The organism is Clostridium collagenovorans DSM 3089 (assembly GCF_900130005.1).
Lineage (GTDB): Bacteria > Bacillota > Clostridia > Clostridiales > Clostridiaceae > Clostridium_D > Clostridium_D collagenovorans.
In genome coordinates, this window is the sequence record NZ_FQXP01000005.1 from 1 (window position 1) to 57,671 (window position 57,671).

Genomic DNA, 57,671 nt, shown 5'->3' on the forward strand with positions numbered 1-57,671 from the left:
CTTGCTTCCTCTACATCTTTTTTATCTTCTAAAGTTATTCTATCTGGTAAAGCATTAATCTTATTTATTACACCTTCTGCTGCCTTTTTATCAGCCTCATCAACTCCGCCTTGATTATTATCAATTTTGAAAGTATAATCTATATTTTTATTTCCCCAAGTGTAAATTGTTACATAGTATTTGCCTGGATTAACTGTAAACTCATCTTTGCCTTCTCCCTTTGGATAAGCAACACTATTACCATCTTCATCAGTAATATTCCAAGTATATTCTGTTCCCTCTGATTGAATAGTAAAGTTTAATGTAGTTTTTTTACTTACTTCAAAGTAGAATTTATCAGTATAATCTTCAGATAAAGTATCTAAGCTACCACTTATTAGTTCACCTAATTTAATCGGTCCATTAGCTTGTGATTCAGAGTTATTTGGTTCTACTTCTACGTTTGTTCCTGGGACTTGAGTATCCTTTACTTCTATTGTATGAGTTAAAGTATCAGTTAATCCCTTATCATCAGTTACAGTTAAACTTACATCGTAAATTCCTGCTGAACTAAAACTATGGCTTGGATTTACTTGTGTACTAGTTGATCCATCTCCAAAGTTCCAGCTATATCCTACTATTGTTCCATCTGCATCGCTTGATTGAGCTCCATTAAAAGATACTGATTCTCCTACATTAGCTGTGGTTGGAGCAACTATAACAGCTGTTGGTGCTTGGTTTTCTGGAGTAACAGTTCCATCTCCAACTTTTCCTGTTATATCAATTGTGTAAGATCCTGACTTATCCCAGTTATAGTTAACTAAATAGTATTTTCCTGGTTTAGCATTAAATGTTCCAACGGCTGAATTGCCTGTACTATCTTGTTTCCATGCATATAAGTTATTCAAATCATTTTCTGCGTAAACAATCCAGTTCATATCATCTGGAGTCATTCCTGATGTTGTAACTTTAATTTCTACTGGCCCTTCTTCTTTTACTTCAAAGTAGTAGTAATCATTGTCATTTGATTTAGCAAATTCACCACTTACTTGAGTTCCTGCAAATATAGGTCCATTAGCATCAGCATAGTTATTGTTTGGTTCTACTTCTGAAGTAATTCCATTAGTAGCATCCTGTGTTACTGTAACTACTTGAGTTATAGTATTTTCAAGACCTTCAGTATCCTTTACTGTTAAAGTTACTGTGAATTTACCAGGCTTAGCAAAGCTATGTGTTGGGTTTACTTCTGTACTTGTAGTTCCATCTCCAAAATTCCATGCATATGAAGTTATGCCCTTATCATCAGTTGAGCTATCTCCTTTAAATTCTATATTAGTATTTACCTTTGCACTACTTGGAGCTACTATTTTAGCAACTGGTGCTATAGGTTGTTCTACTACTATATTCTTAGGAAGTTTTCCTGTATAAACAACATCGAAAACAAAGTTTCCATTGTTATCCACTCTATGATTTACATAATATGCAGTTAAAGTCTTAAACCCATTCCAAGAATGAGTATCTAATGTTTTAAGATTATTATTTACTACCTTATCCATAGCTGCTTGGTCAGTAAGTTTACCTTGAGATTTTTCACCTACATAAGTTCCTCTAAAAGTAAATGCATTATCAAAATGAGATTTTTGAGTAGTTGTAACTCCATTGCTTAAATTTGCTACAGAGTTTAACTCTTGAACTATACCATTTAAATCTCTTTCTTGTATTGTAGCTAAATAAGCATCTGATACCATTGGAACATCATAGCTATTGTAGTTATCTACTAACTTTTGCATATGCTTTTGATATTCAGCATTTAAAGCTGAATCATTAGACCATTTACTACGTAAAGCATCATAACCAGCTACATCATTATTCATGATTTTACTTATTAATTCATCATAAAGATCTTTTCTATTTTCGTATAAATAGTTTTGGAATGCCCAAGCATAGTTGTACATGTCCCATCCGCTGTCATATGTTGCATTTAAAGTTTTTGATAAACTCCATCTTGCTGATGGGTCTACCCTTAATGTTCCGATCATAGTTTTTCTAACTTTTACACCATCATAACGTGTTGAACCAGCAAATAACTCTGCCCCACCTTCTTCATACCAGTTTAATCTTCCATTTTCATACAACGCTCCTGAACCCCACATACCTGGAACCATGTATCTACCTTGAAGATAGTGAGTAAGCTCATGACGGAATAATTCTTCTAAACTTAAGTAACTTTCTTCTATAGTTCTTTCATAAGTATAGAAAGTACCATCTCCTTCTATATACATACCACCATTATCTACTGATAAATTATTGAATATTTTATTAAATTTATATTCCTTCGGACTATTGTATATAACTACTGTTAATACATCATCAGCATTTCCTTGCTCTAATGGATTATCTCTTCCAATTACTCTGAATAATTGACTTTTAACTTCTTTAAGTGCCCAGTAAAGTCTTTGAACCTTTTCTTCAGTAACCTTATCTCCTGTTTGGAATTGTACTGAGCCATTATCAAAACTGTACTTCTTTGGAAGGTATTTTTGCTTACCTGCTTCTATTATCTTATCTTTGTCTAATAAATTTCCATTAACATCTTTGCTATCATAGTTATAAGATAAAACATTTATTACTTCAAAATATTGTTCACCTAAGTATTCATATAAACTTAAACAGTCTGTTAATACTTGATGACATCTCTTAGGATCACTATGAACTTTACCTAATGTACCCATCATGTATATTCCGTTATTTATTATCCATGCTGTATTAGAGTTAAGTTTTGATGGTCCTAAGTTTGCAACTCTAATAACTTGTTCTATATAGTTATCTATTTTTCCATACCATTGACTCTTTGTATAATCAGTACTTCCTTCATATTTGTAAGAAGAAATATCATATTCTATACTACCAATTATATTGTAGAAAGCTGTACCTTTAGCATTATCAAGTGAATGAATGTCAAAATTATCAACAAAGTCCCTAACAATTGGTATACAATTATTAATTACCTCTACATCTGTAGCACTGTTCCATATTAAAGAACCAACCGCTGCTACCATTTCATCATTTTTAGATGTTCCAAATCTAAAGTTTGAGTTAGCTTGTAAAGCTTTAATAGCTGGTATTACTTTAGACTTTTCTTCTCTAGTTTTTAAATAACTTAAACCAGGGTTATAGAAACCTAAGTAGTAACCTGATCTTAATACTTCGATTAGAGTTGGGATACCCTTATTATCAGTTGAAGTATAAGTTGGAGCCTTAGATTTTATATTATCTATAAGTGCTTGTACACGTTGTTTATCCCCATAGAAAGCTTGGTTACCATCATTGTATACAAATAAATCTGTTATTTGTCTAAAGCTATCTAAATTGCAAACTATATCAATCATTTGATCGTATGGCATTTGTGCCAATTCTGCCATGGTATATTTTGCCGAAATTCTTTCTACTGAATAGCTTTCTACATCTGTTGCTTTTAAAAATGATGGAGTTGTTAAGATAGGCTCCCCGTCCCCTGCTTTATCAACTGTTTCTGACTCTTCTTTAATTGCCAAATCCGCCAAAGATCCTAAAGGTTCTTTCTTATTTCCAAAACTTTGATTTTCCACAACTCTCTTAGGATTTTTAATTTGATTAGCTAATACTATGCTGTTTCCACAAGTAGAAACTAACATAGCTGTACATACTGAACAAAGAACTGCTTTTGAAATTGGCTTTCTTCTAACATTTTTTTCAGATGATTTTTTTACATTTTTCATTAATAATCCCCCCTTGGAATTTACCATGAACCTACCATAAAATAATCTAACAAAAACAAAAAATCATGTTCAAGTCTAAAAGTGTTAAAACCTCACACCTCCATTGTAATTATTTTTATATGCAAACTTTAATTATAAAGTTCATATCATTTTATAGAATCAAATAAATTTTATGAACGCATACATTTTGCCTCTTTCTATTAGATGTTTTTAGCAATATTAACAAAATTACTTATTTTTTAAATTATATTTTAATTAATATAAATTTTATTTATATAAAACACACTTAACTCAAGCATAATATACGTGTTTTATTTGACTTAATTTTCTTAATATTCTAAATATTCATACTCGTATTATACGTTATATCGGTTAACTTTTCAATAATATACCATAAAAACATAATTATTATTATTTTTCATAAATATAATAATAATTAAAATAGCATAAAGGACTATCTCATTATGATAGTTCCTTAAGTTTAACTATATTATAAATATTATTGTATTTATAATATAGTTATCTACTTAATTTACTATTTGTGAGATAGTCCTAATATAATAGAAAGTAACTTTATTTAATTTATTTTATATTATTTAAATAAATTTTTAAACCAGCTAGTTATTTTTCCTTCTGATTTAGCAGTTTGTTGAACAGGCTCATTTTCAACAGCAGCACTTAAACCTACATATCCTGTAGCAGCTTTAGCTCCACTCTTTAAGTTACCTGTTACATTAACAGTATAGCTACCTGCTCCTCCAGCATATTTGTAAACATATAAGTAGTACTTACCTGGTTTTAAGTTAACCTTTGTAGTATCTCCACTTTCATAAGCTATATAATTACTTGTATTGTTAGCTGAATATAACATCCAACTTCCACCTATAGCACTAGACTTATTAACACTAATATTAACATCACCTTGAGTTGTAACATCAAATGAGTATATATCAGTTGTATCATCATAGTCAAAGTATCCTGTAACTGGTACACCACTTGAAATTGGTCCATTAGCTTCTGCAAAGCTATTATTTGGTTCGCTTTCTGCAGTGATTCCTGGTTGTGTAGTTCCACCACCTTGGTTACCATCTACTTTAAATGTATAATCTACATTGCTATATCCCCAAGTGTATACTGTAATATAGTATCTTCCTGGATTAACTGTGAATTCATCTGTAGCTCCTCCCTTTGGATAAGCAACATTGTTTCCCGCAGCATCTTCAATAGTCCAAGTATATTGTGTACTTGCTGATTGAACACCTATGCTGAATGTACCTCTTTGATTTACATCAAAGTAGAATTTATCAGTGTAATCTCCAGATGAAGCATTTAATTTACCTCTTATTGATGCACCTAATTTAATTGGTCCATTAGCTTGTGAAGTTGAATCATTTGGTTCAGTTTCTACAGTTATACCTGTTCCTGGAACCTCTGTGCTCTTTATTTCAATTTCTTGAGTTAAAGTACCAGTTGCACCCTTGTCATCTGTTACAGTTAAAGTTACACTGTAAGTTCCTGCTTTACTAAAGCTATGACTTGGATTTACTTGTGTACTAGTTGATCCATCTCCAAAGTTCCAGCTATATCCTGCTATTGTTCCATCAGCATCACTTGATTGTGATCCTCTGAATGATACAGATTCTCCTACATTTGCTGTTGTTGGAGCAACTATAACAGCTGTTGGTGCTTGATTTGTTACTGCTTTTATTACAACAGACTGTGTTTTAGTAGCAGTTGCACCCTTATCATCTGTTACAGTTAAACTTACAGTATAAGTTCCCGCTTTACTAAAGCTATGACTTGGACTTGCTTGTGTACTAGTTGATCCATCTCCAAAGTTCCAGCTATATGATGCAATTCTTCCATCTGCATCACTTGATTGTGATCCATCAAATAATAATGTTTGTCCAACTGTTCCAGTACTTGGTCCACTTATAACAGCTGTTGGTGCTTGGTTTGCTACTTCTTTTACAGTGATTTTTTGAGTCATTGTAGAAGTTGCACCCTTGTCATCTGTTACAGTTAAGCTTACATTGTAAGTCCCTGCTGCACTAAAGCTATGGCTTGGATTTACTTGTGTGCTAGTTGATCCATCTCCAAAGTTCCAGCTATATCCTACTATTGTTCCATCAGCATCACTTGATTGTGATCCTCTGAATGATACAGATTCTCCTACATTTGCTGTTGTTGGAGCAACTATAACAGCTGTTGGTGCTTGGTTTTCTGGAGTAACTGTTCCACCGCCAACTTTTCCTGTTATATCAATTGTGTAAGATCCAGTCTTATCCCAGTTATAGTTAACTAAATAGTATTTTCCTGGTTTAGCATTAAATGTTCCAACTGCTGAACTACCTGATACATCTTGTTTCCATGCAAATAAATTATTTAAATCATTTTCTGCATATACAAGCCAGTTCATGTCATTTGCAGTCATTCCTGATGTAGTAACTTTTATTTCTACTGGTCCTTCTTCTTTTACTTCAAAGTAATAGTAATCAGTTTCGTTTGCTGTAAAGTTAGCTCTTACTTGAGTACCTGCAAATATAGGACCATTTGCTTGTGTAAAATCATTGTTTGGTTCTGTTTCTGAAGTAATTGCTGTATTAGAAGAACCCCCTCCTGTTACTGTAATTACTTGAGTTGTTGTATTTGTAAGGCCTTCAGTATCTCTTACAGTCAAAGTAACTGTATAAGTACCAGCTTTACTGAAACTATGATTTGGATTTACTTCTGTGCTTGTACTTCCATCACCAAAGTTCCATGAGTAAGAAGCTATGCCCTTATCATCAGTTGAACTATCTCCTCTAAATTGTACAGAAGCATTTACCTTTGCACTAGTTGGAGCTACTATTTTAGCAACTGGTGCTGTAGGTTGTACAACATCTACATTCTTAGGAAGTTTTCCTGTATAAACAACATCAAAAACAAAGTTTCCATTGCTATCTACTCTATGATTTACATAGTATGCAGTTAAAGTTTTAAATCCATTCCAAGAATGAGTATCTAAAGTTTTCAAGTTATTATTTACCATCTTATCCATAGATGCTTGGTCAGCAAGTTTACCTTGTGATTTTCCACCTGTGTAAGTTCCTCTGAAAGTAAATGCATTATCAAAATGAGATTTTTCAGTAGTTGTAACACCATTACTTAAGCTAGCTACAGAATTTAACTCTTGAACTATGCTATTTAAATCTTTTTCTTGTATTGTAGCTAAATAAGCATCTGATACCATTGGAACATCATAGCTATTGTAGTTATCTACTAACTTTTGCATATGTCTTTGGTATTCAGTATTTAATGCTGAATCACTAGCCCATTTGCTACGTAAAGCATCATAACCAGCTACATCATTCTTCATTATTGTACTTATTAATTGTTCGTAAAGATCTTTTCTATTTTCATATAAATAGTTTTGGAATGCCCATGCATAGTTGTACATGTCCCATCCACTGTCATATGTTGCATTTAAAGCTTTAGATAAGCTCCATCTTGCTGATGGATCTACCATCAATGTTCCGATCATAGTTTTTCTAACTTTTACACCATCATAGCGTGTTGAGCCAGCAAATAACTCTGCTCCACCTTCTTCATACCAGTTTAATCTTCCATTTTCATATATTTGACCATATCCCCACATACCTGGTACCATGTATCTACCTTGAAGATAGTGAGTAAGCTCATGACGGAATAATTCTTCTAGGCTTAGGTAACTTTCTTCTGTTGTTCTTTCATAAGTATAGAAAGTACCATCTCCTTCTATATACATACCACCATTATCTACTGATAAATTGTTAAATACTTTATTTAATTGATATTCCTTTGGACTATTGTATATAACTACTGTTAATACATCATCAACATTTCCTTGCTCTAGTGGATTATCTCTTCCTATTACTCTAAATAATTGACTCTTAACTTCTTTTAAAGCCCAGTAAAGTCTTTGAACCTTTTCTTCAGTAACTCTATCCCCTGTTTGGAATTGTACTGTTCCATTGTCAAAGCTATATCTCTTTGGAAGGTACTTTTGTTTACCTGCTTCTATTATCTTATCTTTGTCTAATAAATTTCCATTAACATCTTTGCTATCATAGTTATAAGATAATACATTGATTACCTCAAAATATTGTTCGCCTAAATATTCATATAAGCTTAAACAATCTGTTAATACTTGATGACATCTCTTAGGGTTGCTATGAACTTTACCTAATGTACCCATCATATATATTCCGTTATTTATTATCCATGCTGTATCTGCATTAAGTTTTGATGGTCCTAATTTTGCAACTCTAATAACTTGTTCTATATAGTTATCTATTTTTCCGTACCATTGACTCTTTGTGTAATCAGTACTTCCTTCATATTTATAAGAAGAAATATCATATTCTATTCCAGCAATTATATTATAGAAAGCTGTACCTTTAGCATTATTAAGTGAGTAAGTATCTAAATTATCTACAAACTCTCTAACTATTGGCAAACAATTATTGATTACCTCTACATCTGTTGCACTGTTCCATATTAAAGAACCAACAGATGATACCATTTCATCATTTGTAGCTGTTCCAAATCTAAAGTTTGAGTTAGCTTGTAAAGCTTTAATTGCTGGTAATACCTTTGATTTTTCTGCTCTAGTTGATAAATAGCTTAAACCAGTATTATAAAATGCTAAGTAATAACCTGCTCTTAACACTTCAATTAAATTTGGTATTCCTTTATTATCACTTGAAGTATAAGTTGAAGCTTTAGATCTTATTCCATCTATAAGTGCTTGCACACGATTTTTATCACCATAGAAAGCTTGGTTACCATCGTTGTACACGAATAAATCTGTTATTTGTCTAAAATCATCTAAACTAGCAACTGTTTCAATCATTTGATTATATGACATTTGTGATAATTGAGCCATAGTATAATTAGTAGCTATTCTTTCAGCTGCAAAACTTGCTATATTTGACTCTGTTAAAAATGTTGGTGTTGTTAATTCTGGTTCCCCATCACCAGCTTTATCAACTGTTTCTGATTCAGCTTTAATTACTGAATCAGCTAATGACCCTAAAGGTGCTTTCTTGTTAGCGACATCTTGATTACTTACTACTCCATTAGGATTGCTAATTTGAGAAGCTAATACTATACTATTTCCACAAGTTGAAACTAACATAGCTGTACATACTGAACAAAGAACTGCTTTTGAAATTGGTTTTCTTCTAACAATCTTGTCAGATGATTTTTTTACATTTTTCATTAATAATTCCCCCTTAATAATTGAAACTTTACAACAATAATTAAATTTTCACCCTAAAATTAACCTAACAAAAACAGTAAAAAATTCATTTAAGATTTAACGTTTTACTAAACTCACCTCCTAAATAATAATTTTAAGAATTTTTAGTTAATATTTAAACTTTAAATATAAAGTTTATAGCATTTAGTATAAATTTTTGCTAAATAAAACAATTTTCTAAGCAATGTTCATAGTATGTTTTTTTATTTAACTATTTTTCCACAATATATCACAATTTAAAATAGCTTTCAAATTATTTCATTCTACATTTTTTTCGCTGAATATTTCAAAAAATAAAGATGAAGTATATATTTTTTTATTTTTTGATTAATATACACTTCATCTTTATGGATTATACTGAATTTTCTGAATATTTTCAAGATAAATTATGTTTTTTACCTTATAATGATAATTTTTCCTTAAAACTTAAATTTTTCTACACAACAAAATCAACCCAACATTATCCCTTATTGGGTTTTTAGCACTTACTATATTATATTTCGTAACTTATACTCACATACTTAATTATTGATAACATTATACTATACTTTTATTTATTTTTCAATATATATACACAATAAAGCATATATATTCTTCTTGTATTTAATATTTATACTTTCTTGATTTTACATTAACAAAAGACAAGTTACCCTTCCCTTATATATTTTATATGTGTTTTAGTTATAACTCAACAATATATGAAAATATTACTTAATACATTGCTTTTTAATTTTTAATACCCCATTTTCACTATCAATTTATGATTATATAAACATTTGTATTTTATTTATACAAATATACATTATCTCAATTTATAATTCACAATATACTATATCATACTTTATAGTGACTTATACTTATCTATATATAAATATTTTAGTAAACTAAAAGACTACCTTATATAGTTATTATATTAAGTAAGAATATCATAAACTCACTGATTTTTATGATTTATAACCTAATATTTTCATTTATACAAGATAGTCCTTATTTAATTAATAGAAAGTAAATTTATAAAATCTTTTTTATTATCTAAATAAATTTTTAAACCAGCTAATCATATTTCCTTCTGATCTGCTAACTGATTTATCCTTTTCATTTTCTATTGCATTTAATCCTACATATCCCATAGAACCTTGTGCACCACTGTTGCTTTTATTAATTCTAAAGTTATAGTCAATATTGTTATAACCCCAAGTGTATATTGTTACATAATACTTACCTGCTTCTAATGTAAACTCATCTGTAGCTCCACCCTGTGGGTATGCAACATTCCTATCATTCTCATCTTTAATATTCCAAGTATATTCTGAGCTTGTTCCTTGAGTACTAAAGTTGAATGTAGTCCTTTCATTTACATTAAAGTAGAATTTATCAGTATAATCTCCAGAGTTAACATTTAATGCTCCTCTTATATCTACACCTAGCTTAACTGGTCCATTAGCTTCTGACTCTGAATTATTTGGTTCTGATTCTGCAATTATACCTGGATTGCTTGGAGTAACAGTTCCGCTTCCAGCTCCTCCAACATTACCTTTTATATCAATTTTGTAAGTTCCAGTTTTGTCCCAGTTGTAATTAACTAAATAATATTTTCCTGGTGTAGCCTCGAATTCTCCAACTGCTGCATTTCCTTGTACATCTTGTTTCCATGCATACATATTCTTCAAATCATCTGCTGAATAAACAGACCAATTCATAGCATCTGGAGTCATTCCTGTTGTTGTAACTTTTATTTCTACTGGACCTTCTTCTTTTACTTCAAAGTAATAATAATCCATTTCACCTGTCTCATCAAAAGCACCACTTACTTGAGTTCCAGCAAATATAGGGCCTGTAGCATCAGCATAACTATTATTTGGTTCTACTTCATAAGTAATTCCATTAACAGCATCTTGTGTTACTGTCACTACTTGAGTTACTGAATTTTCAAGACCTTCATTATCTTTTACTGTTAAGCTCACTGTATATTTACCAGGTTTGCTATAAGTATGGATTGGGTTCATTTCTTTACTTGTAGTATTATCTCCAAAATTCCATTCATAAGAAACTACACCCTTATCGTCAGTTGAAGTATCTCCTTTAAATTGTATAGCGGTATTTACTTCACTTGATTCTGGAACTACTATTTTAGCAACTGGTGGTTCAGGTTGTTCTACCACTATATTCTTAGGAAGTTCACCTGTATAAACAACATCAAAAACAAAATTCCCATTGTTATCTACTCTATGATTTACATAGTATGCAGTTACAGTTTTAAATCCATTCCAAGAATGAGTGTCTAATGTTTTAAGATTATCATTTACAATCTTATCCATTGATTCCTTATCTGCAAGTTTGCCTTGAGATTTTCCACCTGTATAAGTCCCTCTGAAAGTAAACGCATTATCAAAGTGAGATTTTTGAGTAGTTGTAACTCCATCTTTTAATTTAGCAACAGAGTTTAGCTCTTCAACTATACCATTTAAATCTCTTTCTCCAATTTTAGCTAGGTAATCATCTGATACTAATGGAACATTATAACTCTTATAATTATCTACTAATTTTTGAATATGTCTTTGATATTCATTATTTAATGCTGAATCATTGCTCCATTTTTCACGTAAAGCATCATAAGCAGCTACATCATTCTTCATTATTGCATTTATTAATTCATCATAAAGATCTTTTCTATTTTCATACAAATAATTGTGGAATGCCCAAGCGTAGTTATACATATCCCATCCACTGTCATATGTTGCATTTAAGGTTTTAGATAAACTCCATCTTGATGCTGGATCTACCATTAATGTTCCAATCATAGTTTGTCTAACTTTTACACCCTCATAACGTGTTGAACCAGCGAATAACTCTGCTCCACCTTCTTCATACCAGTTTAGTCTTCCCTTGTCATATAAATCTCCAGAACCCCACATACCTGGTACCATATATCTACCTTGAATATAGTGAGTAAGTTCATGACGGAATAACTCTTCCAAAGTTAGGTAGCTATCTTCAGTTGTTCTTTCATAAGTATAGAAAGTACCGTCTCCTTCAATGTATAATCCACCATTATCTACTGATAATTTATTAAACACGTTGTTTAACTTATATTCCTTTGGACTGTTATATATAACAACTCTTAATATATCATCAGGATTTCCTTTTTCTAATGGAGTATCACTTCCGATTACTCTAAATAATTGACTTTTAACTTCTTTTAATGCCCAATAAAGTCTTTGAACCTTTTCTTCTGAAACCTTATCTCCTGTTTGGAATAATACTGTTCCATTATCAAAACTATAAGACTTTGAAAGATACTTTTTCTTACCATCTTCTATTATCTTATTTTTATCTAATACATTTCCATTAACATCTTTGCTATCATAGTTATAAGATAATGTATTTACTACTTCAAAATATTGTGCTCCTAAATATTCATATAAGCTTAAACACTCTGTTAATACTTCATGGCATCTCTTAGGATTACTATGAACTTTTCCTAGAGTACCCATCATATATATTCCATTATTTATCATCCAAGCTGTCTCTGAGTTAAGCTTTGATGGTCCTAGTTTTGCAACTCTTATAGTTTGTTCTATATAGTTATCTATTCTTCCGTACCATTGACTCTTACTGTAATCAGAATCCTTTTCGTATTTTAAAGAAGATATATCATACTCTATACCTGATAATATATTATATAGAGCTGTACCCTTATCATTATTAAGAGAATAGCTATCGAAATTATCAACAAAATCCCTAACAATTGATGTACAGTTATTAATTACCTCTACATCTGTAGCACTATTCCATATTAAAGAACCAACAGCTGATACCATCTCATCATTTTTAGCTGTTCCAAGTCTGAAGTTTGGATTAGCTTGTAAAGCTTTAATTGCAGGTATTGCCTTTGATTTTTCTTCTCTAGTTGATAAGTAACTTAAACTAGGGTTATGGAATCCTAAATAATAACCCGCTCTTAATACTTCAATTAAATTTGGTATTCCCTTATTATCAGTTGAAGTATAAGTATAAGCCTTAGATCTTATAGCATCTATAAGTGCTTGTACACGATATTTATCAGCATAGAAAGTTTGGTTACCATCATTGTACTTAAATAAATCTGTTATAAGTCTAAAATCACTTAAGTTACAAACAGTATCAACCATTTGTCCATAAGACATTTGTGATAATTGTGCCATAGTGTAAGTTGTAGACACATTTTCTTCCGCATAATTTTCTACATTAGCTACTCTTAAAAATTCTGGAGTTGTTAACTCAGGTACACTTTCTCCAGCTTCAGTTACTGTTTCCACCCCTTCTTTATCTGCTAAATCTGATAAAGAACCTAAAGGTGCTTTCTTCTTTTCACTACTTTCTCTTAGCACAACCCCGTTAGGAACTTTAACTTGAGAAGCTAGTACTACACTGCTTCCACAAGTAGAAACTAACATAGCTGTACATATTGAACAAAGAACTGCTTTTGAAATTGGTTTTCTTCTAATATTTTTTTCAGATGATTTCTTTACATTTTTCATTAATAATTCCCCCTTAGAAGTCACTACAATTTCCCCCAAAACTAACCTAATAAAAACAGTAAAAAACTCACTTAAAAATATAAAGTATTACTAAGCTGCCCCCCTCTTTCATCATTTTCATAATTTTCAGTTTTTTATTTAAACTTTAAATTATAAAGTTTATAGCATTTATATGAATTTTTTATTTAATAACATAAATTTTTGTATATTTTTTTATTAATTTTTTTATTTAATTTATTTTTTCACAATATATCACAGAATTTTATAGCTTTCAAATTTTTCATTCTACATTTTTTTCATTTTTATGCTTCAAAAAACTTTATATGTAATATATTCACTTGTTTTTTTAATAATATTCCTGTTCCTTTACTTGCTAGTTTAATTTTTCAGACTATTTTTCTTGCTTATTACAATTTTCATTTGTTAAGGATAGCTTTACCTTTAAGACCTAACTATCGATTTAAATTTAACTATTAAAATAGATGTTTTTAAACTTGCTTATTATTCTATTAATTAAATCAAAGCTATTCTATTAAATTAACGCACTTAATTAATTTAGTACTAAAAATCAAAATAACCAAATCTTTATTTCTCTTAGTTTTTAAAAATTTTATACTTTTACTTATAAATAAATTTTATAAAATGTAGTTTTTGTTTTTACTTTATCTAGTTACTACTTCATATATTCAATTTTGACTTTCAATTTATCTATTTTATTTATTTTATACCTCTATTTATTTTTAATTTAATTCAATTTATTTTTTTATTTATAGATAAAAAATTTTATTTATTTAATTTCTTTTACTCCTTTATTACTTATAGTTATTTAAATATTACCGACATTAAATTTTTTATACACTCTATTCATCTAAGCTTAACCCAACTAATTTTTATGTGTTTCCCACATATTTATTCCTAATTTTTATGCATTTTATAAATATTTATCTATATAAAATCATATATTACTTTTATGATTAATATTTATATTTTCTTTGCTAACTTACAAAATGCTTAACACACTTAGAAGTTAATCCTCTTTTACTTCGATGTAATTCTTGTTTCACTATATGGAGATTAGATTTTTAATGAATTTACATTTTAACTTTGATTTAGATATTTAGATTTGATTTAGATTTAAAATGAAAAACTTTTTACTCTATACGTATAATACACATATATATTTTTTCTACTAAACAACATTCATTATATTTATTATGTACCATTCATTTTAGAATAAACATAACCATTATTAGGAATTTAAAATATTAATTATATCTTTAATATTCTAAAATCATAATAAAATATGAACATATAAAATTAAAAGTCCATAGGATTTTCTTTTTCTTACTCCTATGGACCTTTACTTTCATTAATTTATATTTAGTTCAAATATAATTATATTCTTTAAGATTTTTATTATTTTCTAAGTAAGTCTAATCTTAAAGCCACGTTTTCTTTTTCTATAGCTCTCAATCTTTGCTCATATTGTGCTTTACTCATTCTTAAAACACTATCATATGTTGATACGATTTTAATCAAATAATTTATAGTTTCTTCTAGCTTACTTAAATCCATTACATTTTTACTCTTAAATTTCCACCTGAATGTTCTCTTATTTTTTTGGGTTCTCTCTCTTATATATCCTAAATCTGTACTGAAGTTATTTATAAATTTTACTTTATCAAAATTACTTAAAAGAGCATCTACGTATAATGGCTTTATACTCTCTATAAATTCTTCATCTATATAACTTTTTTCTTCCAAATTATTTTTAGCTACTTCTACAACATTTTGAAGTTTTTTATTATTTTCTTCTTTTAATCCTGGAAGTTTATTAAATAATTCACTTAACTGTGCAGCTTGAGGAACTTGTTTTTCCACAAGAATCTCTAATCCATGTAGACATTGCTCAAATTCCCTTTTTTCTCTCTCAATATCAGCTTCACTTTGTATTGCTTTTACTAAAGAGCTTCTACTTTCATTATCACATAAAATCTCACCATAATAAAATATTCTTGCCAACTTATCAATTATTTGCTTATTATCTACAAGTTCATCATTTTCATTTATATATAAAACCCCATTATTTCCTTGAGATAACTTTTGTAAATTTTTAGATTTAAACTTTACTTCTCTATATGTATTTCCATTAAGTTTAGCATTCTTAGACACATATATTGCCTCTCCAAACTTCTTATGCTTTTCTAATTTTTTCTGTAGTTCCACAGATGCAGTTTCATAAAAACTCATAACATGCCTCCATATTTTATATTTATGAAATTTTCTAAATATTTTCGTAATATTATTTTATCATAGCTACTAGGTACTGTATACTGTTAATTGAATACTTAAGTTTCACTTATATAATTCATATTAATATCTATACTATATAATTAATCACATTATCTCTAGCACAACAAACTTCCTAAAGCTATTGAATATATTTTTGATTTTTCTGAATCAGCTCTAGATACTAATACTATTGGACATTTAGCTCCCATAATTACTCCAGCATTTTCAGCCTTTGCAAAATAACTTAAAGCTTTTCCTAATGCATTTCCCACCTCTATGTTAGGAACTAATAAAATATCAGCATCTCCTGCAACTTCACTTGTAATCCCCTTATGTTTAGCTGCTTCTATGCTAATAGCATTGTCTAAAGCTAAAGGACCATCTATAATACAATTCTTTATTTGATTTCTTTTACACATAACTGTTAAACTTGCAGCATCTAAAGTGTTTTCCATAGCCACATTTACATTTTCTACAGCTGCTAATACAGCAACCTTAGGTTTTTCTATGCCTAACTTATTAGCTAAAAACACAGCATTATTTATTATGCTTATTTTCTCTTCTAATGTAGGATTTAATATCATTCCTCCATCTGTTAAAAATAAAAGCTTATGATAAGTACTGACACTATAAAGCATAGTATGTGAAAGAACCTTTTCTTTTCTAAGTCCATATTCTTTATTTAGAACTTGTCTTAATATATCAGAAGTATTTAACATACCCTTCATAATAAAATCTGCTTTTCCTGAGCTTACTAATTTAACTGCCATTTTAGCACATTCTACATTATCTTTTTCATTAATTATTTCTATATTATTTAACTCTAAATTTTCTTTTTTGCATATTTCTAATATTTTCTCTTCATTTCCAACTAAAATAGCATTTATCACATTTAACTTTACAGATTCAACTATAGCTTTAATAACAACTTCATCATGTGCTGCTGCTACAACTAATGTTTTCTTATCCCCTTGTTGTGCCTTTACCATAATATCTTCAAAACTTCTCATAAACCTTTTTCATCTCCCCATTAACTATTAAGACATTCTATTTTTAAATATATACTTTAAAATATTAAAACTTCCCTTTAATCCTCACTTAAACTTTATCATTCTAATATGGATTATAAAGATAGTTAAATTTATTTAGTTCACTTTATATATGAGATTAAAAATATTAGTTACTTTCTAAAAACTATATATTTAAAATGGGGCTAACTTTGATTTAATTCTATAGTAATTAAATCAAAGTTAGCCTACTTATAGTTTAAATTATATAATTTTTAGTTATCTCTATCATATCTAGACTAACTATCAATTATTATATCTATATTTTTCACAAAATGACTTTCAATATATTTATCTCTTATTATTAAATAAATATAACTATCTAGATAATTAATGTAAAAAATATATACAATTAATTAGTACTTACATATTATTTGTTTTTATATATTATTCTTTCATCTATATCCTTAATTGATTTACATCCTGTTAATACCATAGCAGATTTTAAATCGCTCTTTATTGTGTCTATATATGTTTTTACACCTTCACTACCATTTCCAAAGGATGCAGTTACAAAAGGTCTACCTATTAATACACCATCAGCTCCTAAAGCTAACATTTTTAATACATCTACCCCTGTTCTTACTCCACCATCAGCTAAAACAGTTATTTTACCCTTAACAGCTTTAGCTATCTCTGGTAATACCTCTGCTACACCTGGTGTATGATCTAATACTCTTCCACCATGATTTGATACAACAATTGCACTTACACCTGCTTTAACAGCTAATTTAGCTTCATCTGGTGTCATAATTCCCTTTAGTATGAAAGGTAATTTTGTGCTTTCTACTATTTGCTTTATATCTTCTAAAGTCTTTGGCATAACTGGTTTTCCATGTAATGCTAATGTAAGTAATCCACAAGCATCAATATCCATTCCTACTGCAAAAGCTCCAGCAGCCTCAGCCATTTTAATTTTCTTTATAACATTAGAATTTTCCCAAGGTTTTATAAATACGATACCTCTTCCATCATGCTTCTTTAATTGTTCTAAGTTTGTTGTTAAAAATGAATCTACTGCCGTATCTCCAACCATAGGATATACTCCACTTTGAAGACATCCATCAATTACCCAAGATATATATTCTTCTTCAGTAAATTTTCCACCCATATTTAAAGTTGTTCCTGAAACAGGAGCTGCAAATACAGGAATACTCATATTCTTTCCGAATAATTTCACTTCCATATCTGGGTCCTTAGCATCATGAATTGTTCTCATATTTAATTTTACTTCATCTAAGGAATCATAGTTAATTGTAAAGGCTTTTCCTGTTCCCTTACCGCCCATACCTGGAACTTCTCCTGCACATGTAATACCATTGCAAGCCTTACACACTCTACAACTTCCATTAAGATTTTCCTTTGCACTCTTTAATACTTCATTATAATTCATAGGTTTCCCCTCCCAATTACTATATATATTAACACATACAAGTTGTATCTCACTTAATATGTACGTATATTATGCTTTCATATATTATCCATTATAAATCAAAATCTAAAATATTTCTTTAAATTTATCCCTTATTTACAGAAAAATAATTAAATATAAACTATTTAACCATATTATTTAAATGCTCTATAAAATTTAACTCATTAAAAATTTTTATTCCATTTCTATGTAATAACTCTGCTGTTACTCCATTTCCTCTTACCTTGTTTCCTTTAAAACTTCCATCGTATATTTCTCCATATCCACAGGAAGGACTTTTACTTTTTAATATTGCATACTTAACATTATAAAGCTTTGCTATCTTTAAAGCCTCTTCTGCTCCCTTTATAAAATTCTGAGAAACATCCTCCATTTCATTATCAATAACTCTACACTTTTTACTTAAAACATCTTCACCACTTCCACCACATATTTCACTGCATTTTCTCGGAGTTGCCATCCCCCCTAATTGTTCAGGACAAACTATTATAGCTTTATTTTCTTTAACTAACTTTTCTATATCCACACAATAGTTATCATCTCCATTATATTTACACTTAACCCCACATAAACAAGCACTTACTAATATCATTTTTCCCTCCAACTATAGAATTAACTTTTTTTATTCCTTCATAAAAATATCCTTATAACCCTTAATAGCAAATTAAAGTAATTAAGTCGAATTATTTAACTACTTAATTTTACTCGCATTTTATCTAAGTTATACATTGCACTACCAAATTGAACTACTTTACGTGTATAACTTAAATGCTTGAATGTACTTAGATTTCATAGGTTTTATCTAAGTACACAAATCAACTAACTCTTTGGTTGTTTTATGGTTATGAATTTTCCTTAGTAGAATATTAATAAATCCTAAGTCTTATTACTTCTTTTTAAACTCTAGAAAAGGGGAAATGTCCTATGATTCCATGTGACATTCCCCCTAAAATTGTTAATTCATATTTACCTACTCCAATAAGTAGCATAGATTTATTTCTACCTTTAATTTAAAGTATTAAATAAGCATAGCTATAAATTATTTTAATTCTGCAACTGTAACACCTGTTCCACCCTCTGCATAACTTCCTATTCTAGAAGTCTTAACATGAGGATGTCTTCTTAGCATTTCAGTTATAGATTTTCTTAATACTCCAGTACCTTTTCCATGTATAATTGTAACTTCACCTAAACCTGCCATGTAAGCATCATCTAAGTATTTGTCTGTAACATAGACAGCTTCCTCGGAATCCATGCCTCTAAGGTCTATAGAAGTATCTACATTGGCCATTTTTAATTTTAATTCCTTTTTAGCCTGCCTTCTTTCATCCTTAGTTGGTTTAGCACCTTCTATCTTTCTTAGGTTTTCAAGTTTAACATTAATTTTCATTATACCAGCTTGAACTTGAACTTCACCCTTTTTATCAACCTCTGAAAGCACTGTAACCTTTTGGTTTAATGTCATAAGTAAAACTTCCATTCCTGGAGTTACTTTTTCTAATTTTATACCCTTATCCTGCTCTTGAATCAATTGTTTTTCTTCAATGCTATTTAGCTTACCCTTAAGTTTTTGTTTTTGTTCTTCTAGCTTTTGACGTGAAGTAGAATATCCTTCACTTTCAAGCTTCTTAACTTCTTTAATTATCTCATCAACTTCTACCTTAGCATTTTTTAAGATTTTTTTAGCTTCGATTTGAGCCTCTTGCATTATTTTCTCTCTTGTATTCTTAAGTTTATCAAACTTCTCATCATATTCTAACTTAGACTTTTGAAGTTGATTCTTTAAGTTTTGAGATTCTCTAGCATTTTTCTCAGCTATTATATTCTTTTCTTGAAGAGTTTTAATTAAGTTTTCAAACTCTAAGGTATCCTGTGATATATTTCCTTTAGCATCTTCAATTATATAAGATGGCAATCCTAATCTTCTAGATATCTCAAAGGCATTTGATTTTCCTGGAACTCCTATTAATAATCTATAAGTTGGTCTTAAAGTCTCCACATCAAACTCAACTGAAGCATTTTCTACTCCAACAGTTTTTAAAGCATATCCTTTAAGTTCACTATAGTGAGTTGTAGCTACTATTCTACATCCTCTTTTTCTAAGATTCTCAAGTATAGAAATTGCAAGAGCTGCCCCTTCAGTTGGATCTGTTCCTGCTCCAAGTTCGTCAAAAATAACTAAAGAACTTTCATCTGCATTATCAATTATATTTACTATATTAGTCATATGAGAAGAGAAGGTTGATAAGTTTTGTTCAATACTTTGCTCATCCCCAATGTCTGCAAATACTTCTTTGAAAAATGCAACTACTGAATTCTCTCTAGCTGGTATTAATAATCCACTTAATGCCATTAACTGAATTAAGCCTATAGTTTTTATAGTAACAGTCTTACCACCAGTATTAGGTCCTGTTATAACTAAAGAATTAAAATCATTTCCTAAGTAAAAATCATTAGCAACCACCATATCTCTGTTAATAAGAGGGTGTCTTGCTGCAATAACATCTATTATTCCCTCATCATTTACAACAGGTTTTACTGCGTCTAATTCTGATGCATATTTAGCCTTACCAAAGATAAAATCAAGTTCCCATATTATATTAGCGTTAGTTTCAACTTGCTTTATATTATGGTATATTTCTCTTGATAACTCTGATAAAATTCTTTCTATTTCAGCTTTCTCTTTTAGCTTCAATTCCTTTATTTCATTATTTAAATTAACTAAACTCATAGGTTCAATAAATAATGTAGCACCAGAGGAACTTTGATCATGTACAAGCCCTGGAACTGAACCCTTATGTTCAGCCTTTACAGGTATAACATACCTATCCCCTCTTATTGTATAAAGGTTCTCTTGAAGATAAGATGAATTAGCTCTAACTAAAGAATTAATTTTATCCTTAATTGAGCTATTTTTATCTTTTAATGCTTTTCTTAGAGAGTATAATTTTTCACTTGCTCTATCTGAAATTTCATCATCACCAATTATAGCATTGAATATTTTATCCTCTATTCTTTTTAACGGAGTTATTCCCTCACATATATCCTCTAAAACTCTATATCCTTCTTCCTCTTCTTTATGAGAAATATATTCTGTGAAACTTCTAGAAGATCTTAATATCTGAGCTATTTTAAGTAATTGCTCAGGTATTAGTGTAGAACCCTTTCCAGCTCTACTTATAGCTTCTCTTACATCATATATTCCCTCAAAAGGCGCTGCACCTTTTTTAATAATTAATCTAAAAGCTTCCTCTGTCTCTTCTAGATGTTCCTTAACCTCATATAAATTATCATAAGGTTTAAGTTCTGTGATCAAGTCTTTTGCAGCACTTGTATGCACATATTTCTTTAAATTCTCTTTTACCTTATTAAACTCAAGTACTCTTAAGGATTTTTCATTCATTTAAAATCCACCTATCTTTCCAATATATTTTCTTTTCTACTCTATACCTCTCTTATAATGACCTCTTGTGTATTTCTTATCTTCATTATCTAAGGTTCCATTTATAAATCCGCTTAAAACTTCCCTAGCTTCATTGTAATCCTCAGCAATAAAATCTATTCTAAATGCATCTATATTATTTTTCTTAAGTTCATTAATATATGGATAAAGATTAACTGGTACACTATTATATATATAACTTCTACAAGATTTATCTACATCAAGAATGAATTCTTCACCCTTACGATCTCTAAGTAGATAAGTATCTTTAGCACAAGCACCCTTGCAATTTTCTTTTTTAGACTTTCCACCATATATGGAACCTATAGGACAATACTCTGAAACCATAAGTTCATATCTTCCATATATGACTACTCCACAAGAATTCTCAGGTGACTTTTTACCTATATTTAAAAGTTCACTTCTATTTAGCTCGGCACTTAAATACATACCATTTATTTTTTCACTAAAGAATCTATGAGCAAAGGTATTTAAAACATTATTTTTATAATCACCATATATTATTGTTTTACCTAAAAATCTATTGATTATGCCCATATTTCCTGTGATGATTCCTTTAATTCTGTGAAGATTTTTTTCTATTTCTAAGGCAATCTTATGAATTTCCTTATCTCTTATTATATTAGGAACTTTTAAATATAAATTTTTGATCTTCACATTATCTAAGTCCACATTGCCTCTCATATTGAATATATTAACAGCTACATTTTCAATATTCAATTCCTCTGCTGCCTTTAATTGTTCTGCTCTTTGAAGGGTCACCATTAAACTTGGCATATTTTGTTCTGCATATGTAGCTTCAATATTTTCAGAAGAAAGATCTTTTAAAACTCTTTTGTTTTTTTCTTTTATTCTATTTTCAATTTGTTCTATAATATTTCTTCTTATTTCATTTACAGCTGAAACGGGAACAAAACCATCCTCAAAGTGTAAGAACTCTATTTCGTCTATCTTTAAAGCAGTATCTCCTGCTTTGCAAATATTTTTCACTATCTTTTCTTTCTCTAAAGGTTTCTTTAATGCCTGTTGAACTATTTCTCCTTCAGCATAAAATGTTTCTTCGTTAAACTGAGTTCCTATTACCATTGGACTACCTACTTTAAAAGTAAAGTTAGCTTTTAGAGGTATTTTTTTCTCATAAGGATGCTTATAGTATTGTGACAATTCCATTAACAACTCATTATCTGAAGCTCTATAAAGAATATCATTAGCTTTATAATTACTTGGTTTTAACTTAACTATATCACCAACATTAGCCTTCTCTACTTCTTTTCCATTCAGTAGAATTTTACTTACTGTAAATCCACCTTCTTCTATACGTATACCGTCCTTTAACCCAATAGGCTCTTTAAGCAAAATGCTTCCATCTTTATTGGCTTTACCAAGATATACACCTGTGTTTCTTGGAGTTTTATAAGCCATCATATCCTTACCTACATTCCCTAAAAGATAAGCCTTAGAAAATCCTTCTCTATTGAATAACTGAGTAAGTTTTCTTTTTTCCTCTTCTAAATTGAATTCAGTATTATTATAATAGCTATCAATTGCTTTTCTATAAATTGATACTACTCCAGCAACATATTCTGGTCTTTTCATTCTTCCTTCAATCTTAAGTGAAGATGTACCACTTTCTATTAACTCTTTAATATTTTCTATAGTGCATATATCCTTAGGGCTCATGATATATCCATCTCTTTCAACCTTGGTATTCTTACCATATAAAGTGTATGGTAGTCTACAAGTTTGAGCACATCTACCACGGTTACCACTTCTACCACCAAGTATACTACTCATTAAACATTGCCCTGAGTAACAAACACATAAAGCTCCATGTACAAAAACTTCAGTTTCTATTCCTAAATCCTTAGAAATATAATCTATATCTTCGATACTAAGCTCTCTTGATAGAACAATTCTTTGGAATCCTAGATTCTTTAAAAGTAAAGCTCCTTCTCCATTATGTATGCTCATTTGCGTAGATGCATGTATTTCAAATTCTGGGATACATTTTTTAATAAGATATACAAGTCCTGTGTCTTGTATAATTAAAGCATCTACCCCTATTCTATATAAAAACTTAGCATATTCTAAAGCTTCTTTTATTTCTTTATCCTTTAAAAGAGTATTTATAGTTATATATACCTTAACACCATAATCATGACAATATTCAACGGCCTTTATCATTTGCTCATCATCAAAGTTATTAGCATATGCCCTAGCTGAAAACTTACTACCTCCTAGGTAGATAGCATCTGCTCCGCTTTGAACAGCAGCTATAAGACTTTCAAAGCTTCCTGCTGGAGCTAATAATTCTATTTTATTCATTGGACACACTCCTAAAAATCATTTTAATATCATTATACAATATATTTTGCCATATATTAAGATTATTAGCCAAAATAAAAAACTCTAGCACACTATATGTAACTAGAGTTTCATTTTAACTTTCTTTTATTCATAAATATATATATCAATTTTTATAAATACCTATTTCAAATTAATATTTCTACACTGTTTCACAAACCTCTTTATATATACTATATATATTTTCTCCAAATTTATCCCAACTATATTCTTCTAATATTCTAGTACTTAACTCATCAGGCTTCTTTAATTTTTTACTAAACTCCATAGCTCTTTCTAAACTTCCCAAATCATATGGATTAAAATATATAGCATCCTCGCCTAAGTACTCCTTTACACATCCTTCACTACTTGCTATTATTCTGCATCCAGTAGCAGCAGCTTCTAAGGTTGAAATACCCGGCAACTCTCTAAAACCAGGGGCAACGTATACGGTAGCAAACTTATATGCATTATATAAATTGTAACTATCAACAAATCCAAAGTATTTAACATTTTCATATTCCATACATTTTTTAAAATACTTTTTATCTGTGATACTTCCTATCATAACAAAATCAATATTTAACTTATTACATAGCTCTGAAAGTGCCAATTGGTTTTTAATTTCACAAATCTTTCCTACACATAACACGTAATTATTCAAATCATATCTATCCTTAAAATTGTATAAAGGCACATCTGTACTTTCTACAGCAACACCACTATACACTACCTCTAAGTTTCTCTTTATATTAAAATCTCTTTTAATTACCTTTTTTTCAATTTCACTACTTACAAGGATTTTCTTTGCTCTTTTTAAAATCTCATTTCTATAAGGTCTACAACCCTTCCACACACTTAGTTCATCCTTCTTAGAGCTAAATTCATAATACTTAGTCATTGACCAATAATTAGGAGTTATAACTATTGGCTTTTTATAAGAATATGCTATTTTATAATATTTATAAGCCTCTCCCGCATTATTCAAATCGAATAAATGAATAATATCATACTCTGAAAAATCACATATATCCCCAGTGTTTATGTCAGCTTCAACCCCTATAGACTTGAAATATTTATATAATTTTATAGCCTGCAAAGAATCTGCTGCAAAGTTTCTATAATAATCCCCTCTTACACATAATAATACCTTCACTACTCTCCTCCTCCTAATAAAATCCCTTTATTTAATTTAAAATCTATGCAAATAATTACATCTTTATAACTTTTAAATTTACAATTCTAATTTTATATATTTTAAAATAAAGAATATAAATTACAATTATCAATAATTATAGCTATACTTATATAAAATACTAACTGTAAAAGTTAACTTTAATCCACTACACAGACCTGAGTATTCTTAATAAAGATAAATATTAATAGTTACCTTTATTATTAAATAAGGCACCCTGTTGATAACTGTAAAAACATTTTTTTGATTTAAGTAAATTTTATATATAGTATATTGTTCTTAAACTATATTGACACTATGAAAAATAAAAAAAGTACAAAGATAAGATTTTCTCTTACCCTTGTACCTTTATACTTTAATTTAATTATTTTTTACTCACTGCTAGTCTTAATTTTTTCTCCTTAGCTAATGCTATAGACTGCTCATTAATTTTATTTTCTAACTCTAAAACCTTGAACTTATAGTTTTGAAGTTGTAGCTTAGAAGTCTCACCCTGTTCCTTATTATAATTATATAGAGTTTTATATTTTTTAGCTTCACCCTCTACATATTGTAATTTTGTGCTTAATTCTTCTAACTGCTTATTAAAGCTACTGTTTAGTTGCTCTTTTTCTATGTCATAAGATCTTTTTATGTCTTCTATTTCTTTTAAAGCAATATTTTTAGCTTGCTGTTCTTTGCTTACATACTCACTTTTAACAGATTCTATATCCTTTGCTTTTATCTCTTCTAAGGATGATTTTTCTTTATTAAATTTACTTTTTAACACTTCAATGTCACGTATATGACTTTCTTCTAAAGACTTCAATTCACTACTATGAATTGAATTTAACTTTTCTATTTTATCCTTTAATTCTTTTAATTCCTTTAAATAAGCTTCTTGAGTTTTGTGCTGACTTTCATTAAATCTATGCTTAATTTCTGATATCTTACTTTCATGATCTTCATTTATAGAATTAAATTTTTCTCTATGTTCTTGTTTTAATTTATTTATCTGTTCTCTATGAATATCATCTATTAATTTAAGCTCTTTTTCTTTTTCTTCTAGCACTTTAGAAAGATTTTGTGTTTCTTCCTCTTTTAACATTTCAATAACTTCTTCATTTTCATTTTTAATAGAAACTATTTTATTTTCATACTGATTCTTTAAATCCTCTATTTTATTTTCATATATACCAGTAAGTTTATTTTTTTCTTTTTCCTTTTCTTGTATTAGATTTTTTTCAACTGTAGCTTTTTCTTCAACTAATCTTTTTTCTAATAATTCTTTTTCTCTCTCTAATTCAAGATTTTTCTCTTGTAAAGCTTTAATTTCCTTCTCACTTTTCTCTTTTAAGGCCTGTAGTTCTATCTTTACTACTTCTAATTCCCTATTAACCTCATCAACCTTACACCTATCCTCAGTATTCATAAGATCTTCAATTTCTAATTTTAACTGTTGATTTTTATATTCTGCCTCTTCTCCGTAAGCTTTTAAGTTACTATTTTCATTTTTTAAGTTATTTTGTTGTTCCTCTAAATCTCTATATCTATTTAAAAGTTCCGAGTATATCTCTTGACTTTTAAACATATCATCAGCTATATTTATTGCAGTTAAAACAGCCGCCGAACTAATACTAAGCTTCTCATTTTTAGACTTTATATTTCTTATTTTCTTGTCCACAAAAAATGCGACTCTATTTAAATATTCCTCATCTTCATTACCTTTTAAATTATATTCAACGTCATCTATAATAACAGTTATTATATTCATCATAAACACCCCATATACGCATATTTCCTAAAACAATTTTGCAATTATTGTATTATGTTTACTTAAAATTATATCTTATTAACCATAAAAAAACAAATTTTATTTGAGGAAAATTAAGGAATTTTAAAAAGTCTATGTAATATTTTATTTTTACTTTCATATTACATAGACTTTCAGTTAAATGAATTTTAAATTTTAATTATCTTAATACTGCACCTAATTTATGCTCTAAGGATCTTAATATTTTATCATGTACCTTATTTACTTCTTTATCCTTTAAAGTCTTTTCTTCCGCTCTATAAACTAATGCATAAGCTATACTCTTCTTATCTTCTGGTATTTGCTTTCCTTTATAAACATCAAATAATTTTATGCTTTCTAAAATATTTCCACCAGCTTTTTTAATAGCTTCTTCTATTTCTTGTACAAGTATAGCATCATCAACTAAGATAGCTATATCTCTTGTAACTGCTGGGAACTTAGGAAGAGCTTTATACTTCTTATCTAAGTTAGAAGCTGCATATAATAAGTCTAAATCTAGTTCTGCAATATAGCATCTTTCTTCCATTTCAAAGTTTTCTGCTACATCAGGATGTACTTCCCCTAATACTCCAGCAAATTTATTTCTAACATATAAAGCTGCTGTTTTTCCTGGATGGAAGCTTGGATTTTCACTTTCTCTTCTGAAGCTTGGGTTTTTAACTCCTAAAGTATCTAATAAGTTTTCAATAATACCCTTTAAGTGGAAGTAATCAACATTTCCGTAAATACCTATAGTAACTATGTTTCTTTCCTCTGGTATTTTATTAATATCTTCATCTGGAATATAAACTTTTCCTATTTCAAATAAAGCTGCTGACTCATTACTTCTGTTATTATTTCTAGCTAAAGATTCCATCATAGATGCTATTGAAGTTGTTCTCATAACACTATAATCTTCACCTAGTGGATTCTTAATCTTAACCACATTTCTTAAAGATGAATCACTTGGAATTAATAATTTATCAAATATTTTAGGACTAACAAATGAATAACTAATAGATTGATTTAATCCACTATTCATCATAGCTTCCATAACCTTATCATCTAAGATTTGTTTTTCATTTTTTCCACCCTTTAAAGTCTCACAGTTTGGAATTGTAGCTGGAATATTATTATATCCATATATTCTAGCAATCTCCTCTGCTATATCTTCTTTAATAAATACATCACATCTAAAAGTAGGTACTTTAATAACTAATGTATCTCCATCTATATCTGTTTTTAAATCTAAAGCATCTAGACATTCTTTCATTTTTCCAACATAAATCTCTGTGCCTAAGAATTTATTTACCCAGCTTGCACTCACTTTAACTTCATGAGATTCTTTTTCGCTATTGTATATATCTATTGTTCCATTAACAACTTCACCTGCACCTAATTCTTCAATTAAAGCACATGCTCTATTCATAGCAAGTTCAACACCATTTGGATCTATTTCTTTTTCAAATCTTGATGAAGACTCAGTTCTTAAAGCTAACTGTTTTGAAGAATTTCTTATATTAACAGGTTCAAAGCTAGCACATTCAAAAATGATTGTATTAGTGTCTTCCTTAACTTCTGAATTTAATCCACCCATAATACCTGCTAAAGCAATAGTTCTCTCAGCATCCTTGATGCAAAGCATCTCTGAAGTTAAAGTTCTTTCTTCTTCATCTAGAGTTATGAACTTTTCACCATCTTTAGCATTTTCAATTATAATAGTGTTTCCTTTAATATCTCTAATATCAAAGGCATGCATTGGTTGAGCAAACTCAAGCATAACAAAGTTAGTTATATCAACTATGTTATTTATTGGTCTAACTCCAGCTTCTAATAATCTATCTTGCATCCATTTTGGAGAAGGGCCAACTTTTATGTTTTTAACTTCTCTTGCCATGTATCTTACACATTTTTCATCTTTTACTTCTACATTTAGATCTTCGTGTACATTACCCTCTGCCTTACAAGTGAATTCTAAATTAGGCATCTTATAAGTAGTTCCTAAAGTAGCTGCTGTTTCTCTAGCTAATCCTATGATACCTAAGCAATCAGGTCTATTTGAAGTTATCTCTAAGTCTATAATTGCACTTTCTAATCCTAACACCTTTTTAATATCTTCACCTAAGACTGTATCTGTAGGAAGTATCATTAATCCATCAACTTCTTTTTCATCAGCTAAGCCAAGCTCAACTTCTGAACAGAACATTCCTTGAGATACTACCCCTCTTAATTTTCCCTTTTTAATTTTTAATCCACCATGTAATGTAGAACCATGTAATGCTACTGGAACAACATCTTGCTCTTTCATATTAGTTGCAGCAGTAACTATTTGAATATGTTCACTACCTATGTTAACATCACATACAACTAATTTATCAGCCTCTGGATGTCTTTCTATCTTTTCTATTTTTCCTGTTACAACATTAGTAATTTCTTGCCCTGTAATTTCTACTCCTTCAACCTTAGAACCACTTAAAGTTAAAGCATCTCCTAATTCCTTTGGAGATATATCTATATTAACATAATCATTTAACCATTGAATTGGTGCTTTCATTTCAAAACCTCCACAGTAAAATTTTACAAATCCTAAAGTTTTTATAAAGCATATTCCTATACACAAAATTAACTTCAAGATTTATATATAAGTTCTAATTAATACTCTACATTCATATTAATCCTTGAATTTATTCTATAATCACCCTTATACCTAAAAAGAATTAAGATTCTTTATTAGAATATATATATAATATTTTTTATAGTATAACTTATTTAGATTAGAATTGATTTAAAAATCTCATATCACTTTCATATAATTGTCTTATATCATCAAGTCCATAGTTTAACATAACCATTCTATCTAAACCAAATCCAAATGCAAATCCACTATATTCCTCTGGATCAATACCACAATTTCTTAAAACCTGAGGGTGTACCATACCAGCTCCTAAGATTTCAATCCATCCTTCACCCTTACATACTTTACATCCTTCACCTTTGCATACGAAGCATGTAGCATCCATCTCTACTGATGGCTCTGTAAATGGGAAGTGGTGTGGTCTGAACTTAGTTTGCATTGCTTCACCAAACATTTGCTTAACAAATAATTCTAAAGTTCCTTTTAAATCAGCAAAAGTAATGTCTTTTCCAATTACTAATCCTTCTACTTGATAGAAAATTGGAGAGTGAGTTGCATCAACAGCGTCTGATCTATAAACCTTACCTGGAGAAATCATTTTAATAGGTAATTCTTTTTTCTCCATTGTTCTAACCTGTACTGGAGAAGTTTGAGTTCTTAACACTATATTATCATTAATATAGAATGTATCTTGTTCTCCTCTAGCTGGGTGATCCTTAGGTATATTTAAAGCCTCAAAGTTATAATAATCATATTCAACTTCTGGACCTTCTTCTACTGAGAATCCCATAGATATAAATATATTTTTTATTTTATCTAATGTAAGTTCTAATGGATGCTTCTTACCTATTGTCTGCTTTACACCTGGCATAGAAATATCTATTATCTCATTCTTTAATCTTTCAAGCTTTTCTTTATTCTTTATCTGCTCTAATGTAGATGCAATAAAGTTTTCTATTTCTTCTCTTACTTCATTAGCAATCTTACCAACTATAGGTCTTTCCTCTGCACTTAAACCACCCATTCCTCTTAAGATAGCTGTAAGTTCACCTTTTTTACCTAAGTACTTTACTCTTAAGCTTTCAATTGCTTCTTTATTTTCAGCACTATTTAATTCTTCTAAAGCTTTAACTTTTATAAGCTCTAATTTTTCTTTCATCTCTATTCCTCCTCATTTTTATAATCAGGCAAAAAATAAAAGTCCGTCCCCTAAAAAGGGACGAACTTAATCCGCGTTACCACCCTAGTTAGTCATAGAATAATCCTATAACTCACTTGAAAATTTATCGATTTCCCGCTAACTACTACTATTATTTCACAGTTAGAACTCCAGAGTGAACTTCATACAAAAACCCACTTAAGCAAACTTCCAGTCTACGATTTGCTCTCCCTTAAAGCTATTTTTGACTACTCTCTCCTTCATAGTTTAAAATATATTATTTTACTTAAATATGCTTATGATTATACCATATGAATTTATTTAAAACAACTTTTAAATAAAATTTCATAAAGCATTTTCAGCTCAATTTTATATCATGTTTTGTCTTACAACTTCATATACCATAATACTAGCTGCTACTGCTGCATTTAAAGATTCAGCATTGCCAGGCATAGGAATTTTAACAGCTATATCACTTAAACCTTTTAGCTCATCACTAATGCCATTTCCCTCATTACCAACAGAAATTATAACATTATCTTTTAAATTAACATCAAAGAAATTATTATCTGTTTCTAAGGTACTTGTAACTAACTTAAAACCATTATCTCTTAAGGATTTTGTTAACTCTAAGTTATTATCCTCAATAATTGGAACCTTAAATATTGAACCCATAGTAGATCTTAAAGTTTTCTCATTATAGATATCTACTGTTCCCTTAGTTAAAATAACTCCTAAGGCTCCAGCTGCATGAGCTGTTCTTATTATAGTACCCATATTTCCAGGATCCTGAATTCTATCAGCTAAAACATAAAAACCATTTTCTTCACTTATCTCTAAAGCTTTATTCTTAACGATAGCTAAAATTCCTTGAGGACTTTCTGTATCACATACCGTAGTAAATATTTCATCACTTACATTTACAACTCTAGTATTTTCCAAGTCTATAGAATCTATTCCTAAATCATAAAATTTATCAAGAATCTTATCACTTATTATCAAAGCTTCCACATTAAAATCTGATTCTATAGCTTCCTTAACAAATCTTAAGCCCTCTACTAAAAAAGAGCTACTTTTAGTTCTATGCTTCTTATCCTTAAGTTTTTTTACTTCCTTTAAAAAATTATTACTCTTACTTTCTATTCTCTCCATATTATCATCCTATCTTTCAGCATATAAAAATATTAATACATATTTCTATTCATTTTAATTATACCATAGTTAAATATCACAGATTAAATACACTTTATAAATCTAATCTTTTCTTTATGTAATTTAAAATGCTATATAACTTTTTCTTAAACTACTCTTATATCTTACATCATAGATTGCTTACAGTTTTATCAATAACTCCATTGTATTATTATTTACTCCGAAGTGCTTAACTTCTTATTTTTATATTATAAAAGACCATTATAAATAAAATTTAATTTATCTACAATAGTCTTTTATAAAAGTTATTTACTTAACTAAGTTTAACTTTTAAATAATCAACTTAATATATCTTAAGAATACTATCTTATAACCTCTTCTAATCTAGCTAAATCACCAACATTTCCAATAGCAACTATTATATCACCTGGTTCGATTATGTCTAATGCCGATGGAGAAACATCTATTTCATTGTTTCTTTTTATAGCCATTACGTTTATTCCATATCTACTTCTAATATTTAAATCTATAAGATTTCTTCCATGCCATTCTTTAGGACTTAAGAATTCAGCTATACTATAATCTGGTGATAATTCTATATACTCTAAAATATTAGATTGAACTAAATTATGAGCAACTCTTACTCCCATATCTTTTTCTGGGAATACCACCTTATCAGCCCCTATCTTCATAAGAACCTTAGCATGCATATGATTATTAGCTTTTGCAATTATATATTTTACTCCTAGCTCCCTTAATAATAAAGTAGCCATTATACTAGCTTGTATATCTGATCCAATAGCTATAACTGCAACATCAAAGTTTCTTATTCCTACTGCTCTTAAACTGTTTTCATCCATAGCATCAGCTTGAACTGCATGTGTTACATAATTAGATACACTTTGAATCACTTCTTCATCTAAATCTACTACAAGAACATCATTTCCTAAAGAGTATAAGGTCTCTGCAACAGATATTCCAAAGCGACCTAATCCAATAACTACAAATTGTTTTTTACTCATTCAAAACACCCCTAACCAACCATAATTTTATCTTCTGGATATTTAATAGCAACACTTCTTGAACCTCGTTTACCTAATGCTAATGCTAAGGTCATAGGACCTACCCTTCCTGCATACATAGTTAAACTTATTATTATTTTACCTACTACACCTAATTGTTGAGTTAAACCTAAAGTCAATCCAACAGTTCCATAAGCTGAAGTTGCTTCAAATAATAAATATTCTAAAGAAGCCTGTGACTCTACTATAGATAATACCATAGTCACACTTATAACTAAAATAAGACTTATTGCAAAAATTGCAAAGGCTTTGTATACGAGTTCCTTAGGTAATCTTTTTTTGAAAATCTCAGCATCTTCTCTTCCTTTAATTACAGAAATAACTGCTATAATTAATATACCTGTAGTGGTAACTTTCAAACCACCTGCTGTTGACCCTGAAGATCCACCTATAAACATAAGTACAATAGTCAGGAACTTTCCTGCTAAAGTCATATCCGCTAAAGGTATCGAGTTAAACCCAGCAGTTCTTGGACTTATGGCGGCAAAAGTAGCCGATAAAAATTGCTCACTTGCAGGTCTACCATATAAAGTAGCAGGATTCTTCATTTCAAATAAATACATAAGTATAGTACCACCAACTATTAATATAGCTGTCATAAGTAAAACTATTTTAGAGTTTAATGATAGCTTTCTATTCATTCTATAATTATATACTTCTATCCAAACACAAAATCCTAAACCACCAATTACTATTAAAGCAGATAATGTTAATATTACTACGGCATTACCTGAGTATGCTGTAACACTATTAAAATTACCCATTAAATCAAATCCTGCATTACAGAATCCTGAAATAGAATGGAATACACCATAAAACAGTCCTTTTTTAAAACCAAAATCAGGAATAAACTGCGTAGACAGTAATAATGCCCCAACTGCTTGAACTGAGAAAGTAAAGCCTAAAATATATCTAGCCATTTTAACTATACCTTGCAGTGAAAAAGAGTTCATAGCCTCTTGCATTACTAAACGTTCCTTTAACGTAATTTTTTTGCCTAATAGCAAGAAAATCAAGGTTGCAAAAGACATAAATCCTAATCCACCAATTTCAATCAAAAGCATTATAATAACTTGACCAAATAAACTCCAATAAGTTCCTGTATCTAAAGTTACTAATCCAGTAACACATACGGCTGAAGTAGATGTAAATAAAGAATCTAAAAAATTAGTAGATACTCCTGCTGCAGATGATATAGGTAAACTTAAAAGGCATGCACCGATAAAAATAACGAAAGCAAAGCCTAAAGCCAAAATCTGAACTGGCTTCAATCTAATATGACTTTTAAACTTTTCATACTTCACCCTTATCACCTCTTTTCATTTTCATATATTACCTATTATAGTATAAATTCTTATGGCTTTTAACCTCTAAAGAAAAAATCTTTTTTAAGTTTGCTTAATATTGCATTCATTATTTATTAACATTTAGTTTATAATAACAAATCGCTCTCTATTATTCCATCTTTAGTATATGTTTAATTTATAGATATATGTATATATAAAAAAATGCAACCAAAGGGTTGCATTTTTTTATATTATTAAGCTTCTAATTGCTTTTTAGCAACTTCAACTAATTCAGCAAATGCTTTTGCATCATTAATTGCTAACTCAGATAACATTTTTCTGTTCATATCGATACCAGCTAATTTGATTCCGTTCATGAATCTTGAATAAGACATTCCGCTCATTCTAGCAGCTGCGTTAATTCTAACGATCCAAAGTCTTCTGAAATCTCTTTTCTTTAACTTTCTTCCGATGAAAGCGTTTCTTAAACCTCTAATTACTGTTTCGTTAGCTGTTCTATATAACTTACTTCTTGAACCATAGTAGCCCTTTGCAAGTTTTAATACTTTTTTATGTTTTTTACGAGCGTTAATCGCTTTTTTTACTCTTGCCATTTCATTACCTCCCTAAATAAACTATTCCATTAGATATATGGTAATAATTTCTTCATTGCTTTTAATTGAGTCTCTGATACTAAAGATGATTTTCTTAAATTTCTCTTAGTTTTAGGTGACTTAGATGTTAATAAGTGTCCTTTGTAAGCTTTAGCTCTTTTAAGCTTACCGCTTCCTGTTTTCTTAAATCTTTTTGCTGCACCTCTATGAGTTTTCATTTTTGGCATAATAATTCCTCCTTACTATTGAGCTTTCTTAGGGGCTAAAATCATTATCATATTTCTGCCTTCTTGTTTAGCTGGCTTTTCTACTGATGAAACATCCTCCACCTTTGAATAGAAACTATCTAATATTCTCTTTCCAACATGTGAATAGTCTGCTTCTCTTCCCCTAAACCTAACTGTTACTTTTACTTTATCTTCAGCTAATAAAAACTTTCTAGCATTACTAGCTTTGATATTAATGTCATGTTCCTCTATTGTTGGACTAAGTCTAACCTCTTTTATGCTAACAACCTTTTGGTTTTTCTTAGCTTCTTTAGTTTTTTTAGACTGCTCATAAATATGCTTTCCGTAGTCCATAATTCTACACACTGGTGGATTTGCACCAGGTGATATCATAACTAAATCAAGATCCTTTTGTTCTGCAATTGTTAAAGCTTCTCTTGATGACATTAAGCCTAATTGTTCTCCGTCATCGCCTATAACCCTGATTTCATTTTCTCTAATTTCTTCATTAAGAAGTAATTCTTTCTTAGTACTAATACTAGACACCTCCTGTGGTAAGTCTATAACTATATTAAAATATGTAAAAAAGGACGACATCTTGTCGTCCTATATTACCATAATACATTTTTCAAAAATAAATATATTATAAGCACTTTACCTAACTAGCTTTGCTGAAAGGTGAGAAACGACTTTCTACTTGTTTGCTTAATTATTAAATTTTATTAATTCAACATGTTTATTCTACTATTATAATAATACTTTGTCAATATGTTTTTTGGTTTTTTATTTTTCTATATTTTTACCGTATGTAAACTTAAGGCTGAAACTCTAAATAACTTAACTCAATATATAGTATAAATTATTTAATAAAACCCATCACAACTATATATCTATATTAACAGCTTCGTAGATCAGCCTTTTTAAATGTCTTTTAATATATTTTTCTTATGATTATTAAACTTTTCATATTTTAAACTTCTACTTAAATAAAATGAAAGCTATATTATTGCTATTAATTTATACTGTCATGTATCTGTATATCTAATTCTCTTAATAAATATAATATAAAATAATATTTAATTAGCTTTTTAATTCAAAAAATGATTTTGTTTATCAACACTAGTATTGTATTTTAAAACTTCTTTTGAGTCTTTAATATATTCCTTACAAAAGCTACATCCATCACAAAAATGCGCTCTCTCCAAAAATACATCTTTTATTGTATCTATAAACTCTTTGTTATAGCAATTTTCAGCACAATGAATAACTATTCTTTTAGGAACATGTGTTATAAGCCCACTAATTATAATATCTTCCATATTTACAACTCCACTATAATTAGAACCTTCTATATCCTTTAAAAGATCTCCTATTACATCATCACCATTTTTATTTTTTAATTTATAATTGTTCTTATTATCAATTATAAGGTTTAATTCATCATAGCAAATTTCCTGTGTCTCCACAAAAAATCTAAGAAGTTTTATAAACTCCATATACTCCTTATCTCTTATATATTTTTCTATGATTTTATCTGCTATCTCGCCTAATTCATTTTGGAATTCCTTTGTTCTAAATCTTAAGAAACCATTTATATTTATTTCCTCATTTTCCTCAATACACTTTAAAATTTTCTTTATTATACTATTCTTTTTATTAATGCAAAATGCAATTTCAGAACTCATTTCTAAATTATCATAAATTAAAAACTCTTCTAAGAAAAATTTAATTAACACAACATCCTTTTCCTTTAAAAAGAAGTATCTATCATTTAAAAACTCATCTACTTTACCTTCACAAAATTCTTTTATAGCTAAATTGTATATTACTTTAGCAAAATACAAATTAAAACTTGCTTTTATATCATCAATTTTATCATTCAAGGATTGATCATTGCAAAATATTTTTACAAAGTGATTTTTATTTTCTATATTCTCTGATATCCCTAATTTGATATTTTTAATTTCAAATATACTCTTTATTTCACCAATGTCTTCACACAGATCCTTTACATTCTCATCATATATCACAGTTAATAGTAACATCTTTCACACTCCTTTGTTTTAGTATGTCTTTTACTTAAAGCTATATACGCATTAAAATTAGCAATTATCGACAACATAATTGAAATTCTTTAACCCAAGGGTTTATAATAAACCTATATACTTTAAGAAAAGGAGATTTTTGTTTTGAAAACTTTAATTGTAGATTACAGAATATCTGAATTAGAAAAATTCACTCTCAATTCCTTAGGATATAATCTTCTTTCTTGTCCTAAGAATAGTAATTTATACAAAGCCATAGATGGACATCCAGATATCTTGCTTCATCCAATTAGTGAAAATAAAGAAATTATAGTTCATAAAGATATATCCTGTGATTTTATAAGAACTCTACAAAATCTTAACTATAAAGTTCTTAAAACCAATAATTCACTTAGTGATGCATACCCTAAAGATATAATTTTAAATGCACTAAATTTAAAAAATATTTTTCTACACAAGTTGGATTGTACAGATCCTTCTCTTTTAGAAAAAGTTTATAATAAAAAACTACTTAATACTAAACAAGGATATACAAAATGCTCTACTGCAATAGTTAAAAGTACAGCTATTATGACTAGCGATGTATCCATAGCAAAATTACTATATGCAGAAAATATTGATGTACTTCTACTTCCTCCTAAACATATAAAACTTCCTCATTTAGATTACGGCTTTATAGGCGGAACCTGTGGTCTAATAGATGAGAATTTATTAGCCTTCTTTGGAGATTTAGAGTGTTATCCTTTTAAATATGAAGTTAAAAGCTTTTTGAAAAAACACAAAGTGGACTATCTTTCTTTAGGAGAAGGTCCATTAACTGATAGGGGTAGCATATTTCACATATAATATTCTTATTGGTTTCTATATATTTTAAGCATTTAAGCGTAACTACTAATTTATACTTATAAACTAATTACCCTATTTAAACCGAAATATACCCTTTATGCATAAATAAAATTTGCTTAATTCATTGCAAAATAAAAGGCTAGTATTAGCATATGCTACTACTAGTCTTTTTCCACAGGTAACTTATAAATTTTTATATATAAATTATCTCCTTTAAACTACACTTTATATCCTTTTTAAATTCCATATTCAAGGAAACTTTTTCATTAACTTACACATTTTATATTTATTATTTAATTCATAAATCTTAAGCAACTGTAATTTAATATATGAGATTCTATTCCTTCTTATTGCACATGAGAAACTTTAATATTATATTTTGCTGTAAATATAACACTGTATATCTTGTCTTAAATAAACTTCATTCATATTTTCCTAGGATAAAAAAATTTAATATGCAATAAATTACGATGATATAGATTTAATATTGCAGAGTATGTATAAAATAAAAAAACCTCGTATATTAATACGAGGTTTTTTATGGAGGCGCCACCCAGATTTGAACTGGGGCATAAAAGTTTTGCAGACTTCTGCCTTACCACTTGGCTATGGCGCCATATGGAGCGGGAAACGGGGCTCAAACCCGCGACCTCCACCTTGGCAAGGTGGCGCTCTATCAACTGAGCTATTCCCGCATATATTGGTGGCTAGACCAGGAATCGAACCAGGGACACGAGGATTTTCAGTCCTCTGCTCTACCGACTGAGCTATCCAGCCAACTTATTGGTGGAAACAACAGGGATCGAACCTGTGACCCTCTGCTTGTAAGGCAGATGCTCTCCCAGCTGAGCTATGCTTCCATAAAGTTTATATCTAACTTCTTTTTATATAATACTATAAATTCAACTTATATTCAACTTGACTTAAGATTATATTATTAAATTATTTTTATTTTTCTTTATATTGCTTTAATTTTCTATACTTTATTTTATATTAGAAATTATATATTAAATAAAACACAATTTCTAACACTCCATAAATATTACTCTTCATATTCTATAGAAAATGTTGCACTAACACTAAATACTATAGCATATCATTACTTACAGCTAACTTATAAGTACAATATGCCATATATAAAGTTATTAGTGCAACAGCCCTTATACTTTACTTGATTATTTACAATTTTAAAAGTTACTTATTCATAAAATCTACAGATTGTTAATTATCTCTAGTAAATCTTCTGGAGTAAAATCATATTTTCTTCCGCAGAATTGACATTGTATACTTTCAGTTTTGCCATCTTTATGTATTGATTCAAGTTCCTGTTTTCCTAAGCTTATTAAAGCCTTCTCAACTTTTTCTCTTTTACAATCACAAAGATACTGAGGAACTACAGTATCGTATAATTTTAAATCCATATCATCAAAGTATAAATTTAAAATATCCTCTACAGTCTTTCCTTCACTGATAAGTTTAGTTATAGGTGGATTTTCTTCTAATCTAAAAGTAATAATATCAGCTAAGCCCTCTGGCGCACCTGGCATCATTTGAATAATAAGACCACCTGAAGCTTTTATACTGTGATCCACATCAACTAAAACTCCTACTCCAACCGCAGTAGGAATTTGTTCTGATACAGTATAATAGTATGCTAAATCATCACCAATCTCTCCTGTGTATATTGGTGAGTGACCAACATATGGCTCTTTTAATCCCATATCTCTAATTACAATTAGTGAACCATCTTTTCCAATAGCTCCACCAACATCTAACTTACCTTTTTCATTAGTAGGTAACTCAACTCTAGGGTTACCTATAAAACCTTTTACTGAAGCATCAGAGCTAGCAGTTACAACTACCCCCTTTGCTTCTCCGCCACCATCGATTTTCAATGTTAACTTATCCTTTTCTGATTTCATCATAGATCCCATAATGCTACCAGCTGTTAACATTCTTCCTAAAGCTGCAGCTGCAGTTGGTGTACATCCATGAATTTTAGTAGCTTCATTTACCATTTCAGTAGTAATAGCAACTGTTATTCTGACATCCCCACTATGAGCCGTAGCTCTTATTAATTTATCACTCATTAAAATCCCTCCAACATTAGAAATATCTATTTATTTTTTCTTCACTACATATGTAATTCTTTCACACTTTTCATGAATTTCTTTTTCACAATAATTATCTAATTTTTCAAGTACCCTAAGTCCTGCTGACTCTAAAAGAACTTCTATTTCTTCCTCTTTATAAGCTCTTTCTGTATGTACCTCATCAAATCTACTATACTCTTGTCCATTTTTTATGAAGAATGTTAACTCCATGTCAATTATGTCATTCTCTAAAAAATTTTGCCATAGATAAAAGATATCTCCTTCATCGTAATTGTAAACTTGATTTCCTAATATATGTATAAGTTTATAGTAAGAATTTATATCAAATAAAAACATTCCATCATCTTTCAGTAAAGACTTCACTGATTTAAAAAATTCTAAAACATCCTCATCTTCTAATAAATAATTAGTAGAATCAAGACAACATGTTATTAAATCAAATTTTCTATTGAGACACAACTCCCTCATATCTTGACATATAAATCTAGCTTTTAATCCTTCTTTTCTAAATTTTTCTTCTGCCACTGTTAGCATCTCTTGCGATAAATCTACTGCCCAAGTATTTTTAAATTTCTTACATAAATGTTGAGTAAAGTTACCAGTACCACAAGCTACATCTAGATAGTTTTCAAAGTCCACACCATATTTATCACATTTGTCTTTAATTACAGATGCCCATAACTTATAATCTATATCACTATTAATTAGATTATCATAAATGTCTGCTAAATCTCTATAACATTCCACTATAAATCTCATCCTCTCTTCTTAATATAAATATATTTTATAAGAAAATGTGAACTTTGTCCAACCATCTAATTAATCTTAACACTTAAAATTATTACTGAATATCCTTATTCTTAGGTAGATTCATGGCTTTCTTTTTCTTTGTCATGATACCACCTATTCTACCTGTCTCCTCAGCTGTTAAAGCACCCCATCCATATTGGTCAACCTTATGGTCAAGACCTAACTCAGTTGCTATTTCGTATTTAATTTTTTCTCTCATTAACTCCATTTCACTGAGACTTTTATTAGCTTTTATTTTAGCTTTTATAACTTTCTTTAAAGGTGTTTTTCCCATAAAGTATACCTCCCTATAATAATTTCTATTAAGATTATTTCCCAAATGAAGAATTTTTATTCTATATTATATCTTTATTTGAGATAGGGATAAAAACTCTAAATTTTAAGGCATAAAAAAGGAAGCCTAAATTTAGACTTCCTCTTTATTAGTTGAATTTTATTAGGTTTTATATTCTTAAAACTTTGCTACCTATTATCTACCTTTAATATAGACTCCTTTGTAGTCCATACAGTAATCAGCCAATCCTGGTGCCTTGAAATCCTTAACATACTTTCTAGTATAGAATTTAGTTAAGCCATGTTCAAATGGAGTTACTAAAACATCATCATAAGTTAAGATTTTTTCAGCTTTACTGTATAGCTCAACTCTCTTCTTAGGATCCTTTTCATTAGCAGCATCTGTTATAGCTTTATCAAAGTCTGCATTTTTCCATCCTAAATATGAGTAATATCCTCCATCAGAGTTATATATATCTATAAAGTTTGATGGATCATCAAAGTCTGCTGACCAACCACCTACTGCTATATCGAATTCACCATTTTTCATTTTTTCATACATTATTTGATATTGAGAAGTTACAACGTTTACATTTACTCCAAGTTTTTCCTTCCATTTGTTTTGGAACCATTCACCTTGCTTTTTACAGAACTCATTATCTCCTCTCATATGAATAGATATCTCTAATTTAGATGGATCATCACCTAATCCTGCTTCCTTCATACCTTCTATTAATAAAGCCTTAGGATCTTTCACTTCTTCAACTAATTTCTTAGTATATTGAGGTTTACCAGCTTCTTCTTGGAAACTCTTTCCTTCGATAGTTACATTATCAGGTATAAATTGATATCCTGGTATATTGTTTCCATTAGCCATGTCCTTGCCATATTGATCTCTATCAAAAGATGTTGCAAAAGCTTTTCTTATTTTTAAATTACTTGCTGGACCAGTCTTTGGATTAAATATTAAAGTTTCAACATTATATCCTGGAGTCTTTTTAATATCAAAGTTTCCTGAAGCATCGAACTTTTCAACCCACTCTGGCTTACTTACACCACCTCTATCAACTTCTCCATTAAATAAAGCTTGCATTCCTGAGTTAGAATCTTGAATTATATGCTTAGTAATTTTCTCTAAGTATACATGATCCTTATCCCAGTAATTTGGATTTTTCTCGTATGTTAAGTTACCATTATGCTTCCACTCTTTTAAAATATATGGTCCATTTGACATTGTCATATCAGCTTCTGTACCATATTTAGCTCCAAATTCTTCTATTGCTTTCTTTTGAACTGGCTTAAATGTTGGGAAGTAAGAAAGCTGTAAGAAGTATGGAGTTGATTGAACTAACTCAAACTTTAATGTATAATCATCAACTGCTTTTACTCCAACTTTTTCTAAAGCTGCATCTATAGTCGCATCATCTTTTCCTGTTAATTTTATTGCATCAGCAGCACCCTTTATAATAGGAGCTACGAAAGATGAATACTCTGCAGCTACTCTTGGATCACAAACTCTTTTTAATGAATATTCAAAATCTTTTGCTGTTACCGGAGTTCCATCTTGCCATTTAGCATCTTTTCTTAACTTGAAAGTAAATTCTGTTGAATCAGCATTTCCTTCCCACTTTTCAGCAACACCTGCTTCTATTTTATCTACTCCACTTTCTGTACCAACTACTCTTGTTAGTCCTTCATGTATTGGAGCTAATCCTTCCCATGTAGTTGTGATAGATGCTATTGTTGGATCAAGTAATTGAGGCTCTCCCCCAAACACATTTAAAACTTGTTCCTTGTCCATTTCTGGTTTTCCACTATTATCTTTTCCTGATTCATTCCCCTTTGGATCTTCTTTTTTATCACCACAACCAACTAATGCTGATGTTGAAAGTACTGATAAAGCTAAAAGTGTAGCAAGAATTTTTTTGCTTTTCATTAATAATTCCCCCCTAATAAGTTAACTAAATAATGTATAGTACATTAACTAAATTTAATTTATAGTAAAAATAGAAAGTATTTATTTTCTATCTATTTTCTTCTATTTTTATTTGTTTTATTTTATATATATAATATATCATGGAATAATCTTTTGCAAGCTTTTTTTGCAAAATATAAATAATTTTCTGAATTTTTAGTATATTAGATATATAAATTCATTTATTTGCAACATTCATAATTGTTGTTGCAGCCATTTCTCTATTTGTTGGTTTTTATTTCTATTTTTGTTTATTGAGACTATTCTATATTACTTGAATAAATATTGCAATAAAATATTTTAAATTAAATCATAAAAATATTTTTATATTTTAAGTTTATTTACATAGGTTGTAAAATATTACACTTTATTTTTTAAAAATAAAAGAGACCACAATTGTGACCTCTTTTTTACTTTAACTTTATTATCTACCTTGAGTGTAAACACCTTTGTAGTCCATACAGTAACTTGCAAGACCTGGTAGGTTATAGTTTTTAATATATTTTCTTTGATAAGTGTTATATTTTCCGTGCTCAAATGGAGTTATTAACACATCATCATAAGTAAGGATTTTTTCAGCCTTTGTATATATTTCCGCTCTCTTTTGAGGATCTGTTTCCATTTCCCCATCTTTTATCAGCTTATTATACTCTTCATTTTTCCATCCTAAATATGAGTAGTAACCACCCTCTGAAACATAAAGATCTAAGAAGTTTGATGGATCATCAAAGTCTGCTGACCAACCACCTACTGCTATATTGTAATCACCATTCTTCATATTTTCAAACATAATTTGATATTGAAGTGTTACAACCTTCACATTTATTCCTAAAGACTCTTTCCATTTATTTTGGAACCATTCACCTTGTTTCTTACAGAACTCATTATCACCTCTCATAGTGATAGAGATATCTAATTTAGATGGATCATCACCTAAACCAGCTTCCTTCATACCTTCAATTAATAAAGCCTTAGGATCTTTAACTTCTTCAATTAATTTTTTAGTATATTTAGGAGCACCAGCTCTTTCTTGGAAGCTCTTTCCATCTAAAGAAACTGTATCTGGTACAAACTCATATGCTGGAATATTTAATCCCTGAGCCATATCTTTACTATATTGATCTCTATCGAATCCAGCAGCTAATGCTTTTCTGATTTTAATATTGGATGTAGGACCTTCTTTAGGATTAAATATTAATGATTCAACACCATAGTCTGGTCTAGAAATAACATCAAAATCTCCAGATTGATCAAATTTTTGAATCCATTGTGGGTCGTTTACACCACCTCTATCAACTTCTCCATTGTATATAGCTTGCATTGCAGAGTTAGTATCTTGTACGTTGATTTTGTGTATTTTTTCTATAAATACATTATCTTTATCCCAGTAGTTAGGGTTTTTCTCATATGTCATACTTCCATTATGTTTCCAGTCTGTTAAGATGTAAGGTCCATTAGCCATAGTTTTTTCTGCTTCTGTACCATATTTAGAACCATATTCTTCGATAGCTTTCTTTTGAACTGGTTTTAAAGTTGGGAAATATGATAATTGTAAGAAATATGGTGTAGGTTTTGTTAATTCAAATTTTAATGTATAATCATCAACAGCAGTAACACCTAATTTCTCTAAAGCTGCATCAATTGTAGCATCATCTTTACCGGTTAAACTAGTACATTCTTTAGCACCTTTTAAAAATGGATCTAAGAATGTTGCATAGTCTGAAGCTACTCTTGGGTCAACTACTCTTTTTAATGAGTAAACGAAATCCTGTGCTGTTACAGGTGTTCCATCTTGCCACTTAGCGTCTTTTCTTAACTTGAAAGTAAACTCTGTTGAATCATCATTTCCTTCCCAACTCTCAGCAACACCAGGTTCTATTTTATCTGCTCCACCATTTTGTGAACCAACAACTCTTGTTAAACCCTCATGCATTGGTCCTAATGCTTCCCAAGTAGTTGTAATAGATGCAATTGTTGGATCAAGTAATTGAGGCTCTCCCCCAAATATGTTTAAATATTGATCCTTATCCTTATCTCCTGAGTTTGTACTCCCTTGATTATCTTTACCTGAAGCTTCTTTTTTATCACCACAACCAACTAATGCTGATGTTGAAAGTACTGATAGTGCTAATATTGTAGCTAAAATCTTTTTGCTTTTCATCAATAACTCCCCCTAATAAATTCAACTATAATATATATGATATATATGTATATTTCATCTGGAGAAGAACTCCAGATGAAATATTTTACTTTTTTATACTACATCAATTCAATAGAATTTTCAACAGTATGAACTACTTATTTCTCATATACTTCCAACTATAGTATATGACAAGCTGCAAAGTGTCCAGGTTTTACTTCCTTTAATTCAGGTGTTGTTTGTTTACAAACATCCTTAGCATATCTACATCTACCTGCAAACTTACATCCTGGTTTAGGATTAATTGGACTTGGAACTTCACCCTCTAAGTGAATTCTTTCCTTGCTCTTCTCAACCTCTGGGTCTGGAATAGGAATAGCAGATAATAGTGCTTGAGTATATGGATGTAATGGCTCTGCGTACAAGTCTGCACTTGGAGCAAGTTCAACCATATTTCCTAAATACATAACCCCAACTCTATCTGAAATATGCTTAACCATTGAAAGGTCATGCGCTATAAATAAGTAAGTTAAGCCTAATTCATTTTGTAATTTTATAAGAAGGTTAACTACTTGAGCTTGAATAGAAACGTCAAGTGCTGATATAGGTTCATCACACACTATGAAATCTGGTTCTATAGCTAAAGCTCTAGCAATACCTATTCTTTGTCTTTGTCCACCAGAGAACTCGTGAGGGAATCTAGAAGCATGCTCCTTATTTAACCCTACTAAACTAAGTAACTCATAGATTTTCTTTGTTCTATCTTCACCTGTATATAATTTATGAACATCTATTCCCTCTGCTATAATATCCCCAACTGTCATTCTTGGATTTAATGATGCATAAGGATCTTGGAATATTACTTGTGCTCTTTTTGAGAATTCTTTTTTATCTTTTTTGTTTAATTTGTGAACATCATGTCCATCAAAGATTACTTCTCCTTCTGTTGCACCATACATACCCATTATTGTTCTACCACAAGTTGTTTTACCACATCCAGACTCTCCAACAAGTCCTAATGTTTCTCCTTTATGGATATCAAAACTTACACCATCAACAGCCTTTAAAATTGCTTTTGGACCAACTTTAAAGTGTTTTTTTAGATTTTTTACTTCTATTAATACTTCATGATTTTTTGTTGACATAATCTAAACACCTACCTTTTTTAAAGCTTCAGCAACATCCACCTTAGGTGCATATGGGTGTCTTAACCAACAAGCCACTTCATGTGTATCAGTTAATGACTCAGCAGTAGGTGGTAATTCCCTACAAATCTTCATACAGTGTTTACATCTTGCTGCAAAACCACATCCCTTTGGAGGTGCAATTAGATCTGGAGGAGTTCCCCCTAAAGCGTAAAGGCTTCCTTTATGCTCAGTATCTAATCTTGGAACTGATTGAAGTAATGCTACTGTATATGGGTGTTGAGGATTATAGAAAATTTCATTAATTGTTCCTCTTTCTATAACTTCTCCAGCATACATTACTTGAATTCTATCAGCTACATCAGCAACAACACCAAGGTCATGAGTTACAAGTATAACTGCTGTACCTAATTTTTTCTGTAAGTCACCGATTAAATCCATTATTTGAGCTTGAATTGTAACGTCCAATGCAGTTGTTGGTTCGTCTGCTATAAGAACCTTTGGAGAACAAGCTAGTGCTATAGCTATCATAGCTCTTTGTCTCATACCACCTGAGAATTCATGTGGATATTGTTTAACTCTTTTTTCAGCATTAGGTACATTAACTAATTTAAGCATTTTTATTGCTTCATCCATTGCTTCTTTCTTCTTCATTCCTCTGTGAATTATTAAGCTTTCAGCAATTTGTTTTCCAACTTGCATTGTTGGGTTTAAAGATGTCATTGGATCTTGGAATATCATTGATATCTCAGATCCTCTATATGGTCTCATTTCCTTTTCAGAAAGAGTTAATAACTCTTTACCTTCAAATAATACTGATGAAGTCTCTTTTATTTCAGCTGGTGGAGTTGATAAAAGTCTCATTATAGCCTTAGATGTAACTGATTTACCACATCCAGATTCACCAACTATTGCAAGAGTTTCTCCTTTATTTAAATGAAAACTAACATTTCTAACTGCTTTAACCTCTCCCGCATAAGTATGAAAGGAAACGTTAAGGTTTTTAACTTCTAATATTTTTTCCATGATTTTTTCCTCCCTCTAATTAATTATTGACGTAGACGTGGGTCTAATGCATCGTTTAATCCATCTCCTAACATTTGGAAACAGAACATTACTAAACTTATCAATAAACATGGGAAGAATAACTCATGAGGATAGAACATTATTTGCCCTTGTGCTTGTGATGCCATAGCACCCCAGCTTGTATTAGGTGATTGAACTCCTAAGCCTATATAACTTAAGAATGCTTCACTGAATATAAATCCTGGAACTGATAATGTAATATCAACAAGCAATACTCCTAAAGCGTTTGGTAATAAGTGTTTTGCTATAACTCTAGTTGGACTTGCTCCTAAACTTTGAGATGCAAGTACGAATTCCTGCTCTCTAACTTGAAGAAGTTGTCCTCTTACTAATCTTGATGTACCACACCAAGAAGTTAATGACATGGCTAAAATCAACCATTTTATTTCTTTACCAAATATTAATGAAATAAGTATAACTAATACTAGATAAGGCATAGATGAAATAATTTCAACTAATCTCATCATAATATTGTCTATTAATCCACCAAAGTAACCAGCTATACCACCGTATATTGATCCAACTATAGCCATAATCGCTGTACAACATAATCCTATAGCTATAGATACTCTACCACCCATCCATACTCTTGAGAATATGTCTCTTCCTAGGTCGTCAGTACCGAACCAAAATTCTGCACTTGGTACACTATTTTTTATATCACCATTAATATAATCAAAATCATGTGGTGATAAACTTGGCCCTATTAAAGTCATTAAAATTATAACAATTAATAAAGCTGCTGAAAATAAAGCTAATTTATTTTGTTTAAATCTTCTCCAAGCATCTTGTAAATAAGTCATACTCGGTCTAGATATTTTTTCTGCGTCACTTGAATCTACTCCAATTACTTCAAAGAGATCCTTAGTTATTTCAATTTTTGAAGCATTATTCTCCATTTATGATTCCTCCTTTATTTACTACCTGATACTCTTATTCTTGGATCTATTAATCCATAACTTATATCAACAAGTATTAGTGATAATACATATAAGCTTGATATGAATATAGTTAAACCAACAATCATTGAGTAGTCATTTGAGTTAACTGCTGTTACATAGTAAGAACCTAATCCTGGAATAGCGAACATTCTTTCAATAACGAATGAACCACCAAAGATACCTAAAATACTTGGTCCTAACATTGTAACGATAGGAATCATAGAGTTTCTTAATACGTGTTTAATTATTAAAGCTGATTTACTTACACCTTTAGCTTTTGCTGTAACAATGTAGTCTTGTCCAATTACTCCTAACGTACTATTTCTAGTAAACTTAGAGTAAGACGCAATTCCTCCAATAGCCATAGCTAATACTGGTAAGAAATAGTGAATAGGTTTTCCCCATCCCATAACAGGAACCATCTGTAACTTAACTGCAAAAATATACTGTAGCAATGCACCGAAAACAAATCCCGGAATACATACTAATAATACAACCAATACAGAAATACACTTATCAATAATTTTCCCTCTATTGAATGCTGCAAGTATACCTAGTAAAACCCCAACTACAACTTGGATAGATACTGCTATTCCACCAATTTTACCTGATGTTGGTGCGTAATCTTTTATCATTTTATTTACGCTTCTTTCTTTGTATACCATTGAATCTCCAAGGTCACCCTTAGTAATTAAGTTTTTCATATAAATTCCATATTGTTCCATTACCGGTTTGTCCAAACCATACTTGTGTTTAAATGCTGCTTTTGCTTCTTCCGATAAGTTTTTTGCACCAGCTGCCATCGGATCTCCTGGAACCGCACGTACAAGGAAGAATGTTGCTGTGATGATAATAAATACTGTTAGAATACCAAAGCCTATTCTTTTAAGAATATACTTTCCCATTTTAAAAACCCCCCTAAAACTTTTAGTACTTTTAGCATAGCTATATTAAATTTCTTAAATTTTTCTTATAAGAAATTTTAATCTTACATCATGTACTTTTAAAAGATATTATGTAGCAAATTACTAATTGAATATAAAATATTTTCTGAAAATTGAATTTTAACTTAAATCAACTTATCTTATACCTTATTAGTATAACCCCCTTTTCTAATGCATTTATTACTATTTTAAAAACTAGTAATTTTTCTTAGCATTAATTCGTGTAGACTAATCTCTTAATATGGAGTTACCCATATAACTTGGTTATATAATATGTGTGTTGTGTCTTTAAAAAGTTTCAATAAAATATTTTACATTTAACTTTTTAGTAACTTTTTTTTATTATACTATATAAAATGAAATTTATAAATAGTTTTTTATTAAATATTAGTTTTTTTTTTATTTTTCAAATATTTGATTTAAACTATTAAACTTTTTTCATTCTTACCTTAAGCCACATCATACATTTTTAAAAATACGGTGCCTTTTTTCTTACTTTTTGTAGTTTTTTATACCTTCTCTTTATTTAGTTTAATATAGATAGCAGATATATACCCCTTTACATTAAGCTATCTATATTAAACTTTATTCAAAAGCATCTCTAAATATTCTTATTTAATATTTTAGGTTTTTCCACCTTAGGTGCCATGGCATGTTTCAACCAACAACTAACTTCTTGAGTTTCAGAAATTTTTGTAACCGCTGGTTCAGCCTCTTTGCATATTGGCATACAATATTCACATCTTTCTGCAAAAGGACATCCTATAGGCGGTTTAATTAAATCTGGTGGTGTGCCTCCTAATGAATATAAGTTAGACTTATTGTCAGTACTTAAATTAGGTACTGATTGAAGAAGTGCCCATGTATATGGATGTTGTGGATTATAGAAAATTTCATTTGTTGTACCTCTTTCTATAATTTCACCTGCATACATTACTTGTATCCTATCTGCAACATCAGCTACTACTCCTAAATCATGAGTTACAAGAATAACTGCTGTTCCTAATTTTTGCTGTAAATCTGATATTAATTCCATTATCTGAGCCTGAATTGTTACATCTAATGCAGTTGTAGGTTCATCTGCTATCAATATCTTAGGATTGCAAGCTAAGGCTATAGCTATCATAGCTCTTTGTCTCATCCCTCCTGAAAACTCATGTGGGTATTGCCTAGCTCTTTTATCAGCATTTGGTATACCAACAACCTGTAACATCTTTACTGCTGCATTAAATGCTTCTTTCTTATTTAATTCTCTATGAATCACTATACTTTCAGCTATTTGCTTTCCAACAATCATAGTTGGATTTAAAGAAGTCATAGGATCTTGAAATATCATAGACACCTCTGCTCCTCTAAAACACCTCAGTTCCTTCTCATTCATAGAAAGTACATCTTTATCCTCACATATTATTTTAGATCCACTCTTTATTTCTCCTGGTGGCGTAGTTATAAGTCTCATTATAGCTTTTGCTGTAACTGTTTTACCACATCCCGATTCACCTACAACTGCTAGGGTTTCTCCTTTGTTTAAAACGAAACTTACACCCCTTACGGACTGCACCTCTCCTGCATAGGTATGAAAAGAAACCCTTAAATTTTCTACCTCTAAAACCTTATTCATTTTCCATCTCCCCCTAACTATTGACGTAATCTCGGATCTAAAGCATCTCTTAATCCATCACCAAATAATTGGAATGAAAGCATTATCAAACTAATTACTAAAGCTGGGAAGAAAAGTTGATATCCATAAAATAGCATTTGAGGTTGTGCTGCTGCTGCCAACGCACCTAAACTCGTATCAGGCGATGGTACTCCCAAGCCTATAAAACTTAAAAAAGCTTCTCCAAATATAAAACCTGGAACATCAAAGGTTATAGCTACTATCATAACCCCTAATACGTTTGGTAGTAAGTGTCTTCTTATTATTCTAGCTGAACTAGCTCCTAATGCTGATGCCGCAAGAATATATTCCTGCTCCTTAATTTGCATTACCTGACCTCTAACTAATCTAGCCATATAACACCATCCAGTTACAGTCATGGCTATAATTAATTGAGGTATGCCTTGTCCAAAAATTATCATTATTAAAATAACTACTATTAAATGTGGTATACTTACTAATATTTCAATAATTCTCATCATAATATCATCAACTATACCGCCAAAATATCCAGATATTCCACCATAAGCAGCTCCAATAATTGCATCTACTAAAGCTCCAACAATTCCAATGGCTATTGATACCCTTGCTCCTTGCCATACCCTTGAAAATACATCACGCCCTAAATTATCTGTACCAAACCAATTAGATGTAGATGGCCATAAATTAATCATGTCTTTGTGTATTTCTGAGTAAACCTTTCCTGAAATCAAAGGTCCTATAACAGCCATTATAGATATTATTACTAAGATTATTAATGCACCTATGGCTATTTTATTTTGTTTAAGTCTTCTCCACGCATCTTGCCAATAAGTCATACTTGGTCTTAATATCTTTTCACTATCTGTATCTTTCTCTCCAATAATAATAAATTTTTCAGGTGTAAGTTCAATATTTTTATTAACTGATTCATCCCTCATTCTGCTTCCTCCTATCTTTTTCCTCCATTTATTCTTATTCTAGGATCTACAAGACTATAAATTATATCCACTGCAACTAAAGCTACAATATATAAACTAGCCATAAAAACAGTCTGACCTAATACCATTGAAAAATCTCTATCTTGTACAGAGGAAACAAAATACCTTCCCAAACCTGGAATTGAAAAAATACTTTCTATTACAAAGGATCCTACAAATATCATTGCAATCTGTGGTCCTAATAAAGTTATTACTGGAAGTATTGCATTTCTAATAACATGTTTAGTGACTAAGTTAATTTTACTTACACCCTTTGATTGTGCAGTTAATATATAATCTTGTCCTATTACGTCTAAGCAATTAGCCCTCATATATCTTGCATATGTAGCAAGAGATGTGAAGCTCATAGCTATGGTAGGTAAAATTGTATATTCAAAGGATCCCCAACCCGTTGTAGGGAGAATAGTAAACTTAACCGTAAATATATATTGAAGTAAATTAGCAAGTACAAAGCTCGGTACTGATATTCCTATAATAGCTAAAAACATTACAACATAATCTGGCCATTTATTTCTTTTTAAAGCTGCCACAATACCCAGAACTATTCCTAAGGAAAACCCTATTACTATAGACTGAATTCCAATACGCCCTGAAACCGGTGCATATTCTTTTATTATTTTAGTAACGGATCTTCCTGGATAAACCAAGGATGTCCCTAAATCTCCCTGTACTAAATTTTTCATGAACATACCATATTGTTCTATAACAGGCCTATCTAATCCATACTTTGCATAATAATTTAACTTCACTTGTTCAGGTAACTTTTTAGCTAAATGAGCTAAAGGATCACCAGGAATAGAGTGTATTAAAAAGAATGTCATTGTTATTACAATAAATAATGTAAGTATCATATAACCTATTCTTTTAACTATAAACCTTAACACTTATGCTCCCTCCCTTTTATTTGGATTTTATTTAAGAAGCTGTCACACTAGAAGATGTAATCATTCAGTGCAACAGCCTAAGCTATATTTAACTTATCTTTTATCTTCCTGAAGTATAAGCATACTTACATTCTACTGTTCCAAATAGAGGATACATTAAATCTTTAACATATTTTCTTACATAAGTTTGTCTTGATCTAAATACTTGTGGTGATACAACAGCATCCTTAATTATAAGAATTTCTTCTGCTTCCTTAAATAACTTAGCTCTTTCTTCTTGATTGCTAGTAGCTGCAACTTCTCTTATGATTTCATCATATCTATCATTTTTCCAAGCTACTGGAACAATACCTGCATCTGATGCCCACATATCAAAGAATGTAGAAGGATCATTATAATCTCCTGTCCAACCCATTGAAGCTATTTCATAATCCAACTTATCAGTTCTAGCCATAAATTGTGGCCATTCTACATAGTCTATTTTCATATCTATACCTAAAACTTTTTTGTAATTTTCTTGAGCAAATTCTGCAAACTCTTTATTTCTAGCTGCTGTTCCTGACTCTAACCAAGTTAACTTCATTTTAGATGGATCTGGATCTTCACCTATTTCCTTTAGTCCTTCTATTAATAATGCTTTAGGATCTCCACTTTCCTTTTTTAAAGTCTCTAATGGATTATAATTTACTATATCTCTATATTCTTTATCCCCCATTAATACTTGAGGTGGACACCATCCATAAGCCTCTTGCCCTACATTTCTAAATAAAGTCTGTATTCTTCCAGCTCTATCTTCTGCTAATATAAATGCTTTTCTAATTTTTTCATTTTTGAAATATTTATTTTGTTGATTAAAAAATGTATATGCTATAGATGGATCTGCTGATTTTAGAACTTCGAAGTCTCCTGTATCGTTAAACTTCTTAACCCATTCAGGCATAGTAACAGCCGCTGCGTCTAAAGATCCATTAGATAACTCTCCCATTCTAGAGTCTTCTTGAGTTATGATTTTCATTGTTACTTTTTCTAACTTAACATTGTCCTTATCCCAATACTTATCATTTTTTACTAATTCAACTTTGCTTTGATGTACCCATTCTTTAATAACAAATGGTCCATTAGCTATTAAAGTTTCTTTTTCTGTTCCATATAATTCACCGTGTTGATCAATTAAATCCTTTCTTTGAGGCTGCATTACTTTGAAATAAGTTAAATCCAGGAAATATGCACATGGATTAGCTAAAGTAAATTGTAATGTTTTTTCATCTAAAGCTTTAATTCCAACTTCTTCAGCTTTTGCTTTTCCCGCATTATATTCTCTAGCATTTTTTATAGGATATAATAAACTTGCATAAGTTGCGCCTGTTTTTGGATCTAGAGTTCTCATCATTCCATAAACAAACTCCTCAGCTGTAACCTTCTTTCCATCTTGCCAGTTATACTCTCTTAATTTAAAGGTCCACACTAAACCATCATCGCTAGCTTCCCATTTTTCAGCCCCAGCAGGCTCAATAACGTCCTTACCATCCTTAACTACAACTCTAGTTAAGCCTTCCATGATTTGTGATAAAACCTGAGATGCATATAAATCTGTTGCTGTTGAAGCGTCTAAACTCTTAGGCTCTGCAACTAAAGTTATATTTAGATGTTGATCCTTGTCCATTTTTTCAGTTTGATTACCTGTTTCACCTGGTTCTTTATCTTTTCCGCATCCAGTCAAACCCATTGTAGCAATTAAAGTTACAGATAATAATGCTGCTAGAAGCTTTTTCTTTTTCACTTAAATTCCCCCTTTTCTACTTCAGTCTAATGAAAACGTGTAAAAGCTTAAACTGATAATTGTATTGCATTATATTAAATAATAATTATTTAATATTTGCTCTATTATATGAGCACTTATTTATATTTATGCTTTCTTATTTATATTTATGTGTTTTTTACAAACTATCTATTTATAGTCTAGCTAAGCTTATGTTCATTTGAATTTTCTATTAACACAAATTTTATATTCAAAATAAAAAACTATATATGAAAGAGTTTACTTTCTCTCCCTCTCTTATCACCTTTACTTATTTAAATGAATATATTTATATAGCACGAATGTAAAAAAATGAATATTTGTTTATTTATTTCTTGCATTTATGTATTGCTTTTATAGCATTTTTATATATTATATATAGTAAGAATTATTTTACAAAATAATTTGAATTTAAATCACAATAACCTTATTCTTTTGTAGGATATATTTTTTACCTATATAAAAAAGATTTTTTTAGTTATATAATGATAGTATAAAATTTAAGGAGGTACATTATTATGAGACCTAATGTGGCAGTTGTAGGTGCAACTGGAATGGTTGGTAGACAATTTTTAAGTATATTAGCTGAAAGGAAATTTCCTATAAATAATTTGTATTTATATTCATCTAAAAAGTCTGCTGGCACTAAACTTAACTTTGAAGGAAAAGAAATTGTTGTAGAAGAATTATGTGAAGAAAATATAAAGAATAAATCTATTGATATAGCCTTATTTTCAGCTGGAGGAAGTACAAGCTTAGAGTTTGCACCAATCTTTGCTAAATACAATGCTGTTGTAATAGATAATAGTAGTGCTTGGAGAATGAATCCTGAGGTTCCCCTTGTAGTTCCTGAAGTAAACCCTGAAGATATATTCAAGCATAAAGGAATTATAGCTAATCCAAACTGCTCAACTATACAAGCAATGGTTGCTTTAAAACCTCTACAAGATAAATATGGAATAAAAAGAGTAATATACTCAACTTACCAAGCTGTTTCCGGTGCTGGTGTTGGCGGTTATTCTGACCTTGAAAATGGCTATAAAGGAGAAGATCCTAAAAAGTTCCCTTATCATATAGCAGGAAATGTAATTCCTCATATAGATGTATTTAATGAGACTGGTTACACTAAAGAGGAAATAAAAATGATTGAAGAAACTAGGAAAATTCTTCATGATGATTCTTTAAAAATAACTGCTACTACAGTTAGAATTCCTGTTTTCTATGGCCATAGTGAAAGTATAAATATAGAACTTAAAAATGAATTTGACTTGAAGGATGTTTTCCACTTATTTAAAAACAGTCCTGGTATAATACTTCAAGACGATATTGATAATTATGTTTATCCAATGCCATTATATTGTGCTGGAAAAGATGAAGTTTTTGTTGGAAGAATAAGACGTGACTTTAGTATTGATAATGGTCTTAATATTTGGGTTGTAGCTGACAATATTAGAAAAGGTGCTGCATTAAACGCTGTACAGATTGCAGAAGTTTTAGTAGAAAAATTATTTAACCACTAATATTAGTGATTAGCCTAGAATAAACTAACTATAATAATTAATTTTATTAATTAAAGGAGAGATTAATATGGCATTATTTAAAGGGTCGGCAGTAGCAATTGTTACTCCGTTTAATGAAAAAGGTGTTGATTTTGATAAGCTTAAAGAATTAATTGAATGGCACATTGAAAATAAAACAGATGCTATAGTCGTATGTGGTACTACTGGTGAAGCTTCTACAATGAGTGAAACTGAAAGAAAAGAAACTATAAAATTTGTTGTTGATGTTGTAAACAAAAGAATCCCAGTTATAGCTGGTACAGGATCAAATAATACAGCTGCTTCAATTGCTATGAGCAAATGGGCTGAGGAAATAGGAGTAGATGGACTACTTGTTATCACTCCTTACTACAATAGAACAACTCAAAAGGGATTAATTGAACATTTTAAAGCTATTAATGACAGTGTTAAAACTCCAATAATACTTTACAATGTTCCTGGTAGAACTGGAATGAATATTGATCCTTCTACTTTAGTAAAACTTTGTGACTTAGAAAATATAATTGCTATAAAAGAAGCTAGCGGAAATATAAGTCAAGTTGCTAAAATAAAAGCTTTATGTGGTGATAAAATAGATATCTACTCTGGAAATGATGATCAAATAATTCCAATCCTTTCTCTAGGAGGAATTGGAGTAATATCTGTACTTGCTAACGTTGTTCCTAAAGAAACTCATGATATGGTTATGAATTATCTTGAGGGTAAAACACAAGAAGCTTTAGACCTTCAAATTGAATATTTAGCTCTTTGTGATGCTTTATTTATAGAAAATAATCCTATTCCTGTAAAAACCGCTTTAAATCTTATGTCTAAAGAAGTAGGACCTTTACGTTTACCTCTTTGTGATATGTGTGATTCTAATAAGGATTTACTTGAAAAAGAATTAAAAAACTGTAATTTAATTTAATCATATTTTAAAAAGTAGCTTTTATAATTCCATATTATAAAAGCTACTTCATTACAATTCACTTTCTTTTTATCATATTAAGGAATAATACACTTATCTTTATATGTTTTAGAAAAATTAAATAGTGTACTTTTAAATGGTACAATATATATTGTACCATTTAAAATAAGCTTATATTAAATAATAAGTTTTAGGAGGCTGAATATGACAAGAGTAATTTTATCAGGTTGTTGTGGGAAAATGGGGAAGATGGTAACTGAATGCGCTAAAAACTTTGCTAATCTTTCAATAGTTGCAGGAGT

Annotated in this window: 37 protein-coding genes, 4 tRNA genes and 1 other annotated feature (1 of these 42 running past the window's edge); of the genes, 4 read left to right on the plus strand and 37 right to left on the minus strand. The window is 29.9% G+C overall.

Translation table 11 applies throughout. The features are described 5' to 3' along the window. The 20 genes from BUA48_RS06380 to ytxC all read right to left on the minus strand — a co-directional run. Nucleotides 1-3,737: collagenase (locus BUA48_RS06380; RefSeq protein ID WP_072831231.1), on the minus strand; the 3,737-nt coding region annotated here is incomplete at its 3' end. Nucleotides 3,738-4,329: 592 nt separating this feature from the next. Beyond that, a complete protein-coding gene (locus BUA48_RS06385; protein ID WP_072831232.1) occupies nt 4,330-8,979 on the minus strand; it encodes a PKD domain-containing protein in 4,650 nt (1,549 codons plus the stop codon). Between the two features lie 1,067 nt (nt 8,980-10,046). Continuing rightward, complete coding sequence (locus BUA48_RS06390) at nt 10,047-13,538, minus strand: collagenase (protein ID WP_143147676.1); 3,492 nt, start codon at nt 13,536-13,538, stop codon at nt 10,047-10,049. A gap of 1,416 nt (nt 13,539-14,954) precedes the next feature. Then, on the minus strand, nt 14,955-15,788 hold the full coding sequence (locus BUA48_RS06395) for a hypothetical protein (RefSeq protein WP_072831234.1): 834 nt from the start codon (nt 15,786-15,788) through the stop codon (nt 14,955-14,957). 158 nt (nt 15,789-15,946) lie between these two features. After that, complete coding sequence (locus BUA48_RS06400; RefSeq protein WP_072831235.1) at nt 15,947-16,840, minus strand: bifunctional enoyl-CoA hydratase/phosphate acetyltransferase; 894 nt, start codon at nt 16,838-16,840, stop codon at nt 15,947-15,949. Between the two features lie 427 nt (nt 16,841-17,267). Next, the gene (locus tag BUA48_RS06405) at nt 17,268-18,290 is read right to left on the minus strand and encodes an alpha-hydroxy-acid oxidizing protein (RefSeq protein ID WP_072831236.1); all 1,023 of its coding nucleotides are present in this window, start codon (nt 18,288-18,290) and stop codon (nt 17,268-17,270) included. A 160-nt stretch (nt 18,291-18,450) separates the two neighbouring features. Next, nucleotides 18,451-18,921 carry a 2-thiouracil desulfurase family protein gene (locus BUA48_RS06410; RefSeq protein ID WP_072831237.1) on the minus strand — a complete coding sequence of 157 codons (471 nt, stop codon included), beginning with the start codon at nt 18,919-18,921 and terminating at the stop codon, nt 18,451-18,453. A gap of 447 nt (nt 18,922-19,368) precedes the next feature. Beyond that, entirely contained in the window at nt 19,369-21,732 is a 2,364-nt protein-coding gene (locus BUA48_RS06415; RefSeq protein ID WP_072831238.1) for an endonuclease MutS2, read from the minus strand. A gap of 36 nt (nt 21,733-21,768) precedes the next feature. Beyond that, nucleotides 21,769-24,117 (minus strand): U32 family peptidase, encoded by a 2,349-nt coding sequence (locus BUA48_RS06420; protein ID WP_072831239.1) that lies wholly within the window; start codon nt 24,115-24,117, stop codon nt 21,769-21,771. A gap of 181 nt (nt 24,118-24,298) precedes the next feature. Continuing rightward, nucleotides 24,299-25,294, minus strand: a complete 996-nt coding sequence (locus BUA48_RS06425) for a glycosyltransferase family 4 protein (protein WP_072831240.1) — start codon at nt 25,292-25,294, stop codon at nt 24,299-24,301. A 403-nt stretch (nt 25,295-25,697) separates the two neighbouring features. Then, nucleotides 25,698-27,089 (minus strand): cell division protein ZapA, encoded by a 1,392-nt coding sequence (locus BUA48_RS06430; RefSeq protein ID WP_143147677.1) that lies wholly within the window; start codon nt 27,087-27,089, stop codon nt 25,698-25,700. Nucleotides 27,090-27,285: 196 nt separating this feature from the next. Beyond that, nucleotides 27,286-29,661: a phenylalanine--tRNA ligase subunit beta gene (gene pheT / locus BUA48_RS06435; RefSeq protein ID WP_072831242.1), complete on the minus strand. Its 2,376-nt coding sequence runs from the start codon at nt 29,659-29,661 to the stop codon at nt 27,286-27,288. A 220-nt stretch (nt 29,662-29,881) separates the two neighbouring features. Then, a complete protein-coding gene (gene pheS / locus BUA48_RS06440) occupies nt 29,882-30,901 on the minus strand; it encodes a phenylalanine--tRNA ligase subunit alpha (RefSeq protein WP_072831243.1) in 1,020 nt (339 codons plus the stop codon). Nucleotides 30,902-30,954: 53 nt separating this feature from the next. Continuing rightward, nucleotides 30,955-31,174 (minus strand) — a binding site (T-box leader). Nucleotides 31,175-31,270: 96 nt separating this feature from the next. Continuing rightward, on the minus strand, nt 31,271-32,053 hold the full coding sequence (locus BUA48_RS06445; RefSeq protein WP_072831244.1) for a TrmH family RNA methyltransferase: 783 nt from the start codon (nt 32,051-32,053) through the stop codon (nt 31,271-31,273). 362 nt (nt 32,054-32,415) lie between these two features. Beyond that, nucleotides 32,416-33,075 (minus strand): potassium channel family protein, encoded by a 660-nt coding sequence (locus BUA48_RS06450; protein WP_072831245.1) that lies wholly within the window; start codon nt 33,073-33,075, stop codon nt 32,416-32,418. An 11-nt stretch (nt 33,076-33,086) separates the two neighbouring features. Further along, the gene (locus tag BUA48_RS06455) at nt 33,087-34,445 is read right to left on the minus strand and encodes a TrkH family potassium uptake protein (protein ID WP_084666163.1); all 1,359 of its coding nucleotides are present in this window, start codon (nt 34,443-34,445) and stop codon (nt 33,087-33,089) included. A 230-nt stretch (nt 34,446-34,675) separates the two neighbouring features. Beyond that, nucleotides 34,676-35,035 (minus strand): 50S ribosomal protein L20, encoded by a 360-nt coding sequence (gene rplT / locus BUA48_RS06460; protein WP_072831246.1) that lies wholly within the window; start codon nt 35,033-35,035, stop codon nt 34,676-34,678. A 29-nt stretch (nt 35,036-35,064) separates the two neighbouring features. Continuing rightward, a complete protein-coding gene (rpmI, locus tag BUA48_RS06465; protein ID WP_072831247.1) occupies nt 35,065-35,262 on the minus strand; it encodes a 50S ribosomal protein L35 in 198 nt (65 codons plus the stop codon). A 15-nt stretch (nt 35,263-35,277) separates the two neighbouring features. Beyond that, nucleotides 35,278-35,808, minus strand: a complete 531-nt coding sequence (gene infC, locus BUA48_RS06470) for a translation initiation factor IF-3 (protein WP_143147687.1) — start codon at nt 35,806-35,808, stop codon at nt 35,278-35,280. Between the two features lie 542 nt (nt 35,809-36,350). Then, entirely contained in the window at nt 36,351-37,307 is a 957-nt protein-coding gene (gene ytxC / locus BUA48_RS06475) for a sporulation protein YtxC (RefSeq protein WP_072831249.1), read from the minus strand. 144 nt (nt 37,308-37,451) lie between these two features. Between ytxC and BUA48_RS06480 the strand changes: the two genes are divergently transcribed. Then, on the plus strand, nt 37,452-38,153 hold the full coding sequence (locus tag BUA48_RS06480) for a DUF6873 family GME fold protein (RefSeq protein WP_072831250.1): 702 nt from the start codon (nt 37,452-37,454) through the stop codon (nt 38,151-38,153). A gap of 541 nt (nt 38,154-38,694) precedes the next feature. On the opposite strand, the gene BUA48_RS06485 is transcribed toward BUA48_RS06480, so the two are convergent. The 17 genes from BUA48_RS06485 to BUA48_RS06565 all read right to left on the minus strand — a co-directional run bounded on the left by BUA48_RS06485 (nt 38,695) and on the right by BUA48_RS06565 (nt 54,885). Beyond that, nucleotides 38,695-38,769, minus strand: a tRNA-Cys gene (locus BUA48_RS06485). Nucleotides 38,770-38,772: 3 nt separating this feature from the next. Beyond that, nucleotides 38,773-38,848: transfer RNA gene (locus tag BUA48_RS06490), tRNA-Gly, on the minus strand. 6 nt (nt 38,849-38,854) lie between these two features. After that, nucleotides 38,855-38,930: transfer RNA gene (locus tag BUA48_RS06495), tRNA-Phe, on the minus strand. Between the two features lie 7 nt (nt 38,931-38,937). Continuing rightward, nucleotides 38,938-39,013, minus strand: a tRNA-Val gene (locus BUA48_RS06500). Between the two features lie 351 nt (nt 39,014-39,364). Then, the gene (gene hslO, locus BUA48_RS06505) at nt 39,365-40,243 is read right to left on the minus strand and encodes an Hsp33 family molecular chaperone HslO (protein ID WP_072831251.1); all 879 of its coding nucleotides are present in this window, start codon (nt 40,241-40,243) and stop codon (nt 39,365-39,367) included. Nucleotides 40,244-40,273: 30 nt separating this feature from the next. Continuing rightward, nucleotides 40,274-41,014, minus strand: coding sequence for a class I SAM-dependent DNA methyltransferase (locus BUA48_RS06510; protein ID WP_072831252.1), 741 nt, complete (start codon nt 41,012-41,014; stop codon nt 40,274-40,276). A 94-nt stretch (nt 41,015-41,108) separates the two neighbouring features. Next, nucleotides 41,109-41,351, minus strand: a complete 243-nt coding sequence (locus BUA48_RS06515) for an alpha/beta-type small acid-soluble spore protein (RefSeq protein ID WP_072831253.1) — start codon at nt 41,349-41,351, stop codon at nt 41,109-41,111. Nucleotides 41,352-41,546: 195 nt separating this feature from the next. Beyond that, on the minus strand, nt 41,547-43,286 hold the full coding sequence (locus tag BUA48_RS06520; RefSeq protein ID WP_072831254.1) for a peptide ABC transporter substrate-binding protein: 1,740 nt from the start codon (nt 43,284-43,286) through the stop codon (nt 41,547-41,549). Between the two features lie 463 nt (nt 43,287-43,749). Beyond that, entirely contained in the window at nt 43,750-45,486 is a 1,737-nt protein-coding gene (locus BUA48_RS06525) for a peptide ABC transporter substrate-binding protein (protein WP_072831255.1), read from the minus strand. A 158-nt stretch (nt 45,487-45,644) separates the two neighbouring features. Then, nucleotides 45,645-46,610 carry an ABC transporter ATP-binding protein gene (locus BUA48_RS06530; protein WP_072831256.1) on the minus strand — a complete coding sequence of 322 codons (966 nt, stop codon included), beginning with the start codon at nt 46,608-46,610 and terminating at the stop codon, nt 45,645-45,647. Nucleotides 46,611-46,613: 3 nt separating this feature from the next. After that, entirely contained in the window at nt 46,614-47,636 is a 1,023-nt protein-coding gene (locus BUA48_RS06535; protein WP_072831257.1) for an ABC transporter ATP-binding protein, read from the minus strand. A gap of 23 nt (nt 47,637-47,659) precedes the next feature. After that, nucleotides 47,660-48,595: an ABC transporter permease gene (locus BUA48_RS06540; protein ID WP_072831258.1), complete on the minus strand. Its 936-nt coding sequence runs from the start codon at nt 48,593-48,595 to the stop codon at nt 47,660-47,662. Between the two features lie 14 nt (nt 48,596-48,609). Then, nucleotides 48,610-49,542, minus strand: coding sequence for an ABC transporter permease (locus BUA48_RS06545; RefSeq protein WP_072831259.1), 933 nt, complete (start codon nt 49,540-49,542; stop codon nt 48,610-48,612). 640 nt (nt 49,543-50,182) lie between these two features. Continuing rightward, a complete protein-coding gene (locus BUA48_RS06550; RefSeq protein WP_072831260.1) occupies nt 50,183-51,202 on the minus strand; it encodes an ABC transporter ATP-binding protein in 1,020 nt (339 codons plus the stop codon). Between the two features lie 17 nt (nt 51,203-51,219). Next, complete coding sequence (locus BUA48_RS06555) at nt 51,220-52,161, minus strand: ABC transporter permease (RefSeq protein WP_072831261.1); 942 nt, start codon at nt 52,159-52,161, stop codon at nt 51,220-51,222. 11 nt (nt 52,162-52,172) lie between these two features. Then, on the minus strand, nt 52,173-53,105 hold the full coding sequence (locus tag BUA48_RS06560) for an ABC transporter permease (protein ID WP_072831262.1): 933 nt from the start codon (nt 53,103-53,105) through the stop codon (nt 52,173-52,175). A 100-nt stretch (nt 53,106-53,205) separates the two neighbouring features. Next, complete coding sequence (locus BUA48_RS06565) at nt 53,206-54,885, minus strand: peptide ABC transporter substrate-binding protein (protein WP_072831263.1); 1,680 nt, start codon at nt 54,883-54,885, stop codon at nt 53,206-53,208. 536 nt (nt 54,886-55,421) lie between these two features. On the opposite strand from BUA48_RS06565, the gene BUA48_RS06570 reads away from it, so the two are divergent. From BUA48_RS06570 to dapB, 3 genes are all read left to right on the plus strand, one after another. Then, complete coding sequence (locus BUA48_RS06570) at nt 55,422-56,423, plus strand: aspartate-semialdehyde dehydrogenase (RefSeq protein ID WP_072831264.1); 1,002 nt, start codon at nt 55,422-55,424, stop codon at nt 56,421-56,423. A gap of 67 nt (nt 56,424-56,490) precedes the next feature. Continuing rightward, nucleotides 56,491-57,369, plus strand: coding sequence for a 4-hydroxy-tetrahydrodipicolinate synthase (dapA, locus tag BUA48_RS06575; RefSeq protein ID WP_072831265.1), 879 nt, complete (start codon nt 56,491-56,493; stop codon nt 57,367-57,369). A gap of 204 nt (nt 57,370-57,573) precedes the next feature. Then, nucleotides 57,574-57,671, plus strand: the 5' end (the start) of a protein-coding gene (dapB, locus tag BUA48_RS06580) for a 4-hydroxy-tetrahydrodipicolinate reductase (protein ID WP_072831266.1). The gene runs 661 nt beyond the window's last position; only the first 98 of its 759 coding nucleotides appear in the window; its start codon is at nt 57,574-57,576; its stop codon lies off the right edge, out of view.

What these genes read in the sequence shown, in the direction of transcription:
- BUA48_RS06385 (WP_072831232.1), bottom strand. Translation starts at nt 8,979, where the DNA reads ATGAAAAATGTAAAAAAATCATCTGACAAGATTGTTAGAAGAAAACCA.
- BUA48_RS06390 (WP_143147676.1), bottom strand. Translation starts at nt 13,538, where the DNA reads ATGAAAAATGTAAAGAAATCATCTGAAAAAAATATTAGAAGAAAACCA.
- BUA48_RS06395 (WP_072831234.1), bottom strand. Translation starts at nt 15,788, where the DNA reads ATGAGTTTTTATGAAACTGCATCTGTGGAACTACAGAAAAAATTAGAA.
- BUA48_RS06400 (WP_072831235.1), bottom strand. Translation starts at nt 16,840, where the DNA reads ATGAGAAGTTTTGAAGATATTATGGTAAAGGCACAACAAGGGGATAAG.
- BUA48_RS06405 (WP_072831236.1), bottom strand. Translation starts at nt 18,290, where the DNA reads ATGAATTATAATGAAGTATTAAAGAGTGCAAAGGAAAATCTTAATGGA.
- BUA48_RS06410 (WP_072831237.1), bottom strand. Translation starts at nt 18,921, where the DNA reads ATGATATTAGTAAGTGCTTGTTTATGTGGGGTTAAGTGTAAATATAAT.
- BUA48_RS06415 (WP_072831238.1), bottom strand. Translation starts at nt 21,732, where the DNA reads ATGAATGAAAAATCCTTAAGAGTACTTGAGTTTAATAAGGTAAAAGAG.
- BUA48_RS06420 (WP_072831239.1), bottom strand. Translation starts at nt 24,117, where the DNA reads ATGAATAAAATAGAATTATTAGCTCCAGCAGGAAGCTTTGAAAGTCTT.
- BUA48_RS06430 (WP_143147677.1), bottom strand. Translation starts at nt 27,089, where the DNA reads ATGATGAATATAATAACTGTTATTATAGATGACGTTGAATATAATTTA.
- pheT (WP_072831242.1), bottom strand. Translation starts at nt 29,661, where the DNA reads ATGAAAGCACCAATTCAATGGTTAAATGATTATGTTAATATAGATATA.
- pheS (WP_072831243.1), bottom strand. Translation starts at nt 30,901, where the DNA reads ATGAAAGAAAAATTAGAGCTTATAAAAGTTAAAGCTTTAGAAGAATTA.
- BUA48_RS06445 (WP_072831244.1), bottom strand. Translation starts at nt 32,053, where the DNA reads ATGGAGAGAATAGAAAGTAAGAGTAATAATTTTTTAAAGGAAGTAAAA.
- BUA48_RS06450 (WP_072831245.1), bottom strand. Translation starts at nt 33,075, where the DNA reads ATGAGTAAAAAACAATTTGTAGTTATTGGATTAGGTCGCTTTGGAATA.
- rplT (WP_072831246.1), bottom strand. Translation starts at nt 35,035, where the DNA reads ATGGCAAGAGTAAAAAAAGCGATTAACGCTCGTAAAAAACATAAAAAA.
- rpmI (WP_072831247.1), bottom strand. Translation starts at nt 35,262, where the DNA reads ATGCCAAAAATGAAAACTCATAGAGGTGCAGCAAAAAGATTTAAGAAA.
- ytxC (WP_072831249.1), bottom strand. Translation starts at nt 37,307, where the DNA reads ATGTTACTATTAACTGTGATATATGATGAGAATGTAAAGGATCTGTGT.
- hslO (WP_072831251.1), bottom strand. Translation starts at nt 40,243, where the DNA reads ATGAGTGATAAATTAATAAGAGCTACGGCTCATAGTGGGGATGTCAGA.
- BUA48_RS06515 (WP_072831253.1), bottom strand. Translation starts at nt 41,351, where the DNA reads ATGGGAAAAACACCTTTAAAGAAAGTTATAAAAGCTAAAATAAAAGCT.
- BUA48_RS06520 (WP_072831254.1), bottom strand. Translation starts at nt 43,286, where the DNA reads ATGAAAAGCAAAAAAATTCTTGCTACACTTTTAGCTTTATCAGTACTT.
- BUA48_RS06525 (WP_072831255.1), bottom strand. Translation starts at nt 45,486, where the DNA reads ATGAAAAGCAAAAAGATTTTAGCTACAATATTAGCACTATCAGTACTT.
- BUA48_RS06530 (WP_072831256.1), bottom strand. Translation starts at nt 46,610, where the DNA reads ATGTCAACAAAAAATCATGAAGTATTAATAGAAGTAAAAAATCTAAAA.
- BUA48_RS06535 (WP_072831257.1), bottom strand. Translation starts at nt 47,636, where the DNA reads ATGGAAAAAATATTAGAAGTTAAAAACCTTAACGTTTCCTTTCATACT.
- BUA48_RS06540 (WP_072831258.1), bottom strand. Translation starts at nt 48,595, where the DNA reads ATGGAGAATAATGCTTCAAAAATTGAAATAACTAAGGATCTCTTTGAA.
- BUA48_RS06545 (WP_072831259.1), bottom strand. Translation starts at nt 49,542, where the DNA reads ATGGGAAAGTATATTCTTAAAAGAATAGGCTTTGGTATTCTAACAGTA.
- BUA48_RS06550 (WP_072831260.1), bottom strand. Translation starts at nt 51,202, where the DNA reads ATGAATAAGGTTTTAGAGGTAGAAAATTTAAGGGTTTCTTTTCATACC.
- BUA48_RS06555 (WP_072831261.1), bottom strand. Translation starts at nt 52,161, where the DNA reads ATGAGGGATGAATCAGTTAATAAAAATATTGAACTTACACCTGAAAAA.
- BUA48_RS06570 (WP_072831264.1), top strand. Translation starts at nt 55,422, where the DNA reads ATGAGACCTAATGTGGCAGTTGTAGGTGCAACTGGAATGGTTGGTAGA.
- dapA (WP_072831265.1), top strand. Translation starts at nt 56,491, where the DNA reads ATGGCATTATTTAAAGGGTCGGCAGTAGCAATTGTTACTCCGTTTAAT.